53 protein-coding genes and 7 pseudogenes (2 of these 60 running past the window's edge) are annotated in these 56834 nt (G+C 68.9%); 29 read left to right on the forward strand and 31 right to left on the reverse strand.

What is annotated here, in order from left to right; translation table 11 throughout:
• On the forward strand, positions 1 to 155 hold the 3' end of the coding sequence (locus OG738_RS29125; RefSeq protein ID WP_329045631.1) for an SAM-dependent methyltransferase. The gene continues 700 nt to the left of window position 1, outside the view; only the last 155 of its 855 coding nucleotides appear in the window; its start codon lies off the left edge, out of view; it ends in the stop codon at positions 153 to 155.
• A gap of 318 nt (positions 156 to 473) precedes the next feature.
• Here the strand turns inward: OG738_RS29125 and OG738_RS29130 are convergent, their stop codons facing one another.
• The 3 genes from OG738_RS29130 to istA all read right to left on the reverse strand — a co-directional run bounded on the left by OG738_RS29130 (position 474) and on the right by istA (position 3728).
• Positions 474 to 920, reverse strand: a complete 447-nt coding sequence (locus OG738_RS29130) for an ATP-binding protein (RefSeq protein ID WP_329045632.1) — start codon at positions 918 to 920, stop codon at positions 474 to 476.
• Positions 921 to 1422: 502 nt separating this feature from the next.
• Positions 1423 to 2211 carry an IS21-like element helper ATPase IstB gene (istB, locus tag OG738_RS29135; RefSeq protein ID WP_325021275.1) on the reverse strand — a complete coding sequence of 263 codons (789 nt, stop codon included), beginning with the start codon at positions 2209 to 2211 and terminating at the stop codon, positions 1423 to 1425.
• Positions 2211 to 3728: an IS21 family transposase gene (gene istA / locus OG738_RS29140; RefSeq protein WP_329045635.1), complete on the reverse strand. Its 1518-nt coding sequence runs from the start codon at positions 3726 to 3728 to the stop codon at positions 2211 to 2213. Before istA ends, istB begins: the two co-directional genes overlap by 1 nt.
• Before the next feature lie 304 nt (positions 3729 to 4032).
• Here istA and OG738_RS29145 point away from each other — a divergent pair, with 304 nt between their 5' ends.
• On the forward strand, positions 4033 to 4527 hold the full coding sequence (locus OG738_RS29145; RefSeq protein ID WP_329056876.1) for an SAM-dependent methyltransferase: 495 nt from the start codon (positions 4033 to 4035) through the stop codon (positions 4525 to 4527).
• Positions 4485 to 5108, forward strand: a complete 624-nt coding sequence (locus OG738_RS44760; protein ID WP_442875818.1) for an alpha-amylase family glycosyl hydrolase — start codon at positions 4485 to 4487, stop codon at positions 5106 to 5108. The genes OG738_RS29145 and OG738_RS44760 overlap by 43 nt, the downstream gene beginning before the upstream one ends.
• Here OG738_RS44760 and OG738_RS29150 read toward each other — a convergent pair.
• Together OG738_RS29150 and OG738_RS29155 are read right to left on the reverse strand one after the other, a co-directional pair.
• On the reverse strand, positions 4994 to 6826 hold the full coding sequence (locus tag OG738_RS29150) for a hypothetical protein (protein WP_329056878.1): 1833 nt from the start codon (positions 6824 to 6826) through the stop codon (positions 4994 to 4996). The genes OG738_RS44760 and OG738_RS29150 overlap by 115 nt on opposite strands.
• Before the next feature lie 409 nt (positions 6827 to 7235).
• A complete protein-coding gene (locus OG738_RS29155; RefSeq protein WP_329045637.1) occupies positions 7236 to 7949 on the reverse strand; it encodes a hypothetical protein in 714 nt (237 codons plus the stop codon).
• Between the two features lie 97 nt (positions 7950 to 8046).
• Between OG738_RS29155 and OG738_RS29160 the strand changes: the two genes are divergently transcribed.
• The 3 genes from OG738_RS29160 to OG738_RS29170 are packed head-to-tail and all read left to right on the forward strand — an operon-like array spanning position 8047 to position 10852.
• On the forward strand, positions 8047 to 8343 hold the full coding sequence (locus tag OG738_RS29160) for a phosphopantetheine-binding protein (RefSeq protein WP_329056879.1): 297 nt from the start codon (positions 8047 to 8049) through the stop codon (positions 8341 to 8343).
• Entirely contained in the window at positions 8340 to 10640 is a 2301-nt protein-coding gene (locus OG738_RS29165; RefSeq protein ID WP_329045639.1) for a non-ribosomal peptide synthetase, read from the forward strand. The genes OG738_RS29160 and OG738_RS29165 overlap by 4 nt, the downstream gene beginning before the upstream one ends.
• Complete coding sequence (locus tag OG738_RS29170; protein WP_329045641.1) at positions 10637 to 10852, forward strand: hypothetical protein; 216 nt, start codon at positions 10637 to 10639, stop codon at positions 10850 to 10852. The genes OG738_RS29165 and OG738_RS29170 overlap by 4 nt, the downstream gene beginning before the upstream one ends.
• A gap of 147 nt (positions 10853 to 10999) precedes the next feature.
• On the opposite strand, the gene OG738_RS29175 is transcribed toward OG738_RS29170, so the two are convergent.
• A complete protein-coding gene (locus OG738_RS29175; RefSeq protein ID WP_329056881.1) occupies positions 11000 to 11431 on the reverse strand; it encodes a very short patch repair endonuclease in 432 nt (143 codons plus the stop codon).
• 446 nt (positions 11432 to 11877) lie between these two features.
• Between OG738_RS29175 and OG738_RS29180 the strand changes: the two genes are divergently transcribed.
• Both OG738_RS29180 and OG738_RS29185 read left to right on the forward strand, forming a co-directional pair.
• Complete coding sequence (locus OG738_RS29180) at positions 11878 to 12342, forward strand: hypothetical protein (RefSeq protein WP_329045642.1); 465 nt, start codon at positions 11878 to 11880, stop codon at positions 12340 to 12342.
• Positions 12339 to 13085 (forward strand): hypothetical protein, encoded by a 747-nt coding sequence (locus OG738_RS29185; RefSeq protein ID WP_329045644.1) that lies wholly within the window; start codon positions 12339 to 12341, stop codon positions 13083 to 13085. The genes OG738_RS29180 and OG738_RS29185 overlap by 4 nt, the downstream gene beginning before the upstream one ends.
• Before the next feature lie 186 nt (positions 13086 to 13271).
• Here the strand turns inward: OG738_RS29185 and OG738_RS29190 are convergent, their stop codons facing one another.
• A complete protein-coding gene (locus OG738_RS29190; protein ID WP_329045645.1) occupies positions 13272 to 13799 on the reverse strand; it encodes a TetR/AcrR family transcriptional regulator in 528 nt (175 codons plus the stop codon).
• Positions 13800 to 13952: 153 nt separating this feature from the next.
• On the opposite strand from OG738_RS29190, the gene OG738_RS29195 reads away from it, so the two are divergent.
• On the forward strand, positions 13953 to 14927 hold the full coding sequence (locus tag OG738_RS29195; RefSeq protein WP_329045646.1) for an SDR family NAD(P)-dependent oxidoreductase: 975 nt from the start codon (positions 13953 to 13955) through the stop codon (positions 14925 to 14927).
• A gap of 351 nt (positions 14928 to 15278) precedes the next feature.
• Here the strand turns inward: OG738_RS29195 and OG738_RS29200 are convergent.
• The 10 genes and pseudogenes from OG738_RS29200 to OG738_RS29245 all read right to left on the reverse strand — a co-directional run bounded on the left by OG738_RS29200 (position 15279) and on the right by OG738_RS29245 (position 28280).
• Positions 15279 to 16567: pseudogene (locus tag OG738_RS29200) on the reverse strand (IS256 family transposase).
• 599 nt (positions 16568 to 17166) lie between these two features.
• Entirely contained in the window at positions 17167 to 19839 is a 2673-nt protein-coding gene (locus OG738_RS29205) for an RICIN domain-containing protein (protein WP_329045648.1), read from the reverse strand.
• A 675-nt stretch (positions 19840 to 20514) separates the two neighbouring features.
• Positions 20515 to 20813, reverse strand: a pseudogene (locus OG738_RS29210) (IS110 family transposase); the annotation flags it as partial.
• A 213-nt stretch (positions 20814 to 21026) separates the two neighbouring features.
• Positions 21027 to 21182 (reverse strand): hypothetical protein, encoded by a 156-nt coding sequence (locus OG738_RS29215; RefSeq protein WP_329045651.1) that lies wholly within the window; start codon positions 21180 to 21182, stop codon positions 21027 to 21029.
• 59 nt (positions 21183 to 21241) lie between these two features.
• Positions 21242 to 21673 carry an aconitase X swivel domain-containing protein gene (locus OG738_RS29220; RefSeq protein WP_329045653.1) on the reverse strand — a complete coding sequence of 144 codons (432 nt, stop codon included), beginning with the start codon at positions 21671 to 21673 and terminating at the stop codon, positions 21242 to 21244.
• Positions 21670 to 22947: an aconitase X catalytic domain-containing protein gene (locus OG738_RS29225; RefSeq protein ID WP_329045654.1), complete on the reverse strand. Its 1278-nt coding sequence runs from the start codon at positions 22945 to 22947 to the stop codon at positions 21670 to 21672. The genes OG738_RS29220 and OG738_RS29225 overlap by 4 nt, the downstream gene beginning before the upstream one ends.
• Positions 22944 to 24281 carry an MFS transporter gene (locus OG738_RS29230; protein WP_329045655.1) on the reverse strand — a complete coding sequence of 446 codons (1338 nt, stop codon included), beginning with the start codon at positions 24279 to 24281 and terminating at the stop codon, positions 22944 to 22946. Before OG738_RS29230 ends, OG738_RS29225 begins: the two co-directional genes overlap by 4 nt.
• 26 nt (positions 24282 to 24307) lie before the next feature.
• On the reverse strand, positions 24308 to 25954 hold the full coding sequence (ilvD, locus tag OG738_RS29235; protein WP_329045656.1) for a dihydroxy-acid dehydratase: 1647 nt from the start codon (positions 25952 to 25954) through the stop codon (positions 24308 to 24310).
• A 14-nt stretch (positions 25955 to 25968) separates the two neighbouring features.
• The gene (locus OG738_RS29240; protein ID WP_329045658.1) at positions 25969 to 27258 is read right to left on the reverse strand and encodes an FAD-dependent oxidoreductase; all 1290 of its coding nucleotides are present in this window, start codon (positions 27256 to 27258) and stop codon (positions 25969 to 25971) included.
• 77 nt (positions 27259 to 27335) lie between these two features.
• On the reverse strand, positions 27336 to 28280 hold the full coding sequence (locus OG738_RS29245; protein ID WP_329045659.1) for a LysR family transcriptional regulator: 945 nt from the start codon (positions 28278 to 28280) through the stop codon (positions 27336 to 27338).
• A 446-nt stretch (positions 28281 to 28726) separates the two neighbouring features.
• Between OG738_RS29245 and OG738_RS29250 the strand changes: the two genes are divergently transcribed.
• Positions 28727 to 29968 carry an ROK family transcriptional regulator gene (locus tag OG738_RS29250; protein ID WP_329045660.1) on the forward strand — a complete coding sequence of 414 codons (1242 nt, stop codon included), beginning with the start codon at positions 28727 to 28729 and terminating at the stop codon, positions 29966 to 29968.
• 315 nt (positions 29969 to 30283) lie between these two features.
• Here OG738_RS29250 and OG738_RS29255 read toward each other — a convergent pair.
• Positions 30284 to 30421 (reverse strand): annotated as a pseudogene (locus tag OG738_RS29255) (ATP-binding protein); the annotation flags it as partial.
• Positions 30422 to 30570: 149 nt separating this feature from the next.
• On the opposite strand from OG738_RS29255, the pseudogene OG738_RS29260 reads away from it, so the two are divergent.
• Together OG738_RS29260 and OG738_RS29265 are read left to right on the forward strand one after the other, a co-directional pair.
• Positions 30571 to 30720, forward strand: a pseudogene (locus OG738_RS29260) (2Fe-2S iron-sulfur cluster-binding protein); the annotation flags it as partial.
• 50 nt (positions 30721 to 30770) lie between these two features.
• The gene (locus OG738_RS29265) at positions 30771 to 30992 is read left to right on the forward strand and encodes a hypothetical protein (RefSeq protein WP_329045662.1); all 222 of its coding nucleotides are present in this window, start codon (positions 30771 to 30773) and stop codon (positions 30990 to 30992) included.
• Between the two features lie 245 nt (positions 30993 to 31237).
• Here the strand turns inward: OG738_RS29265 and OG738_RS29270 are convergent, their stop codons facing one another.
• A complete protein-coding gene (locus OG738_RS29270) occupies positions 31238 to 32362 on the reverse strand; it encodes an IS701 family transposase (protein WP_442875948.1) in 1125 nt (374 codons plus the stop codon).
• 621 nt (positions 32363 to 32983) lie between these two features.
• A complete protein-coding gene (locus OG738_RS29275; protein ID WP_329045663.1) occupies positions 32984 to 33187 on the reverse strand; it encodes a hypothetical protein in 204 nt (67 codons plus the stop codon).
• A 197-nt stretch (positions 33188 to 33384) separates the two neighbouring features.
• Between OG738_RS29275 and OG738_RS29280 the strand changes: the two genes are divergently transcribed.
• Both OG738_RS29280 and OG738_RS29285 read left to right on the forward strand, forming a co-directional pair.
• Positions 33385 to 33666: a hypothetical protein gene (locus OG738_RS29280; protein ID WP_329045666.1), complete on the forward strand. Its 282-nt coding sequence runs from the start codon at positions 33385 to 33387 to the stop codon at positions 33664 to 33666.
• A 175-nt stretch (positions 33667 to 33841) separates the two neighbouring features.
• Positions 33842 to 34912 carry a class I SAM-dependent methyltransferase gene (locus OG738_RS29285; protein ID WP_329045667.1) on the forward strand — a complete coding sequence of 357 codons (1071 nt, stop codon included), beginning with the start codon at positions 33842 to 33844 and terminating at the stop codon, positions 34910 to 34912.
• Positions 34913 to 35200: 288 nt separating this feature from the next.
• Here OG738_RS29285 and OG738_RS29290 read toward each other — a convergent pair whose 3' ends face one another.
• The 3 genes from OG738_RS29290 to OG738_RS29300 form a co-directional block, all read right to left on the reverse strand.
• Positions 35201 to 35608, reverse strand: a complete 408-nt coding sequence (locus OG738_RS29290) for a histone-like nucleoid-structuring protein Lsr2 (protein ID WP_329045668.1) — start codon at positions 35606 to 35608, stop codon at positions 35201 to 35203.
• Positions 35609 to 36094: 486 nt separating this feature from the next.
• Complete coding sequence (locus OG738_RS29295; protein WP_329045669.1) at positions 36095 to 37171, reverse strand: HAMP domain-containing sensor histidine kinase; 1077 nt, start codon at positions 37169 to 37171, stop codon at positions 36095 to 36097.
• 83 nt (positions 37172 to 37254) lie between these two features.
• On the reverse strand, positions 37255 to 37917 hold the full coding sequence (locus OG738_RS29300; RefSeq protein ID WP_329045671.1) for a response regulator transcription factor: 663 nt from the start codon (positions 37915 to 37917) through the stop codon (positions 37255 to 37257).
• An 87-nt stretch (positions 37918 to 38004) separates the two neighbouring features.
• Here OG738_RS29300 and OG738_RS29305 point away from each other — a divergent pair, with 87 nt between their 5' ends.
• From OG738_RS29305 to OG738_RS29320, 4 genes are all read left to right on the forward strand, one after another.
• Positions 38005 to 38955 (forward strand): ABC transporter ATP-binding protein, encoded by a 951-nt coding sequence (locus OG738_RS29305; RefSeq protein WP_329045672.1) that lies wholly within the window; start codon positions 38005 to 38007, stop codon positions 38953 to 38955.
• Complete coding sequence (locus tag OG738_RS29310; RefSeq protein WP_329045673.1) at positions 38952 to 40430, forward strand: ABC transporter permease subunit; 1479 nt, start codon at positions 38952 to 38954, stop codon at positions 40428 to 40430. The genes OG738_RS29305 and OG738_RS29310 overlap by 4 nt, the downstream gene beginning before the upstream one ends.
• Positions 40427 to 41203, forward strand: a complete 777-nt coding sequence (locus tag OG738_RS29315) for an ABC transporter permease (protein WP_329045674.1) — start codon at positions 40427 to 40429, stop codon at positions 41201 to 41203. The genes OG738_RS29310 and OG738_RS29315 overlap by 4 nt, the downstream gene beginning before the upstream one ends.
• Positions 41204 to 41474: 271 nt before the next feature.
• Positions 41475 to 41897, forward strand: a complete 423-nt coding sequence (locus OG738_RS29320; RefSeq protein WP_329045675.1) for an SUKH-4 family immunity protein — start codon at positions 41475 to 41477, stop codon at positions 41895 to 41897.
• Positions 41898 to 42096: 199 nt separating this feature from the next.
• Here OG738_RS29320 and OG738_RS29325 read toward each other — a convergent pair whose 3' ends face one another.
• Entirely contained in the window at positions 42097 to 42999 is a 903-nt protein-coding gene (locus OG738_RS29325; RefSeq protein ID WP_329045676.1) for an AraC family transcriptional regulator, read from the reverse strand.
• A 113-nt stretch (positions 43000 to 43112) separates the two neighbouring features.
• Between OG738_RS29325 and OG738_RS29330 the strand changes: the two genes are divergently transcribed.
• Both OG738_RS29330 and OG738_RS29335 read left to right on the forward strand, forming a co-directional pair.
• The gene (locus tag OG738_RS29330; RefSeq protein WP_329045677.1) at positions 43113 to 44198 is read left to right on the forward strand and encodes an aldo/keto reductase; all 1086 of its coding nucleotides are present in this window, start codon (positions 43113 to 43115) and stop codon (positions 44196 to 44198) included.
• Positions 44199 to 44853: 655 nt separating this feature from the next.
• Positions 44854 to 45636 (forward strand): DinB family protein, encoded by a 783-nt coding sequence (locus OG738_RS29335; protein ID WP_329045678.1) that lies wholly within the window; start codon positions 44854 to 44856, stop codon positions 45634 to 45636.
• Between the two features lie 157 nt (positions 45637 to 45793).
• On the opposite strand, the gene OG738_RS29340 is transcribed toward OG738_RS29335, so the two are convergent.
• Positions 45794 to 46342 (reverse strand): GNAT family N-acetyltransferase, encoded by a 549-nt coding sequence (locus tag OG738_RS29340; RefSeq protein ID WP_329045680.1) that lies wholly within the window; start codon positions 46340 to 46342, stop codon positions 45794 to 45796.
• 511 nt (positions 46343 to 46853) lie between these two features.
• Here OG738_RS29340 and OG738_RS29345 point away from each other — a divergent pair.
• Positions 46854 to 47492 (forward strand): annotated as a pseudogene (locus tag OG738_RS29345) (TnsA-like heteromeric transposase endonuclease subunit); the annotation flags it as partial.
• A 423-nt stretch (positions 47493 to 47915) separates the two neighbouring features.
• Here OG738_RS29345 and OG738_RS29350 read toward each other — a convergent pair.
• On the reverse strand, positions 47916 to 48293 hold the full coding sequence (locus tag OG738_RS29350) for an ArsR/SmtB family transcription factor (protein ID WP_329045681.1): 378 nt from the start codon (positions 48291 to 48293) through the stop codon (positions 47916 to 47918).
• 75 nt (positions 48294 to 48368) lie between these two features.
• On the opposite strand from OG738_RS29350, the gene OG738_RS29355 reads away from it, so the two are divergent.
• The gene (locus OG738_RS29355; RefSeq protein WP_329056883.1) at positions 48369 to 49043 is read left to right on the forward strand and encodes a haloacid dehalogenase type II; all 675 of its coding nucleotides are present in this window, start codon (positions 48369 to 48371) and stop codon (positions 49041 to 49043) included.
• A gap of 27 nt (positions 49044 to 49070) precedes the next feature.
• Here the strand turns inward: OG738_RS29355 and OG738_RS29360 are convergent, their stop codons facing one another.
• Positions 49071 to 50306 carry an RNA polymerase sigma factor gene (locus OG738_RS29360; RefSeq protein WP_329045682.1) on the reverse strand — a complete coding sequence of 412 codons (1236 nt, stop codon included), beginning with the start codon at positions 50304 to 50306 and terminating at the stop codon, positions 49071 to 49073.
• A 5-nt stretch (positions 50307 to 50311) separates the two neighbouring features.
• Positions 50312 to 50674 carry a YciI family protein gene (locus tag OG738_RS29365; protein ID WP_329045683.1) on the reverse strand — a complete coding sequence of 121 codons (363 nt, stop codon included), beginning with the start codon at positions 50672 to 50674 and terminating at the stop codon, positions 50312 to 50314.
• Between the two features lie 220 nt (positions 50675 to 50894).
• Here OG738_RS29365 and OG738_RS29370 point away from each other — a divergent pair, with 220 nt between their 5' ends.
• On the forward strand, positions 50895 to 51224 hold the full coding sequence (locus OG738_RS29370) for a TfoX/Sxy family protein (RefSeq protein ID WP_329045684.1): 330 nt from the start codon (positions 50895 to 50897) through the stop codon (positions 51222 to 51224).
• A 3-nt stretch (positions 51225 to 51227) separates the two neighbouring features.
• On the opposite strand, the gene OG738_RS29375 is transcribed toward OG738_RS29370, so the two are convergent.
• Both OG738_RS29375 and OG738_RS29380 read right to left on the reverse strand, forming a co-directional pair.
• Positions 51228 to 51659, reverse strand: a complete 432-nt coding sequence (locus tag OG738_RS29375) for an SRPBCC family protein (protein ID WP_329045686.1) — start codon at positions 51657 to 51659, stop codon at positions 51228 to 51230.
• A complete protein-coding gene (locus OG738_RS29380) occupies positions 51656 to 51967 on the reverse strand; it encodes a metalloregulator ArsR/SmtB family transcription factor (RefSeq protein ID WP_329045688.1) in 312 nt (103 codons plus the stop codon). Before OG738_RS29380 ends, OG738_RS29375 begins: the two co-directional genes overlap by 4 nt.
• Positions 51968 to 52055: 88 nt before the next feature.
• Here OG738_RS29380 and OG738_RS29385 point away from each other — a divergent pair, with 88 nt between their 5' ends.
• Positions 52056 to 52487, forward strand: coding sequence for an SRPBCC family protein (locus tag OG738_RS29385; RefSeq protein ID WP_329045690.1), 432 nt, complete (start codon positions 52056 to 52058; stop codon positions 52485 to 52487).
• Positions 52488 to 53188: 701 nt separating this feature from the next.
• On the opposite strand, the gene OG738_RS29390 is transcribed toward OG738_RS29385, so the two are convergent.
• On the reverse strand, positions 53189 to 53680 hold the full coding sequence (locus OG738_RS29390; RefSeq protein ID WP_329045691.1) for a MarR family winged helix-turn-helix transcriptional regulator: 492 nt from the start codon (positions 53678 to 53680) through the stop codon (positions 53189 to 53191).
• Positions 53681 to 53876: 196 nt separating this feature from the next.
• Here OG738_RS29390 and OG738_RS29395 point away from each other — a divergent pair, with 196 nt between their 5' ends.
• From OG738_RS29395 to OG738_RS29415, 5 genes and pseudogenes are all read left to right on the forward strand, one after another.
• Positions 53877 to 54449, forward strand: a complete 573-nt coding sequence (locus tag OG738_RS29395) for a TetR/AcrR family transcriptional regulator (RefSeq protein WP_329045693.1) — start codon at positions 53877 to 53879, stop codon at positions 54447 to 54449.
• A gap of 11 nt (positions 54450 to 54460) precedes the next feature.
• A pseudogene (locus OG738_RS29400) lies at positions 54461 to 55639 on the forward strand (FAD-dependent monooxygenase); the annotation flags it as partial.
• 61 nt (positions 55640 to 55700) lie between these two features.
• Positions 55701 to 55976 (forward strand): annotated as a pseudogene (locus OG738_RS29405) (nitroreductase family deazaflavin-dependent oxidoreductase); the annotation flags it as partial.
• Between the two features lie 33 nt (positions 55977 to 56009).
• A complete protein-coding gene (locus OG738_RS29410) occupies positions 56010 to 56180 on the forward strand; it encodes a hypothetical protein (RefSeq protein ID WP_329057072.1) in 171 nt (56 codons plus the stop codon).
• A 163-nt stretch (positions 56181 to 56343) separates the two neighbouring features.
• A protein-coding gene (locus tag OG738_RS29415) for a formate/nitrite transporter family protein (protein ID WP_329045694.1) crosses the window boundary here: on the forward strand, positions 56344 to 56834 show its 5' portion. The gene runs 361 nt beyond the window's last position; the window shows 491 of its 852 coding nt (coding positions 1-491); the start codon lies at positions 56344 to 56346; its stop codon lies beyond the right edge, outside the window.

Consider the following 56834-nt stretch of genomic DNA (forward strand, 5'->3'; position numbering starts at 1 on the left):
GTGCCGAGTTCGCGCCGTGGTTCGGCGACTGGACGATGCTCGACCCCGGCATCACCCGTTTGCCGGACTGGCGACCCGACGAAGAGCCCGACGACGACATCCGCAAAGCCAGCGTGTTCGGCTGGGGAGGAGTCGCGGAAAAACCCCGCCCCTGAAGGAACAGGACGCCGCAGTGATCCGGCAGCCCATGGCGGACATTTCGGCGTGCAGGTGCGCGACCTACCGCTCATCCTCAGGAGCTAGACGGTGTCCGTGCCCCATGAGGACGGCTCAGCCGGACGGAAAGCATGGAAGGTTCCGGCGCTCCTTGTCCGGACCGGTCAGTGCGCCGTGCCGCCCCGAACGGAGCGTCGGCGCACGGAGACCGCCGAGCCGGCCGAGGAACGAGCGGTGCCCGCGCGCGACCTGGACGTACCGAACGCGCTTGCGACGGCGCAGCCCCGCGTGCGCGATGCCGGCTCCGGGCGTTGATGTCACCGCGGCGGTGCACCGTGCTCAGGCCGTCGCCAGGGCCACCTCATCCGCACGGTGGTGCCGGTGGGCGTGCTGGTGATGCCGGCCTCGGGAGTGACCGCCCGGATGATCGGGATACCGCGGCCTCGGAGAGGGCGGCTGTCGCCGTCACGCCAGCGGCCGCTGTCGGAAATGGTGACCGTGATGGCGCCGGATTCGCGATGGGCAGCGACGGTCATGGTGCCCACTGTGTCGTCGGGGTAGGCGTGCTCGACCACGTTGGCCATCGCCTCGTAGGCGGCGAGTTTGAGGTCCTGGGCCAGCTCCGCGGGCATGTCGCAGCCGCGGGCCCAGTCGACCAGGATGTCGCGGAGGATCGCCGCCTGGGCGGCGACAGCGGCGACTTCACACACCAGGCTGTCGCGGGATCGTCGCGCTGGCTCGTCCACTGCGTCGGGCAACGTCACCACGGTCTCGCTTTCTGTTGAACGGGCGAACCCGGTCTACCAGCCCCGAGATGGCCAACTATCAACGACGAAAAGGTGGGCACTTACACGGCCATGCGACACCATACGCTACGGAGCGTGATCAGCGCCTCAGCCCTTGACCGTGATGGCGCGAGTGGCCGATTGGCCACTCGCGCCAAAGCCGGGAACCGCGGCTGCCACGTCGCGGCCCTCGACCGTGTCACTGCGGCACGCCCAGTGGACGCCCACCGCAGTGAGCGAACCGCTGCCCGAACGCCGTGACCTGAGGCGAGGTCCAGGACGTCAATCGGCTGCGCCCCCTGTCGACGTGCTCGCGCACGTCGCCGGGAGATTGCCTGGAGGCCATCCCCGCGACGCGCGCGAATCCAGTGTCAATGGTCAGTTTTTCCTCCCCGTAGGCGGCCAGATGTTCTCCCCGCTGGCGGCCAAGCGGACGTCCCCGCTCACGGCCAGATATTTCCCCGCCTGGGTAGGACTCAGATCAACGCAACGGCCTGACCCCCTGTCCGGAGGTAGCTTGGGCGAGCCGGAAGCTGTCACCTTGGGTGACGACGACGTGCGCGTGGTGCAGGAGCCGGTCGACCGTGGCGGTGGCCAGGGTTTTCGGCATGATCTCGTCGAATCCTGAGGGGTGCAGGTTCGAGCTCACGGCTAGCGCGCGGCGTTCGTAGGCGGCGTCGACCAGCCGGTAGAACCCTTCAGCTGCGTCGGGGCTGACCGGCAGCAGCCCGATGTCGTCAATGATGATCAAGTCGGTGCGGATCAGCCGGGCCAGGGCTCGGGTGATGGAGTCGTCGACCCGGTGCCGGCGCACGAGTGCGCCTAGGTCTTCGATGGTGAACCAGGCGACGGTCAGCCCCGCTTCGATCGCAGCTTGGCCGAGGGCTTCGCAGAAGTGTGATTTGCCGGTCCCGGACGGTCCGCAGATGCAGAGGTTTTCCTTGTTCCGCACCCATTCCAGGGTCTTCAGCGAGTCTTGGGTGGGGCGGGCGATGGAGGAGGCTTGCTCGTCCCAGTCGCCGAAGGTCTTGCCTGCGGGGAACGCGGCGCGTTTGCGCCGCGTTCGCAGGTTCGCGGCGTCGCGGCCGGCGGCTTCCTCGGCGAGCAGGACCCGCACGACCTCGGCCGGGTCCCAGCGTTGTGCCTTCGCGGTCGGGATCAGGTCGGTCAACGCGCGCCGCAGGTGCGGCAGTTTCAGCCGTTTCGTCAGCGCGACGGCTTCGGCGAGGGGGTCACCGGCGGGGCCGGCGACGCGCAGTCCAGAGGTCATCACACGTCACTTTCAGAGTCGTTGTCGCTGGTGGGGAGGCCGAAGCTGGACCAGGCCGAGGTGCCCGGCTGGAGGCTGTGGTCCTCACTGGCCCGCGAGGGTTCGGCGGTGTCGCGGCCGGTGTTGTGGGTCAGGATGCGGATCAGGTCGTTCTCGGCGAACCGCCCGGCGATCGCCGCGATCCCCAGCGCCCGATCAACCTCCTCGGCGGGATGCAGCTTCGCCAGGGTGACTGCTTCGGCCATCTTCGGGCGGATCCGACGCGCGCCGGTGGCCGCGGCCTCGGTCAACCAGGCTGCCGCGCCGCTGCCCAGCGCCAGGAACGCCGCCTCCTCCGCCGAGCTGGCTCGCGGGGTCCGGTCGCCGTGGTGATCGGGGCGTGGTGGGTAGTGCTCGTCCTTGATCGACGGGTTGCCCGGTGTCGAACGAGCGTGCCGGGCGACCTCGGCGGGGCCGTTGTCATCGACCGAGGTGACGATCAGGTCGTCGCCGTGGAAGCGGACCCAGACCCGGGTGTCGACCAGCTGGTGCGGCACCGAATACCGCACGCCCTCAACGGAGACGGTGCCGTCCCAGTTGACGCGCCGGGTGGTGCCGAACGCGACAGTGAACGGCTTACGGGTCAAGGGATGCAGCCGTTGGCGTTCCTCCGCGAGCGCTTCAACGGGGCGGCGGTGGGTCTCGCGGTGCGGCCGGTCGTTGACCTGCTCACAGAACTCCCGGCAGGCTGTCTCGAGCTCGCCGAAGCTGCGGTACTCCTCCAGCAGGTTGGTGTCGGTGGGCACCAGATCGGCCTTCGCGATCCGGACCGTCGCCTCCGACCCGCCCTTGGTCTGCGGGTCCGCCGGGATGCAGGTGCGGATCGTCATCCCGTAGTGCCGGCCCACTTCGACGATGTCGGGGTTGCGGACCGCGATCGCCGCGATATGGTCCACCGACACTGTCTTTTCGTTGTCGGTCAACGCATACGTCGGAACACCGCCGATTCGTCGCAGGGTGGTGTCCAGGCACGCCACGATCGTCGGCAGGGTCTTGTCCATCACCGGGATCACCACCCGAAACCGCGACCACGCCAGCCACGCACACCACAGCTGCGTCTGCCTACCGGCGATTTTCGGTCCGTGGCCCCAATCCCACTGCAACCACAGTCCGGGCTCCACGATCCACGGCCGGAACACTCGCCGCTGACCGGCCCGCAACCGCTGTTTCACCTGCGCCACCACCCGTCGGGTGGTGCGTTCACCTCCGGTGAAGCCCATCGCGGTGATCCGCTGATGCACCACATCAGCGCGGACCCGGCCGTTGGAGCGCACCACCAGCTCCTCGATCTTCGGCAGGTACTCGTCGATCGGGCGAACGCGGTGCTCCCGCGCGACCGGTGCTTCACCGGCCTCCCGCAGGGCTACATACCGCGCGACGGTGTGGTGGTCACACCCCGCGAGCTCCGCCGCGGCGCGGTAACTCCCCGTGAGGTCATACGCCTCGAGGATCTCCATGATCTCCCTGCTGCTCTTCACGTCGCGCAGCCTTGCCGCACGACATCCCGGACGATCTACCGGGGAGATATCTGGCCGTCCACGGGGAACCCGGTGGCCATCAGCGGGGCCTTATCTGGCCGCCTATGGGGAGTATTCACTGGCCACGGACAATCCAGGTCACCGGTCATCGTCGGCCGACGTGACGCCATTACGGGTGATCGCGGGTGTCGATCTTGCGCCGGTCGGACAGCCCAGCGAGGTGAGCGATTCACCGGTGGTTGCCATACTCTCGGCGTGACGACGGGACCCGGGAAGATCGATCTGTGCGAAGTGTGCGGTGTCTGTGGCGGGTGGGCGAATTCCCGAGGGCGTTGACATCAGGTTGCCCAGCGCCGCCCGGGTCTACGACTGGCTCCTGGGCGGCAGCCACAACTTCGACGCCGACCGCGCCGTCGGTGAAAAGGTCATGGCGGTCCTGCCGTCGGGTCGGCAGGTCGCCGCGTCCAACCGGGCGTTTCTGCGCCGCGCGGTGCGGTACATGATCACCCAGGGCATCACCCAGTTCTTGGGCCTGGGTTCCGGCATCCCGACCGTCGGCAACGTGCACGAGGTGGCCCAGCACGCGGATCCCGGACGCCGGGTCGTGTACGTGGACTACGACGAGGTCGCCGTCGCCCACAGCCGCCTCATCCTCGAGGGCAACCCGAACGCCACCGTGGTCGCGGCCGACCTGTGCCGCCCGCATGCGGCGCTGACCTCGCCAGACGTGCAGACGACGACGAAGTCGACGTCCCCATGGGACAACGCCGGGCCCGGGCGTCCACGCTCGCGCTGCTGACCCTGCCCGGTTCCCAGTTCCTGTACCAGGGCGAGGAATTCGGCCTGCCCGAAGTGCTCGACCTCCCGGGGGGACCGGTGCCAGGACCCAGCCTGGAACGGGTCCGGCGGAGCCGACTACGCCGCGACGGCTGCCGTATGCCGCTGCCCTGGTCCGCCGACGGCGCGAACTTCGGGTTCTCCCCGCCGGGTACCGCCGCGGCGCCCTGGCTGCCGCGACCGGACTGCTTCGCCGCGCACGCGGTGGACGGCCAGATCGGTGTCGACGGCTCCACCCACTCGCTGCACCGGGCGGCCCTGCGGCTCAAGCGGACCGCGGTCGCGGCGGGGGAGACCTCGGTAACGAGTGGTCCCCGGCAACGCTGCCGCCTGGCTCGGGTATCCGCCGGCACAACAGCGCCGAGGCGGACCCCGCTGATGGGTGTCCGCCTCGGCACTGTCTGGTCACCGGTGTTGCCGGGTGGTGGTCACTTGGGGCCGACCGTCCAGCTCGCCGTGTTGTTGGTGGTGATCGGATCGGTGGTCGCGGAGCCGACCTTGTCGGTGGCCGTCTGGATCTTCTGGTTGCCCTGGAAGAAGTAGACGACCTGGACCGAGCGGTTGGCCGCCGCGGCCAAGGTGGCGTAACTGCACGTCACGGTGGTGGCCGTGCCGGTCGCCGTGTGGGTGCACGCGGCTCCGCCGTTGTCGGAGACGTAGTTGCCGACCTTGGTGCCGGGCAGGGTGATGGTCAACACCGCGGCCTGCGCGTCGGACGGGCCGTTGTCGGTGATCGTCGCGGTGTAGGTCACCGTGCTGGATGGCTGGTACACGTGCGATGGTGCGGTGATCGCCGCGGCCAGGTCGGCGCTGGTCTGCACCTTGGTCGGGGCGGTGGCGGCGTTGTTGGCGCCGTTGGGATCGCCGCTGCTGGTGCTGACGGTCGCGGTGGTGGTCAGGGTGCTGCCGCTGGGTGCGGAGGGACTGACCAGGACCTGGGTGTAGACGGTGACGGACTGCCCGGGATCCAGGTCGTTGAGCTGACACTGGATCTGGTGCGGGTTGCCCACCACCTGCGCGCAGGTGCCGGCTCCACCGTTGGAGATGCTCGCCGACTGGAAGGTGACGTTGTTGTCGAGGTTTTCCAGCAGCGTCGTCGTCCGGGCGGTGGACGGCCCGGTGTTGCTGACCGTCGCCGTGTAGGTCAGCGAGGTGCCGGCGGTCACCGGATCGGGCGAGTCGGCCAGTGCGACGCCGAGGTCGGCCTGGGTGGCGACCGTGGTGTCGGTGTGCGCGAAGTTGTTCGAGTTGTTCGGATCGAGCGTCGCGCTGCTGACCGAGGCGTCGGCGTGCAGTGTCCCGGTGGTGCGCGGCCCGACGGTCGTCACGATCGTCATGGTCGCGGTGGCACCGGGGCCGAGCAGATCCAGCCCGCAGGTGGCCGGCTGGAACGGATCGCCGGGCACCCCCGTGTTGCAGCTCGAGCCGGACGGCAGGGTGATCGACGTGACGCTCACCCCGGCGGGCAGCGCGTCCTTGAGCACCACGTTCTTCGCCGTCGACGGACCGGCGTTGCGCACGGTCACCGCGAAGGTCAGCGTCTGGCCCGCGATCACCGGGTTCGGGTCGGCCGTGGCCGAGGTGATCTGCAGGTCGGCCAGCGCGGTCACCGGCAGGGACGCGCTCTGGCTGTTGTTGGCGCTGTTCGGGTCAGGCGTGTCCGCGGTCGCGGTGGCCTTGTCGCTGATGGTCTGGCCTTCGCTGGCGATGTAGCCCACCACCAGGGTCGCCCGGCCCGGCCCGCCCGGAGTGGCCGGTCCGAGGTTGCCGAGCTGGCAGGTGATCGACGCGCTGGTCGTGTTCGGCGGCGGCAGCGCACCGCAGCTGCCCTGGCTCGGGGTCGCCGAGCTCATGGTGAACGAGCCGTCGGAGGTCGCGGTGTCGGTGAGCGCGATGTTGCGCGAGGTGGACGGGCCGTTGTTGTCGACGTAGATCGTGCACTTGCCGGATTGCCCGGCCAGCACACTGGTGTCGCAGGACTTGTTGACCGCGAGGTCGGCCTGCTCGTTGACGATCACGGACGCCGACGCGGAGTTGTTGCCCGTGTTCGGGTCGAACTGGTCCGCGCTGACCGTCGCCGTGTCGGTGACCGTGCCCGGCCCGGAGCTGGGCACGTCGTAGCCCGCATCGAGCTGGGTGCGGATCTGGATCGGCACCGACGCGCCGGACGCGAGCGTGCCGAGGTCACACCGCACGTGCTGGCCGGTGATCGTGCAGTTCGGCGGGGTGGCGACCGCGAACGGGACGTCCCCGGCGGGCAGGTCGTCGAGCGTCCGATGCCCGCCGTGTCCTTGCCGGTCTGCGACCCGCTGCCGTCCTTGATCCTGAGCTCGCCCTGCGGCAGCAGGCCGAGCGGGTCACCGGCGAGGCGCCCGCTGGCGCGGATCGACGGGTAGATCTTCGGGTCGAGCGCGGTCGGCGTGGCCGGTGCGCTGGACACGCTGTAGCCGAGCGCGACGTTGCCCGCCTTGTCCATCGCCATGCTGCCCATCCACCGGTGCGCGTTGTCCGGTGCGTAGGTGCCCTGCTGGTACAGCGTCCAGTTCGGGCTGCCGGAGCGGCGCAGCTCGTACCAGCGGACCCCCGCGTGGCCGGCGCCGTCGACGTTGACGGTGTGGTTGACCACCATCGTCTCGTGATCGCCGAAGTTGCGGTACTGCAACCGGAACATCAGCCGGTCCGACAACGGATCGAGAGTCTGTGTGGTGTCCGGTTGCGGGATCCCCGACAGGCTCGAGTTGAAGTTCGCGACGGGTCACGTCGGGCAGCTGGGTGATCGTCGAGTTCGCGGGAACCTGCCAGTCGACGTGCATCGCGAAAACTGCGCAAGGTGTTTCCGCCGGTGAAGCGGGTGATCGTTTCCGGTGCGCCGAACGCGGGCAGCGTAGCCCCGTCGAGGTCGGCCGGCAGCAGCTGGTTGTCGCTGCCCAGGTGGGAGAAACCGTCGCCGTTGTTGAGCCCGAGTCCGGTGTCGCAGCCGAAGCAGACGAAACCGGCCGGATTGCCGTTGAGCATGTTCGCGCGGTCGAAGGCGTACACCCCGCCCGGTCCGGCGTCGCCGTTCCAGTTGAAGGTGAAGTAGTAGCCGTCCGGCCAGATGCCCATCTTCGGGTAGTCGTTGAAACGCTGGTTGCTGACCAGGAAGTCGTACAGATACCAGCCTCCGGTCACCGGGTCCGCGGTCTTCGACACCGCGATGCACTGGTGGAACGGCGCGATCGGGTTGTTGCTGCTGTCCACATTGAACGCGAACTGGCTGATCACCCAGCGGTCGGCGAGCGCGTCGTGGCGGACGACACCGTCGCCCCTGTTCGTGGTGACACACAGGCTGGTGGCCGGCTGGAAGGCCGACCACAGGCCATTGGTCGCCAGGGGTGTCGGCACCGGCGGGGTCCCTGCGGTCAGCAGCCCACTCCCGGGATTGCGTTTGTCATAGATCTGGATCGAGGGCCGGAAGCCGCGTACTCCCCGGGAACAACAGCTGTGCGAGCTGTACGCGGAGATCCTGGCACTGCCCGAGGTCGGTATCGACGACAGCTTCTTCGACCTCGGTGGGCACTCGCTGCTCGCCGCCCGGCTGCTGGCTCGGATCCGGACGGCGATGAACGTCGAAGTGTCGATTCGCGACCTGTTCAACTACCCCACCGTGGCCGGGCTGACCACCTCGGCGAACTTCGAGGCCGGTCGGTCCCGGCCGATGTTGCGGCGTCGTACGCGTGAAGGGCAGCTCCTGCACCCGCGACGAAATTCCGCTGTAGCCGAAGGAGCACAGCCGTGATCCCTCTTTCGTTCGCCCAACGGGGACTCTGGTTCCTCCACCAGCTGGACCCGAAGGACACCGCGTACCACGTCCCGATGGTTTGGCGGTTCTCCGCCCCGCTCGACGAACCCGCGCTCGCTTCGGCACTGCACGACGTCGTACTCCGGCACGAAAGCCTGCGCACCCGCTTTCCATCCGTGCACGGAGAACCCAGCCAGCACGTGGTACCCGCCGCGGAACTGGCCCCGATCCTGACATCCGTGCCCGCCCAGGTGGCCGATCCGATAGTGCGTGAGGTCGTGGAGCGCCCGTTCGACCTGGCTATGGACATCCCGCTGCGTGCCGAGCTCGTCTGGACAGGCGCCGACGAGGGCGTGCTCGCCGTGGTGGCACACCACATCGCTTTCGACGGCTGGTCCGAGGACGTGTTCTGGCGCGACCTCGGCACCGCCTACGCGACCCGCACAGCAGGCGAAGCGCCGTCCTGGCCGGAGCTGCCCGTGCAATACGCCGACTACACGCTGTGGCAGCACGAACTGCTGGGCAACGGTGAAGAAGCGGGCAGTCTCCTGGCGAAGCACCTGGACTACTGGCGTTCCACCCTGGCCGACGCATCCCGGGAAACGGGCCTGCCACTCGATCGCAGGTCGCAGGACGCCACCGCCCGTGAAGTCGCCTTCGAGATCGAACCGGCCGTGCACCGGGCTCTGCTCGAGCTGGCGTCGTGCACCGGCACCACGATGTTCATGATCACCCACGCCGCGATCGCGGCACTGGTGACACGTCTGGGAGGCCGCACCGACCTCTCGCTAGGCACCGTCGTTTCCGGCCGGTCGGACGAGGCGTTGCACGATCTGGTCGGCTACTTCACCAACACTCTGGTCCTCCGTACCGACACATCAGGGGACCTCACCTTCGCCGACCTGCTCCAGCAGATCCGCGAAGTCGACCTGTCCGCGTTCGCGAACCAGGAGGTGCCGTTCGAGAAGGTCGTCGAAGCCGTCAATCCGGTTCGTCTGCAGGACAGCACGCCGCTGTTCGAGATCTTTTTCCAGTACGGCTCACCGTACCTGCCGATCCTCGACATGGGCGGGATCGAGCTGCACGAGGTGACGTTCGAGAACAAGACCGCAACATTCGACCTGAACATCTGCCTCAACGAGGAACGAACCGCAAACGGTGAGCCGGGAAGAATTCTGGGCACGATCACGTATCGAGCCGACCTGTTCGACGGCGGCACGATCACCACCATGGCGAACGGACTCGTGCGGACGCTGGAGTCGGCGGCAGCGGATCCCGATGTCCGGATCCGCGTGATCGAGGTGGTCGACCCCCGGGAGCGTCACCGCTTGCTGAAGGAGTGGAACGACACGGCACGCCCACGCCGGGACGTATCGGTGGCCGAACTCGTCGAGGCGCAGGTCGGGCGAACTCCGGAAGCCCCGGCGGTGGAGGACGACGGTGTCCTGCTGAGTTACCGGGAGCTGAACGAGCGTGCCAACCAGCTCGCCGACGAGCTGATCCGGCGGGGAGCCGGGCCGGAGCGGATCGTCGCGGTGATGGCGAACCGTTCGGCGGAACTGGTGGCCGCCGTGCTGGCCGTTCTCAAGGTCGGCGCGGCGTACCTCCCGATCGATCCGGCCTATCCGGCCGAGCGGATCGCGACCATGTTCGCCGATGCCGCGCCTGCGATGGTGCTGACCACGACCGGCGCCGCGGGTGACCTGCGCACCCCCTGCGCTCGTTTGCTGCTGGACAGCACCGCGACGGCCTCTGGTGCCGGGAGCAACCCCACGGATGCGGAGCGAGTGACACCACTCCTGGCCGAGCACCCGGCCTACGTGATCTACACCTCGGGTTCCACCGGTACTCCCAAGGGTGTCGTGATGACGCACGGTGCGTTGGTGAACCTCCTGACTTGGCGCTGTGCCGGGGCGCCGACCGGTCAGGATCTGCGTACCGCGATGTTCACGATGATCAGCTTCGACGTGTCCGTCGTCGAGATCCTCGCCACGCTGCTGTGCGGCGGTTGCCTGGTGATACCGGACAACGACACCCGTCGCGACATGAGGTTGTTCACTCATTGGCTCGATGCCTACGCAATCACCGAACTCAATGCGCCGGCTCCGGTCATCGACGCGGTCTGTGAAGCTTCGATCAGTGCTGGTCTCGATCCAGGGTGCAACAGCTGGTCAAAGGCGTGGGGGAAGCAGCCGGCACACCCGGCACCGACGAACATGAGGCCTTGCGCCTGGTGGAACGCGACCTTGGGACGGCAATGGGACGGAGCGAGCTGCTCAGTGCAACCGGTTTGACCGACGACGAGCGGTTGTCACGTGCTTTCGGCGGGATCCTTTCGATGGGTGTCTCGGAACGGTTCTCCAGGGGTGATCTCGACGTGGCGGCTGGGTTCGCGGTCGACGAGCCCGAGAAGGAAGTGGAGTGCTTGATCGCACTCCAGGCGTTCAACGTCGAAGATGGCCTTTACACGCCCGAGCCGACGCTGGTCAGGTGCTGGCCAGAGTGAGTCGGGCTGTGGCGAACGACCGGTTCCTCGTGGTGCGCGGAGTGTTGCGCTTCACGAGGACCGGTCGACTGGCCAAACGACTCTTCGGCGTGACGCTGTGAGAAGCCGGGCGAGCTCTTGCTGCGCGAGGTGCTCCGAGGTCGCTGGCTAATCTTCGTCAGGTGCCGCTGCGAAGCGGCGGCGGGTGCTTCGCTTCACCGTCAGCTTTCTCGCGCGGGTGACATGCTCCAAACGTGTTGCGGCTTCGACAGGATCTTCGTGCTCCCAGATTCTGACGACCAACCACCCCATCGCAGCCAAGACAGCGTCGGTATCGCGGTCACGCCTGGCGATACCGCGGAGTTTGAGCCGCCACCAGCTCCTGTTCGCAACGGGAAGGTGACCGTGTTCGGGGCAGGAGTGCCAGAAACAACCGTCGACGAAGACTGCGATGCGCGTGCCTCGCAGGAGCACATCGACCCGACGGCGCCGATTCCCGCCTGGAACCGGCTGGTCGACGATGAATCGAAGACCTCGGCGGTGTAGCGCACGCCGGAGCGCGATCTCCGGCCGGGTGCCTGACCTCCTGGTCCGGCGCATCACGGTGGAAGCGGCTGCAGATGACGCCGGCGGTGCGGGACCGGGATCCAGGTGTCGGTACACACGAGGACTCTCTCAGCAAGGTCCGACAGAATCAGCCGCTTCCGCTTGCACTGGAAGCGGGGACCGGGCAGGCGCTGTCTGCCGCAGCCGATCGGGCAACTTCGGTTGTCCAAGCGACTTGTATGCCGTTCGCAGATTCGTGTGGTCGGGCAGAGTGCTTCGTCAGCCAGCGCAGCCGTGACTACAGCTGCAGGTCAACCGCGAACCTCAAGGTGGGGTTATAGATCAACTCGGTCCTCGGACACAAATACGTGGGAGATCTCCCAAACCACAGAGTAACTGGCCCGCTACGGCAGGTTTTCTCGCGTTCAGCTCCCGCCGGTCTCGGCTACGCTGATCTTGAACGCGCCCTCCCTTCGCGCAGCACGCCGGGGAGGTGTCGCATGACCCGCATCCCCTCAGTGGCCCTGCCCGGCCGGATCACTGCGCCGGACCCGGAACGCGTGGCCTCCGCGCCTGTGCCGATGGGCTTGCCGCCGTTGCGTGATCTTCATGCGTTCGATGATCCGCGGTTGTCTATCGCGCTGATGGACGGGGGAGGGCGGCTGCAGGACCGTGGCGCCGTCGCCGCCCTCGGCTGGAGCCCGGGAGATCGCCTGCTGATCACCCGCGTCCGGACCTCGGTGGTGATCCGCCGGCGTCCGGACGGGGTGTTCGTCATGCCCCGCAAGCCCTACGTCGCGCTCCCCGCGCCGGTGCGCCGCGGCTGTGGAGCCCTGGCGGGCAGCCGTCTGCTGCTGGTCGCCGATCCCGTGCACGACGTGCTCATCGTGCATCCGGAAGCCGCCGTGCAGGCAATGCTGCGCACTTTCCACACCTCCCTCGCCGCCCCCGAGGAGGCTTCATGACCGCCACCACCGAAGACCTCGAAGCGGCGCGGCTGCTGCTGTCGCGCCTCGGCGTCGATCCCGCCGACCTCATCGGTGACGCACACACCAGCAACACCGACGACGAGCGCCCGCCGATGCCGACATTGGGCGAATGGATCCCCGTCGTCGCGGGCCTCGTGTCGCCGAGCACGGCCAGTTCCTACGGGTCGTACTGGAAGAAGGCCGAAGCCAGGTGGGGCGAGCGGCCCATGGACACGATCACGGCCACCGAGATCAAGGCGATGGCCGAGCACGTCCGCAGCACCGCCCGTGTCCGCCGCAACTCCGGCGGCGGACGCAACGCCGCGGAGAACTTCATCGCCGCCATGCGCTGCCTCTACAAGCACCTGGTCAACGACGGACGCCTCGACGAGCGCGCCAACCCCGCCATGCGCGTCACCAAGCCGCGGCGCAACGCCTCAACACGCCGGGCCCTCGCGTCCGACCGGGTCGACGAGCTCAACGACATCGTTTCCAGCACCGGCGACGACCCGGAGCTGGACGCTTTGGTCTGCCGGCTGCACGAGGAGAGCGCCTGCCGCCGTGGCGGTGCACTCGCCTTGCGCCGCCAGGCTGAACGCGACCGACCCGCGGTCCACCACCGGGCCCAGATCGGCAACCGGCAGGGGGAACCACGGGTTCGGCGCTATGCCTTCGCTCCGACAGGAGCAGCGACGCGACAAATCTCCTCCCACGGCCAGCGAAATGTTGATCTTATGTGACCTGCAGGTTTGCGTGTTGTCTCACGGGGATGTCGCCAAGATCAGTCTCAAGTCCCTGGCATATCTTCAGACGTGGTGCTGAGTGGCACCGTCTCGAAGAGTGGCTGCAGCGCCTGCCAGATTCCGGTGCCGTCCACATTCGTCGGTTCTGAGGTTGTGCGGCTGACCGCGCCGTGACAGGGGAGTTCAGCGAGTGTAGTAGAGGTCGATCGCGGTGGTCATCCGCGCTCGGAACTCGTCACGGGTGCGCACATCGTGTTTGATACCCGTCGCCGTGCTGAGCAGGGTCTTGGCCACGTCGGTCGGCGGGACCTGGATGCGGGTGGGATGGTCGTCGGTGGCGGCGAGGGCGTCGGTGACGATCGCGAGGAAGCGCTTCGGGTACTCGACCGGCATCGTGCCCAGCAGTTCGGGGTTCGAGTCGATCAGTATGCCGATCTCCTCGGCCATTGGTCCGACATAGCGGCCGGCCCAGTGGTCGAAAGCCTCGATCAGCCGCTCGCACAGCGGCCGGTCGGAATCGGCGAGGGCCAGTTGCGCCGCCGTGACACTGTCCTCGAGCGCGTGCTCCACGGCGGCCCGGAACAGCTCGGGCTTGGACGAGAAGTAGAAGTACAGGCCAGGTCGTGAGATGTCCGCGGCCTTCGCCACATCGTCCATCGACGCCTTGCGGTAGCCGTAGCGGGCGAAGACCAGCAAGGCCGCGTCCAGCACGTGAGTACGCCGATCGATGCCGCTCACAACCCTCCTCACGTCACGGACTGGGGGTATTCGCCACGCGACTGTATTCACCATACCTACTATACAAACTATGGGTAACTTGTATAGTACGTTGGTAGCGCCGTCATCAACTCTCTGGAGGTACCGATGTCTCGCACATCGCTGATCAGTACTGCTTTCGACGCCACCAGCACCGCTGAGGATGTCGTCGCCGGACTCGACCTCGCCGACGTCCGCGCCATCGTCACCGGCGCCACATCGGGCCTCGGTCGCGAGACGGCCCGCGCGCTCGCCAGCACCGGCGCCGAAGTCACCATCGCCGTGCGCAACACCGACGCCGGCACCGAGGTTGCCAACAACATCGCCGCCACCACGGGGAACGGCGCCGTCCACGTCGCCTACCTCGAACTCGCCGACCCCGCCACGATCACCCGCTTCGTCGACGACTGGGACGGCCCGCTCCATCTGTTGATCAACAATGCCGGCATCATGGCCTCGGTGCTGGCCAGAACCCCGCGCGGGTGGGAACTGCAGTTCGCGACCAACCATCTCGGCCACTTCGCCCTGGCCGTTGGCCTGCACGACGCCCTCGCCGCCGGCGCGGCCGAGCGTGGCGAAGCCCGGATCGTCGCGCTGACCTCCGGGGCGCACATGTACTCACCCGTGGTGTTCGACGACATCCACTTCACCCACCGCGCCTACGACCCCCAGCTCGCCTACGGGCAGTCCAAGACGGCGAACTCACTGTTCGCCGTGGAAGCCACCCGACGATGGACGGCCGACGGAATCGTCGCCAACGCGGTCAACCCTGGGGGCGTTTCTACTGGCCTGCAACGGGACTTCACCCAGGACATGAAAGACCACCTCGACCGGCTGGAAGCCGCAGGCGTCTTCGCGTACAAGAGCGTCCAGCAAGGCGCCGCCACCACCCTGGTCGCCGCGACCGCTCCCGAGTTCGCCAACAGTGGAGGCCGCTACCTCGACGACGGCAACGAAGCCGGCACCGTGCCCGACGATGCCGAACTGCACGGCAACAGCCATGCCGTCAAGCGATGGGCACTCGACCCCGACGCCGCCCAGAAACTGTGGCAGGTCTCCCTCGACCTGATCCATCAGTACTGACGAAAACCGGACACTCCGTCCAGTTGTCTCAGTTACCTGGCGGATCCGCCAATCGCCCGCCGTCGCAAATGAGAATCCGCCATGAAGTTTGAGACCCTACACCGCCTGTAAGGTCTCACGGCGCATGACATGTCGATCTTGTGTGACCTGGGGTTTCTCGGCTGTCTCACGACGGTGTCACCCATGATCAGTCTCAAGTCCGTGGCATTTCCTCGCCCGACACCGGCCAGGTCTGCAGTCGTCCAACCCATCAACGGCATGACCGCTATCGGCTCCGGACCGAAGGCGTGGTCCTCTGTGTCTCGCCGTCCGGCTGCAGAGCAATAGTCAAGACCTGTGGATGAAGATCTTTTAGGCGGCTGCGGGTGGGGTGTGTTCGGTGGGGCGTTCGACGAGTTTGCCTGCCTCGAACCGTGCGCCGGCACGGACGAGGGCGACCAGGTGGGGCGCGTTGACCGCGCGCCAGCGAGCCTGGGCCGCTTCGATGAGCTTGAATGCCATCGCCAACCCCGCCGCGCGGGAGCCAGGACCCTTGGTGACCTTGGTGCGGTGCCGCACGGTGGCGAAGGTTGACTCGATCGGGTTCGTGGTCCGCAGGTGGATCCAGTGCTCGGCCGGATAGTCGTAGAACGCCAGCAGCACGTCAATGTCGTCGGTGATCTTGGCGGCGGCCTTGGGGAACTTCGCGCCGTAGGCGGCATCGAACGCCTTCACCGCGTCCAGGGCGTGCCGGCGGTCTTCGGCGTTCCAGATCTGCGCGAGGGCCTTCTTCGCCCCGGGATGCGCGGACTTGGGCAGCGCCGCCAGCACGTTGGCGATCTTGTGGAACCAGCAGCGCTGCTCCCGGGTCTCGGGAAACACCTCCCGCAGCGCGCCCCAGAACCCCAGTGCCCCGTCGCCCGCGGCCAGCACCGGGGCACGCATCCCGCGGCGGCGGGCATCGCGCAGCAGATCCGCCCAGGACTCGGCCGACTCGCGGTACCCGTCAGCCAGCGCGACGAGCTCCTTGCGGCCGTCGGCGCGCACCCCGATCATCACCAGCAGGCACAGTTTCTGCTCTTCCAGGCGGATGTTGACGTGGATCCCGTCCGCCCACAGATAAACAAAGTCCACAGTGGACAGATCACGTTCGGCGAAGGCGCGTTGTTCGGCCTTCCACTGCTCGGTCAGCTTCGTGATCACCGGACCCGACAGGCCCTTCGCCGACCCGAGGAACTGACCCAGCGCCGGCACGAAGTCCCCCGAGGACAGGCCGTGCAGGTACAGCAAGGGCAGCACCTCGGTGATCTTCGGGGTCTTGCGTGCCCACGGCGGCAGGATCGCCGAGGAGACCGCTCGCGTTCGCCGGTGTCGGGGTCGATGCGCTTGTCGTTGACCCGCGGCGCGGTCACCTGCACCGCGCCCGCGCTGGTCAGCACCTCGCGCGGTTCGTGGTGACCGTTGCGCACCACCAGGCGATGCCCGTTCTCATCACGCTCGCCGGCGAACCGGGCGATATAGGCCTCGACCTCGGCCTGCAACGCCTCGGCCAGCATCCGCCGCGCGCCTTCACGCACCAGCTCATCGATCACCGACGACACGGACGAGCCGCCCGCCGCACCATCATCACCAGCAGCAGGATCAGGGACTACGCTCAGCATCGGGTCGTACCTTCCCGGCCGACGTTGGCGCGTCGGCCATGCTTGGAAACCTCAACCGGTCACCGGGAAGGTACGCCCCCTTCCCAGCCATCCACAGGTTTCAAGCATTGCTCCGGCTGCATCCAGCTGGAGTGGAACAGCGACGGCAACCCCGTACATCGACTTCGTGACCCCGGGCAGCGGGGACCATTCCCGCCACGGTTCCGGTGCACCTCAGGCTGGTCCGTTCCGGCGCGACCTGCACTGGCTACTGCTCGACGGACGGTCAGAACTGGGCGATGGTCGGCACCGCGACCCTGCGGGGGGAGGCCGCGACCCAGGCGGCAAGCTCGACCGGCAAACGGCTTGGACGGCGGCGACGACTTCTCCGCCGGCGCGTTGGAGGGACGTGTGAGCACGGCCGGGTTGGACAACCTCACGCCGGCCCGCACGGAAGGCTTGCAGCAGTTCGTCGGGGAACCAGCGCGCACTCGCCCGGAGTCGTTGTCCCACAAGCAGATTCGGCGACTGGGCGAGTGCGCGCGGGCAGACTACGACCGGCGGCGGGAGTGGCACGCGAACCTGGGGCCACTGCAGCAGGCGAGAACCGGGTTGTCCGGTCAGGCCCGGTTCAGTTGCCACTGCTGGTTGGCCCCGCCGTTGGCGGTCCACTGCACGACCTGCGCCCCGTCGCTCGTCGCCGCACCGGAGACGTCCGCCACCAGTCCGCTGTCGTGGCTGACGATGGTGTAGTAGCCGTTGCCGGTGGACCGCAGATACCACATCTGGTTGGTGCCGCCGTTGGCCGTCCACTGCTGCAGTTGCAGCCCGGCCGTGCTGCTGCTGGCGTTGACGTCGAGCACCTTTCCGCTCGGGACGTACTGGAGGGTGTAGGAGCCGTCGGAGGTCGTGGCGATGGTCCAGGTGGCGGTGCCGCTCTGCTGGACCACCTTGGCGCCGTCCGCGGTGGAGTTGCCCGCGACAGCGAGCGGCTTGCCGCTGTTGCGGTTGACGACGTGGTAGGTGCCCGGTGCGGGTCCGCCTCCGCCGCTTCCGGTGAGGTTGAAGTACTCCACCGCGTCGGTGAAGACGGGGCTACCGGACTTCGTGGTCGACAGCTGCAGGTACACGCGGTTGCCGGTGGCCGGGGTGGTGAAGGACACCGGCTGGGTGACCCGCGAGCCGAGCGGGACGGTCAGGGTCGTGCTTCCGGACGCGACGATCGCGCCGTCCGGCGCGTCGAGCCGCGCCGTCCAGGTGAAGCCCACCGAAGTGTCGGCGAGGTCGTCGTTGAAGACGGTGATGGTGCGGGTGACCGTGGCGTTCCGGGCGTAGTTGGGCACGGCCTGCGGCAGGGGGAAGGTGCCGTTGGAGTCCGAGGTGCCGGAGGCGGACCAGTACGGGAGGTCGACCGCGGCCACCGGGTTGAACGCCGCCTGCACGCGCTGGATCTGCGGGTTGCTCCAGGGGTCCGGGAGGTTGTCCGCGCCGTAAATGGGGCGACCGCCCTCCTCCGGGGTGAAGTCGGTGGTCCGCACTCCGGGCACGACGCCGGCCCAGGCGGACAGCAGCGTGTACGGACGCAGGTCGGTGGCGTTCTTGCCGCGCTTGGCCAGGGTTGCCGTGGCGAACCACTCGAAGCCCTGCTTGGTGTTGCATGCCGGCCAGATGTACTCGCCCTCGCCGTCGGGCCGACCGTTCACGGTGATCAGGCCTTCCCCGTACCGGCCGAAGCCGTCGACGTAGTGCGGGATCACCGCGAAGTTGGCGTACGCCATCCCGGGATACCCGTTGACATTCGCGCCGACGCCCAGCTCGACAATGACCGGCCGGGTGCCGTCGGCGCCGTTGATCGCCGCGTACAGGTCCTTCTCGAACTGTTCGGAATCCTGGCCGCTCTGGTTCGGCTCGTTGGCCTGGCTCCAGCGGATGACCGCGGGGTGGTTGCGGTCGCGCAGGACCAGCGCACGGGCGTGGTTGACCATGTTGTCGTGCCCGGCGATCCAGTCCTGCCCGGATTGGGAGCCGCGGATCGCGGTCTCGTCGATGATCATCAGGCCCATCTCGTCGGCCACGTCGAGCATGTACGGGCTGGCCGGCTCCTGGTGGACGCGCAGCACGTTGAAATTCAGCCGCTGGTAGTTGTCCACCGTCTGGGGCCAGCCGCCGTTGCCGGACGACGGGGGCAGGAAGCCGGGCAGCGTGTCGTACGCGTCGCCCTTGCCGCCGTTGTTGATCCGGTCGTAGTCGGCACCCTGGAGGTTGTCGCCGCGGAAGTTCACGCGCACGCCGTTGAGGTAGTAGTAGTCACCGTTCTGGGTGGCCTCCCGGAAGCCGAACCGGTACGTGGCGTCGCTGGTGTGCCCGTCATCGGTGACGGCGTGCACCGTCAGCCGGTGCAGCTGCGCCCGGTACCCCGGCCGGTACGGCACGTTGGGCCACCAGTACGAGGTGCTGTCGAGGTTCCACGCGACCGGCCCGACGGTCACGGTCGCGGTCGAGTGGGCCGCCACGGTGACCGTACGGCTGGGCAGTTCCGGGTAGCTGAAAGCCGTTCCGTTGTCGGACGACAGCGACCCGGTCAACGTCACCGACCGGGAACTGCCCGACGTGTTGCGCACCGACACGTCGTAGCTCAACGTCTTGTTCGCCACCGACGTACGCACGAATGTGTCGCTGACGGACACCGCCGGGTACGTCCGCAGGAACGCCGAACGGTAGATCCCCTGGGGGACCGCCTCGGACCACTCGGCGGCGTCGGGCACCAGGTACCGGCCGTTGGATGCCTTCAACGCGCCGCGGCCCTTCACGTCGACGCTGATCGTGTGGGTGCTGCCGGGGGCCGCGTAGGCGGTGATGTCGAAATTCGACGGCGTGAACGCCGTGGTCTGCGTCGCCACCACCCGGCCGTCGACCGACAGCGCCGCCTGGTGATCGACCGCCCCGAACTCGATCCACGTCGACTGCGGCTGACCCGAGTCGGGCACGGTGATGGTGCGCGAGTACACCGCCTCGTTCACGTCGGTGAAGCCCTGCTTGTACCAGCCGCCGCCGGGCACGGTGATCGAGGTCGCCCCCCGACCCGTCGGCGTGAAACTCCACGTCCCGGCCAGGTCGACCGAGGCGATCGCGGCGGCGCCGGCAGCTGCGGCCGCGGGGGCCGGCGGTGTTGCGACGGCCGGCTGTGCTGCGGCGGCGGGGTGTACCGTGTCGATGATCGCGAGGAGTGTGGCGCCGGCCAGCGCTGCGCGGGCGAAGCGCTGGGATAGCGTGCGAGGGCTGTTCTGACGCATCAAGAAATCCCTTTCGCGGGTGTCGCGTCTACGGGGATACACCGATCATCGGACCCATCGCCACTACCGCCGGGGCCGCCAAAATGGAGAGGTCCACTATGGACTCGTCTACCGGCTTCATGCCCGCGGAGCAGAGCATCGGTCGGTAAGCAATCATGTTCGAACCGGTTCGGACAGAACGATAAGCGGGGTCGACTTGTGGTGTCAAACATGTCTATGGCTTGCGACGAAAAAGAGCGCAATCCCGTGAAACTTTCAGGCCGCAACTGGGCGCCCCGCCGTCGGCGGTCCACTGGATGACCTGTGCCCGTCGTTAGTTGCGGCGCCGGAGACGTCGGCCAGCGCTAGCAGTTGGCGCGGCGCGGGTTCCGACGGTCGCGATGCGGGCGGGTGTTGGTGGATGCCACCGGTGATCAATCCGGCCTGTACGAGCGCGGTCACCGCGTCGGCGTTCACCGTGTTGTTGGTTGTCTCCGACTGTTGTTGGCACTCGGCGTCGCCATTGGTGTTCACAACTTCGTACTGGTGTGCGTCCGTCATCGCTTCGAGCTCCGCCAACACCCGGAACGCCGTCGCCCGGCTTGGTGCTGGCACCACGCCTTCACCGAACCTGGCGACCGTTCGCGCGTTAGTTCGGGTGATGTTCCGTTATGGAGGCAACAGCCCGCCTGGTCATCGGGCGCGGCCGGGGTAGAGGTCGGCGATGCGCGCATCGCCAGCCCGGGCAGGTAGGCCACCTGATGGCCCGCGGCGCGGGCGACCGCAACCGGCAGTGCCCCGATCGTGGCCGGTTGGTCAACCACGACCAGCAGCGGCCCGTGCGCGGCGAGCTTGTCGAACAGCGCCCGCAATTTCGGTTCGGTGTTGGGCAGCGGCCCGTCGTGCAGCCGCTTGCCGTCCGGGTCGAGACCGACCGCGTGGTGGGCGTCTTTGCCGACGTCCAGGCCGAGGAACACGCTGAAACTGCTGCTCATCCACCAAGCCTTCGTTCGCCGCGACGTGGTCACCGATCGGGCATCGAGCGCCGGCACCCACGTTACGACGAGACCTACCAGTCGGTGGCCGTGTCCCTATTCAGCGGTCCCTCGATGCCACCAGACCCGGTGACACCATCCCCCCCGGATCATGCGTTCGACTGGGGGCGCTAGTCATGCCGGGCCTGGTGACCACAGCTCCTTGATCAGGAACTACGAAGAAGGTAACGGGGGACCGGTGAGCGCTGGCGGGATTTCCATGACTTTGGTGTAGCCGGTGGCGAGAGTGGCGGACAACCCCGTGCCGAGACCGGACAGCACCGTGATCATGTCGCGCAGCGAACCCTGGTCACGCCTCTGGGGCCCCATGTTCGTGCCAGGTTACCGGCTGTTCGGCGCTGGCGGTCGATCCGGCGGAGCTGCGGCGGCTAGCGCGGCCGTCGCATGCCGTCGTCTCTCTGGACGATTTCGACGAACCCGTGGTCGGCGTCGAGGCGGAGGCGGTCGCCGGTGCGGATGACCTCGACCGGGTCGCGGTCGAGGTCGCTGAGTGCGGGCACCCGGGTCACCACCGCGCCCAGCGCCGCTTTCGTCGTCATGACGGTGAAGATCATTCCCGCCGGCGCGGTGCCCAGCAGGCGGGTCGACTGGAAGAACGCCGACCAGCCCGACGATCCCTTCGCGCCGGGGAAGACGAGGATCTTGCCGGCGAAACACACTCCGTGCAGCTCGTGGCGGCGCTCGGTGATCGTCCCGGTGGCCGGGTCGATGCCGCCCCAGCCGGAGATCGTCTCGTGGGAAACCAGGGCCTCGCCTTCGACGGACCCGGGTACGACGGTCCGCCCGCGCAGGATCGTCATCGCAGCCCGCCTCGCCAGCGACCGGCGACCGCGGCGTCCACGCAGTCCTCCAGGGAGCCGAACCACGCCTCGATCCCGAGGATCGCGGGCAGGTAGTGCGCCTGTTTCGCCGAGTCGGTGGCGAAGACGCGGGTGCCCGGGGGCGCGACGCGGGACATCGCCGGGCACGAGTCGGCGAGCAGTTTCCCGCCCGCCGCCTCGATCACGGCCGTGTAGCCGCTGCGGTCCGCCACCGCCTTGAGGGCCCGCGGCGCCATGATCCACAGCTGCGTCCCCGAGTGCAGCCGCTTGCCGTCCAGCGCGCGGGCGGCGGCCCGGATCTGGTCGATCGACGCGTGCGGGCAGCCCAGCAGGACGAAGTCGACGTCGGTCGAGCGGCCCTGGTCGTTCAGGGTTTCGTAGATCTCGCGCCGCTCCGAGAGTCCATAGTGGACGGATTCGGGTGCCGGGCCGTCGAAGGCCGCTTCGACCGTCGGCGCCTCGGGCGTGATCCCCGGCAGGTGGTAGAGCTCGACCCCGCCGGAAGACGCCGCGGCCGCGCCGAAGTGCTTGAGGTCGACGAGGTCGGGGCGCGCGAACTCCCCGGTGATCACCGGCCGTTCGTCCTGGACCAGCCGGCCGGCGAAGTAGCCGAGCATGCCCCAGTCCAGGAAGTCGCGGACGCCCGCGTCGACCTCGATCAGGTGCGTACCGAACCGGTTCTCCGGCAGGTGGTTGCCCCAGCACGGAATCTTCCCGGTCAGCGCCGCCGCGCCGGTCGACGTCCCGCCTTCGCAGTTGGTTCGCGCACCGAGCACGGAGTTGGCGTACACGACCGCGGAGGACTCCATCCACGCGCAGTGCTCGCCGCGGACCGGGAGGTTGCCGACCTGGTAGGGCGTGCAGGTGGCCAGGATGTTCACCCCGCGCTTGCCGTAGAACGCTTCGGCGTCGGTCTGCAGCTCGACGAACTCCTTGGGGTAGGGCACCACGCCCACCGAGTCCGGGCCGAAGCCCTGTTGCAGCTGGCAGGTGGGGACCCGCATGTCGGGGATCTCGACGATGTCGTCACAGTCGAGGTTGAGCACCGCGAAGGCCTTGTTCCAGCCGCCCTCGGCCACGAGCTTCGCCTTCACCGGAGACGGCTGGGTGCTCGTGCCGGCCACGTTCCGGGTATCGCACAGCCGGTATGCGCCCAGGGCGTCGCCGTAGCGGATGAGCAGGTCCATCGCCGCCGCTACCGCGGGTCCGTCGGTGCCGTCGCGCATCGCCTTCTCGTCGTCGGTGAGGATCACCGTGCCACCTCCCGCTCGGCCACCGGGGCGGGTTCGGCGACGCCGTTGGTCTCCGGACCCCCGCGCACGGCCGCGAACATCAGCAGCCCGCCGAAGACGATCAGCGCGATCGGGGTGAACTCGTACGGCATGATCGAGCTGAGGCCCAGCAGCCAGAAGGTGTAGAGACCCGGCAGGATCAGCCCGAACATGTACCCGATGCCGTACCCGCTCGCCCGCACGGAAGCCGGGAACCGCTCGTTGAGGTACACGAGGATGACGCCGAGCGGCGCGGACGGCAGGACCTTCGCCACGACGGCGATCAGCCCGATCACCCACGCCGGCGCACCCGCGCGGGCGGCGACCGCCAGCAGCGCGAACGCGCCGCCCACGACGAATGTGAGCACAAGTGCCCAGCGCATCAGCAGCGCGCGCCGCCCGATCCGCTGGCCGACCGCGGCGAGCACCAGGATCAGGATCATCGTGAGGACCGAGCTGATGATCTCGACCGTGGAGGACAGCCGCGGGCTTTGGTCCAGCACCTGCACCAGCAGCGTCGGGAGGAACGACACCGACATCTGGGTGGCGAACCAGTAGCCGCAGGTGAACAAGAAGACGCTGACGAACAGAGAGCGGTGCGTCGTGAACAGTTCCATCACCGGTTGCCGTCCCTTGCGGCGCTGGGCGAACACCGAGTCGTCTTCCTTCACGCCGCGGTAGTGCCACAGGTACACCAGGCCGAGCACGAAGCCGAGGAGGAACGGGATCCGCCAGCCCCAGGTCAGGAAACCGCTGTGCGGCAGCACGTCGAGCAGGCCGAGCAGGAGCAGGTTGATCACCAGGAACGAGCCGGGCGCCGCGACGCCGATGAGCCCGCCAACACGGCCGCGTCGCGCGGGCTTCGCCTGTTCCAGCGCGAGCGGGATCGGTGCTGCGTAGCCGCCGGCGAGGAAGATCCCGCCGATCAGCCGGAGCACGGCGAACACGGCGATCGCGCCGTAGTCCCACGCCGCGTATCCGGGCAGCAGCCCGATGAGCAGGGTGACGATGGTGAAGCCCCAGCCGCTGATCATGGTGACGGGTTTGCGGCCGATCCGGTCGGACAGGTTGCCGAAGATGACGCTGCCGATCGGTCGCGCGAGCAGCCCGATCGTGAACAGCAGCGTGGTGAACGTCGCGCGGATCGCCGGCGACAGGTTCGCGGGCATGAAGTAGGCCATGGCGGCCGGCAGCACGAGCGCCGGGAGGTACACGTCGAAGCTGTCGACGAACATCGAGAACGCGCCGCCGCGGGCGGAGCGCCGTTCGTCGGCCTCGGTGAGGACGGTGGACGGGGGGACTTCGGGCAGCGCCATTGCGGCCTCCTGATCGTGGGGGAGCGCTAGGGACGGAGCACGGCTCCTCGGCCGAGGGGGCGCACGGTGCGCCGGTAGACCGACAACCAGCCGGTTTCGTGGTGGTCCGCAACGGGTTCCGGGTTCCTCGCCGCGAGCTCGCCGGGTTCGACGCGGAGGTCGCAGGCCCGCGCCGGCAGGTCGATGTGGATGGTGTCGCCGTCGCGGACGAGGGACAGGGGACCGCCGTCGGCGGCTTCGGGACGGACCTCGCCCACCACGATGCCGCGGTTGACGAGACCGGACAACTGGCCGTCGGTGACCACCGCGACCTGGCCGGTGAGCCCGGCGCGGTCGAGGGCGAAGACGATCTGCGACGCCATGCCCATGCCGGGCCGGCCCCGCGGACCGAGCCCGCGGACGACCACGACGTCACCCGCGGTGATGCTCCCGTCCGCCAGTGCGGCGACCGCGGCCTCCTGGCTTTCGAAACACCGAGCGGGTCCGGTGAACGCGGCCGGGCGGTCGTCGCCGACCGCGAGCTTGACGATCCCGCCGTCGGGGGTCAGCGATCCGCGCAGGACCACGATCAACGGCTCGGCGGCGAACGGCCGGCCGACGGGCCGGATGACTTCCGGGTCCGCGACCTCGGCGTCCCGGACGTTGTCGCCCACCGTGCCGCCGCTGACGGTCAGCGGCGTCGGATCGATCAGGTCGCCCAGCTGTTTGAGCACGGCCCGCGCGCCGCCCGCGGCGTCGAACTGCTCGATGCGATGCGGCCCGTTCGGCCGGACCGCGGACAGTACCGGGGTTTCCGGCCCGAACTCGGCGTAGAGGCCGAGGACGTCGACGTCCACATCGGACTCTTCCGCGATCGCCTGGAGGTGCTTGACGGTGTTGATCGACGCGCCCACGGAGAGGGCTACCCGGACGGCGTTGCGGAACGCGGCGGCCGTCATGATCCGGCGCGGGCGCAGGTCCTCGTCGACCAGCTGCACGATGCGCTTCGCGGCGGCGTCGGCCGCCGCCCACATCGACGGCGAGTTCGCCGCGACGGGGGTGGTGCCGGGCAGCGCCATGCCGAGTGCTTCGGCGACGACGTGCATCGAATTGGCCGTGCCCATGCCCGGGCACACCCCGGGGCCGCCGACGGCGCTGTCGCTCATCTCGGCAAGTTCGTCCACAGTAGACGTACCGCAGGCGTGGAGGAAGACGTCTTCGATGTCGCAGTGGCCGCCGCGGAAGCAGCCGCTGGGCTGGTAGCCGCAGGCCACGAGCAGGGTCGGGAGGTCCAGCCGCCCGGCGGCCATCAGCTGGGCCGGTGCGGTCTTGTCGCAGCTGGCCAGGCACACCATCCCGTCCAGCTGCGCACCCTCGACGCCGACCTCGATGTCGTTCACGATGAGGTCCCGCGCCGACAGGATGTACCCGCCGCCGTGCCCGGCCGAGTGGATGAAGTCGCTCGGCGCGGTCGTGCGCACCTCGAACGCCAGTCCGCCGGCGGCGGCGATCCCCTTCTTGACCCGCGCCGCGATCGCGTCGAGGTGGCTGAAGCAGATCGCCAGGTCCGACGAGGAGTTGACGACGGCGATCTTCGGCTTGCGGAGGTCTTCGTCGGTGAGCCCGAGTGCCCGCCACTGCGCGCGGCGGGTCGCCCAGCGGACCGTGCCGGGCGGGAAATCGCTGCGTACCAAGGGTCTTCCTCCGGTCAGCTGTCGAGGTTGCGGGTCAGGCGGGTGGCCAGTTCGCCGTGGTCGATGTCGTGCACGCTGTCCTTGCCCGCCAGATCCAGGGCGTGCGCTGCGGCCATGCCCATCGCCCCGCACGGGCCCATGACGCGCACGCTCGACAGCGCGGCCGCGTCACCGTCGACGCACCGGCCCGCGACCAGGACGTTGTGGACCTCGGGTGGGGTCATCGAGCGCAGCGGGACGTAGTGCACATGCTCGGGCCCGAACGTCTCCCACACGTAGCCCTCGGCTGTGTCGTGCAGCTCCACCGGCCATGCGGTCCGCGCGACCGCGTCGGGAAAGCGCGTTCCGGCCCGCACCTCGTCGATGGTCAGCTGGTGCACCCCCTGCGCCCAGCGCGTCTGCCGCCGGCCGGGGAGTCCGTAGGCCCGGACCCGGGCGCGCCCGAACGCCTCGGGGAACTCCGCCCGCAGGAATGCCACCACCCGGTCGGCCTGGGCCTTGCCTTCGAGCTGCGCGTGCGCCGCGGCGATCGGCTCGAGCGGGGCCTCGATGTGCGTCATGTTGAGCACGGCCGTTCCCCGGCCGGGGAAGTGGAAGGCGAGCCCGTCGTGCCGGCGCAGGCCGTACTGCCCGGCTTTGGCGCCGACGCGCTCGGCCAGCTCGGCCGGTTCGGGTGCGTCCTGCTCGGCGACGTGCTCGACGACGAGCTGTTGCGAGCCGTAGATCTCGCGCTCCGGCAGGCGGCACGGCAGTCCCGCTTCCCAGACCAGGGAAGCGTCCCCGCTCGCGTCGACGAACCCGGTGGCGGCGACGTCGACCGGGCCGTACCTGGTCGCGAAGGTGACCGAGTCGATCCGGTCACCGTCCCGGATGACGCCGGTGATCGCCGCGCCGGTGACCACCCGGATGCCGTGCTCCCGCACGGTGTCCTCGACCCATCGGCCGAGCACCACTTCGTCGTAGCCGACGGTGAGCGTGTGCCGCCGCTGCCGGAACAGATCGCCGGTGGCGCCCAGGTCGCGGAAGATGTCGTCGAAGATCCCGTGCGTCAGCTGGCGGTAGTCCGGGGCGTTCCCGAACACCCCGCAGAACAACCCGATCAGCGAGTTGACCATCTGCCCGCCGAGCACCGGCAGCGCGTCGACGAGCACGACGTCGCGGCCGAGCCGGACCGATTCGATCGCTGCGGACAACCCGGCGATGCCGGCGCCCACGACGCAGACGTCGGCGGTGACCTGGTGGGCGCCGGTGCCGGCGGGCTTGCGGACGGTGTGGACCTTCAGCTCGGTGAGGGGGTGCGGCATGGCTCACACGCTAGGTCGCGCTCCCGGGCCCCCGGAAATAGAGAATCGCGCTGCGGAAGTATCAGCTCGGGTTATACCTAGAGGTCCCGCGCGAGGTCGGTCAGCACGGTGCGGAGCCATCGGTGGGCCGGGTCGCCGTCGTAGCCGGCGTGCCACCAGAACCGTTCGACGATCGGTTCCGGATCACCGGGACACGGCAGGACCCGCAGGCCGAGCCGGCCGGCGACGCGCGTCGCAAGGCGTTCCTGCAGCAGCGCGACGCGGTCGGTGCCCGCGACGAAATGGGGCACGGCCTGATAGCTCTCGACGCGGACCCGGATGCGCGGCTGGATGCCGAAGAGCGCGAGCTGGCGGCCCATCGGAGCGGCGGGCGGGAACCCGCGATCCGGCTGGAACGGCGCGACCCACGGCAGCGCGGCGAGCTGCTCGAGGCTGAGCTCGTCGCCCCGCACCGGCGAGTTCGCCGCGTCGACGACGCAGACCCAGCGGTCGGTGAACAACGCGACCGAGCGCACGTCGGGCAGCTCGAACCGGCTGACCGGGGGCGCGACCATCCCGTCGATCAGCCGGATCGTGTCGGTGATGTCGCTGGCGAACGCCTCCCGGACCAGCCGGACGTGCAGCTGGACGTCCGGCGCCCGCGCCGCGAGCAGCGCGGACAGCCGCGAACCCAGTACCTCGATCGTGTAGTCCGCCATGACCAGCGTGAACTCGCGGGCGGACGCGCCGGGGTCGAAGTCGTGGCCGGTGCCGAAGAGCCGCTCCGCGCCGGTGCACACCGCCTCGACCTGGTCGGCCAGCTGCGTTGCCAGCGCGGACAGCACGTAGCCGTTCCCGGACCGCACCAGCAATTCGTCGCCGAAGTGCCGGCGCAACCGCGCGAGCGCGGCACTCGCCGCGGGCTGCGACACCCCGAGCCGGGCCGCCGCCCGGGTGACGTTCCGCTCCCGGAGCAGCTCTCGCAGGACCACCAGCAGGTTGAGGTCCAGGTTCGCCAGGTGAACGGCGGAGTGCCTCGCCACGGTGGGACTATAAACCAGACTGACACCCTTCGCAGCGACTGCCCGGGGAGAATGACCGGCATGACCGTGACAGGACGCCCGGAACTCGTCGCCCTCGACGCGACGGACATCGCGGCGCTCGCCGCCTTCTACGCCGACCTGACCGGCTGGCGCACCGTCTGAGACGTGGACGGCCCAATCACCCTGCGTGCTGATGACGGGCAAGAGATCGCCTTCCACCAGGTTGCCGAGCACATTCCGCCACAATGGCCAGGTCAGGAGCGCCCCAGCAAGCCCACCTCGACGTCATCGTCGACAACCCCGGCCACCCGGCGGCGCCGCACAACCCAGCGGGGCGTCCAGCCCGGCGGCAGGCTGCCGGTGGCCGGACGCGGCGGCATCGCAGGATTGCGCGAGGGGCGCGATGGTGCGAGCCTGGCCAGAACACTCTACGCATCGGACACGACATGGAATTGCTGACGCCCTGGGACGGTTCGAGGGTCGGGTTGGATCAGGATGAAATGCGTCGGCACAATCGCGGTGCTTTTCTTCGCCTTGTGCACCTGAGCGGCGAAATCTCGCGGGCTGACCTCGCGAGACGGATGAACCTCAATCGAAGCACGATCAAGACGCTGACGGCGGAACTGAGCGCGGCGGGCCTGGTCCGGGAAGTGTCGCAGACGGACAACCGTCACCAGGGCCGCCCGTCGCTCATTGTGCGGCCGGAGACTCAGCGATTCCACGTATTGGCGTTCGACGTCGCGGTGGACCGGTTGGTCGCCGCCCGGATCGGGCTCGGCGGTGTCATCCTGGACCGCAAGGTCGCTTTCCGGCGCCGGTCCGGAGTCGATCTCGACTATGTGGTCACGACGCTCGCGGAGCTCGGCCGCCAGTTGGCCGAGGCGGCGCCGTCGACGTCGACTTGCGTGGGACTGGGGGCCTCGTACTGCGGAATGATCCGTCCCGACGACGGAACCGTCCGTTTCGGTCCCGACCTCGGATGGGTTGATCAGGCGTTCGGCGCCGAACTGGCACGCCGGCTTGGGTTGGGCCTGCGGGTGCCGGTGGGAAACGAGGCGCATCTCGGAGCGCTCGCGGAGCACCTTCGCGGGGCCGGGGCGGGGGTGCAGAACCTCGTCTACCTGCACGGCGACGTCGGCGTCGGTGGTGGGATCATCGTCGGCGGCACGGTGCTGGACGGCGACGCGGGGTACGGCTGCGAGCTGGGCCACATGGTCGTCAACCCGCACGGCGGGCGGCCTTGTGGCTGCGGCTCCAGCGGGTGCCTGGAGGCGGAAGCCGGTGAGCGGGCCTTGCTGGACGCCGCGCGCCGACCGGCGGAGGTCTTCGGGCGTGACGCCGTGCGGGCGGTGGCCGACGACGCGGCCGCGGGCGATGCCGACGCGCGAGACGCGCTCGATTACGTGGGGGATTGGCTGGGCATCGGCGTGGCGAATCTCATCAATCTCTTCAATCCCGCCGTGGTCGTCTTCGGCGGAATGTTGCGGGACGTGTACGCCGGTGTATTGCCGCGAGTACGCAGTCGCGTCGCACGCAATGTGCTGCCGGTGGCGAAGGAAAAAGCGCGCCTGAGCGTGTCAGCTCTTGGGGACGACACCACCCTGATCGGCGCCGGCGAGCTCGGATTCTCGCGGCTGCTGCGCGATCCATTGAGGGACACATCGCGGATTTCGCCGGCGGCTTGGTGATCCGGCCGGGCGTGTCACTCGGGAGCGAACGACATGCGCGACGCGCGGCGGCCTGGCTCGCGATACCTGCCGCGAACAACGCCTCCGCCGGACCGACCGTGAGGCGGTGCGGAGCAGTCCGAGCCGGCTCGGGTCGTGGCCGGCCGGCCGGTCGGCGACCTGCCAGGCCAGGGTGGACGGTCGGCGAGGGCAGCGATCCGGCTGGGCAGGGCACCGGCCCCCGACCCTGCGAGGCCGCCCCGGACGTCGACCGCTCTCTTCTGCCGTTGACCGTGCACTACTGATCGTGGATCGCGTACCTGAGCCAGTACAAGCTCAGAGCTCGTGGCGTGGCGGCCAGATGACGATGGTGGTTCCGCGGCCCGTGGTGTCGGCGACGCTGATGGCCCCGCGGTGAGCGGTGACGGTCTCTCGCGCGATGGCGAGGCCGAGACCGCTCGTCCCGCTCGCACGGTCCCGACTGCCGTCGAGGCGACGAACCGATCGAAGACCCGGTCACGGGCCTCGGCCGGGATGCCCGGGCCGTCGTCGGCGATTTCGAGGACCGCGCGCTCGACGGTGCCTGCCGTTCTGATGTGGACAGTCGCCTCCGCGTGCCAGGAGGCACCTGCGGTACCTGCGAGACCGCCGTCCTGTCCGGGAAGCCGGATCACCGTGACTCGGTCCTCACCGACGACGAGCGGGAGGCCGGCGACACGATGACGATCTGCGTGTCCCGCTCGTGCTCGCCCCGTCTTGTCCTCGATCTCTGACCACGCAGGAGACACCCATGCCCGCCCCCACAGGAAACAGGGCGGTCCCCGTGCTCGACGTCGACCTGTTCGCCGACACCAACCTCGTGGATCCGTATCCCATGCACGAGGACCTACGCGAGTCCGGCGCCGTGGTCTACCTCGAGCGCTACCGGGTTTGGGCCATGGCTCGGCACGCGGAGGTGTATGCCGCGCTGACCGACTACGAGACATTCTGCTCCAGCGTCGGGGGGCGGATTCGTTCTCGGAGTGCGCTGTCAGCACCAGCGTGAACCACGTCGTCACAACATTTCAGCGGCGACACGCAACTGGTGCGCTGGTCCGCTTCGTCCGTCGCGGCTCTAATACGGCAGCCGCAGTCTGGGATGTTTGTCGCGTTGTCGCTGGTAGTGGCCGTGGCGGGCGCGGGTTTGGTGGCGTCGTCGCCACAGTGACCAGTGATCGGTGTGTTCTGGTGGGTGGACGGGGTCGGTGCCGGTGGCCAAGAGTCGTCTGATTTCATTGCAGGATAAGGGAATTAACTGTTCTGCAGTGTCGGAGGTGCCCCCTTTTCGATGCGGGACCGTTCATCGTGGGCGGTGGTGGCGAGGAACGCGGCGGCGAGCATGGACAGGGTGATGTGCCGGTACCACGCCTGGTATTTGCGGACCTGGTAGTGGTCCAAGCCGGTCTCGTTCTTGGCGAACTGGAACGTTTCCTCCACCGCCCAACGGGATCCGGCGACCCGGACGAGCTCGGCAACGGGGACGGGGTAGGTGGAGTGGCAGATGTAGTAGGCCAGCTCGGTGGGTTTGCTGATCGAGCGGCGAACCAGCAGCTGATGCCCGCCGGTGGTGGCGGGGTCGAGCAGCAGCCAGTCGTAGAGCCGGTGTCCTTTGCTGCCGATCCCGGCGGAGAGGCGTTGCCAGCCCTTGCGCGGTGCCGCAGCGGCGAGCTCGTCAGCCCGCAACGTCCCGGCCGGGGTGCCGAAGCGGTGATCACACGAGATGGCCATGACGTAGTTCAGTCCGGCCTGTTCGCACCAGCTGCGCAGTCCGGGGTTGTCGCCGTAGGCCTCGTCGGCGGTGAACCACTCGAGGTCGGAGCCGGTGTCGAGCAGCCGTTCCAGCATCCGCTGGGCGAGCTGGGGTTTGGTCGCGAACGTCACGGTGTCGGCGATCCCGGCCTCACGGCAGCGCTCGGGATCCTCGGTCCACGACTTGGGCAGGTAGAGTTCTCGGTCGATCAACGCGCGTCCCTTGACCGAGACGTAGGTCAGGAACACGCCGAGCTGGCAGTTCTCGATCCGTCCGGCGGTGCCGGAATACTGCCGCTGCACTCCGGCGGATTTGGTGCCCTTCTTCAGGAATCCGGTCTCGTCGGCCACTGCGACCCCACTGCGGTCGCCGAGGTGGGTCAGCACATGGCCGCGCAGATCGTCGCGGACCGCGTCGGCGTCCCAGCGGTAGAAGTTCAGCAACCGTTGCATACCGTCGGGGCACAGGTCGCCGGCCTGCTCAGCGATCGTCCACGAGTTCTTCCGCTCCGCCTTCGACAGCAGCCCCAGCACATACATCCGGGCCCGCCGCCGTGAGTCCGCCTGCGCGAAACGCCCCGCGACCAGCGCGAACACGTCATCGAACCCGGCCTGCCACCGAGCCAGACGATCATCAACTACAGTTCTCGACGCGGCCACCGCGTCTTCTTCGAGATCCAACACACCTTGAAGTCGATCACGCGGTGGCCGCCTTCATGACCACGACACGCCGCCAGGTCACACACTGCGGCTGCCGTACTAAGGGGTTCGGTCGGGGAGTCCGTTGGATCTGAAATGTTACCAATCGATGCTTCAGTGCACTGAAGTGATGGCTGACGCTTTTCTGTAGAAAGATGAAGTTTTGCCCTGTTGCTCGCTGTCACACTAACGGGTGATAGTGGTGAGGATCTTGGTGCGTCTAGCTTTCCCTTTGCCGCTCATTCCGCAGCGGCCGCCTTCTGCGCTGGCCGCTGTTCCGAAGCCCGTGGATTTCGGGGCGGACGCGGCGAAATCGACGGACCTCGCGATCGACGGGTGGGGCGACGCCCAGGGCTACCACCTCGACGTCGGGCGGGAAAAGTCCGGATTCGCCTGGCAGGAAGCCGCCCTGATCAGCCCCGAAGGCGTCGACGACTCATCGTGGATCGGGTACCAGTGCCTCTCCGGGGACGGACGCTTCGCGGCGGTGGCGGTGCTGCCGGCGTCGGTAGTCAACCGGCAAGCGGCTCGTGACCATGGCGCGCTCGCCTACTCCGTGGACTTGGCGAGCGGCCTGGTGCGCCCACTCGCCACCGGCGTCGGGCTGAAGTACTTCTCGCCGGGCTGCGGCACCGGCGACGAGGCCGTGTTCAGCCTGGACACCGGCGTCAACGACCAGAACACACAACTGCTGAGCGCGAACTTGGCAACCGGCAAAATCGACGCCGCCATCACGACGTCCGGACAGGTCACGTCCGCGGTGCCGACGGCGAGCAGGATCGTCGGCGCCGCCGGCCCGCGGCTGGTGTCCGTCTCCGGTAACGGAAAGTCCGTGGTCGTGGCAACGGAGAGCGGCGACGTCTACGACCTGCGCCCGGCTGCCGACGGGGGAGTGAACTTCCTCCCTCGCCGGCCGCACGCTCACGATCGGGGACGCGCGGGCGGAGCTGGTGAGCCTGGAGGTGTGGTCGACTCAGCTCGTCCTGAATCTCGCGCACGTCGACGTCGAACCACGCCGGGTGCGGGAGCGCTTCGGAGCCCACTGGCGCGGATGGGACGACGCGGGAACCCAGTACCAGGGCGGCCGCAGCAGCGGCGGCGGGTCACATTCGTTGTACACCGAGCGGCGGGTGTTCGAGCCCGGCCCACCGGAGGAAGCACGGGTCGCCACGCTGGTTCTCGAGTCCGGGGACGACCGGGCCACGGTCCCGATCGAGCTGCCCGCGGAGTGACGCGACCGGCCGGCGGCGCGCAGTCGATGACCACGATCCGGCCGCCCGGGCGGAGCAGCCGGCCGACGTGCGCGAGGTAGCCGGCCGCGTCCGGGGCGAGCTCGCGGGGTCAGCACGCAACTCCGTTCGTTCGACGGTGCACGTCCGAGTGGTCTGCGCGTTAGGATCCGCCTCCATGATCGAGGACGACGCACCAGCCGATCCGGTCGCCTGCCGCCGCCCGGCCTACCTGAAGGACCTGGCCGGCGGCGTGGATCGGTTCTTCGAGCCTCGCCGCACCAGCTGTCCGTGGTGTGACTCTGATGCACTTCGTGGCCGGTTGCGCACGACCGACTTGCTGCAGCACAAGCCGGGCCGGTTCGTGCTCGACGAATGCCGGGAGTGCGGGCACGTCTTTCAGAACCCCCGGCTGAATCCGGCCGGGCTCGAGTTCTACTACCGGGACTGCTATGACGGGCTCGGCGAAAAGAACATGACGGGGATGTTCGAAGGCAACCGGGCGGGTTATCGCTCCCGGGTCGAGCTGGTCCGGGACATCGGCGCATCGGGTGAGTGGCTCGACGTCGGCATGGGGCACGGACATTTCTGCAAGGAAGCCGCCGCGGTGCTGCCGGGTGTCGAGTTCGACGGTCTCGATCTCGGCGACGGGGTGGAGCTGGCGCGTCGGCAGGGCTGGATCCGTACCGGCTATCGGGGCTTGTTCGTGGACTTGGCCGAGGATCTCGCCGGGCGCTACGACGTGGTCAGCATGTACCACTACCTGGAACACACCGCGGAACCCAAGCGAGAGCTGGCGGCGGCGATGGCGGTGTTGCGGCCTGGTGGGCTGCTGGCGATCGAGCTGCCCGATCCGGAATGTCGCTGGGCGAAGATGCTCGGCCGGTGGTGGATGCCGTGGCTGCAACCCCAGCATCTGAACCTGATGCCGATCGGCAACCTCCGTGCGGAGCTGGCGAGCCGCGGATTCACGGTGGTCGCCGAGCAACGTGCCGAGCCCCATGCTGCGATCGACGTGCTGGCCGCGTCGATCATGGCGGTCAACGCCCTGACCATCGCCGGGGAGGATCTTCCGTGGCGGGACGCTCCGCCAACGCGGTGGCGGCGGATCCTGCGCAGGGCCACGTTCGTCGTGTGCGTGCCGCTGTTCGTACTGGCCGCGGCGGTGGACCGGGTCAGCGCACCGTTCGGCCGGCAGCGCGGGTGGTCCAACGCGTATCGGGTGGTGGCTCGCCGGGATGCCGCATAGCCCGCCCCTTTTCGATTGTCGACGCGTGAAGCTACGATCCTGGCCGGGTCTTCCCGCTGGTGAACCCGATCGACAACCAGGACCACCTCGTTTCACTGGGCGCCGTTCCCCACCTACGGCCCCAGCCTCGTCGACCTGCGACACCGGCCTCGATCCGACGATACCCCCGTTGTTGACCACCTCGTCGAGGTGGCCAAAGGGACCGTCGATCCACTTCACCGCCTCAGCGGACGCTGCCCACGGCGGTGACGTCGAGGACTTCCGGGTTGGTCGTCGCCGGGCACGCCACTACTTCTTCGCGGCGGCGACCTTCTTGCGCGGTGCGCGTTTGCGGGCCGGGGCCGGTTCGGCGGCTTGTCGCTGGGCTTCCTCGTACGCGCTGACGATTTCGGAAGACAGCCGGCCTCGTTCGGAGACCTCGTAGCCGGTCTCACTCGCCCAGGCCCGGATCGCGCGGGACCGTTCGCGGTCAGCCGAGTTGACTGTCGTTGACTGGCCGGTCGCGACGCGCATTTTGCGGCCGCCGGTCTTGCGGCCCGCGGCGATGAAGCGGGCGAGTTCCCCGCGCAGAGCGGCGGCGTTGTCGTCGGACAGGTCGATCTCGTAGCTGACGCCGTCGAGGCCGAACGGGATAGTGTGGGCGGCGGCACTGCCATCGAGGTCGTCCAGCATCTCGACAAGTACTTTTTGCGCCATGTAAATTCTCCAGTAGGTTGACCGTGTGCCCTTGATTATTGGCGCACGATGTATGGGAACGATAGATATCATACATACCGATCGGTATTGCCGCAATTGTGATAGCGTTCAGCCCAAGACTATGATGCGCACCGGTTTGGGCCTGCGTCGTGACGATCTCGCGGCAGCGGAGCTCGAGATGACCTGTCAACACGTCGAACGGCAAGTGGAATGTCGATGCCGCGAAAGCGCGTGAGGTGCACGCCGGACTTGTGTGCACCTCACGCAGCATGATGTCGACATGTGCTCTCTACCGCCCATCGAGCACCGTGGTGCGGTGTGGCTCAAGAGAGGTCCGCTCAGCTCGACGTGGTGCTGCCCAGCTCGCCTAATACCAATCCCGACACGGCGAATAGAAACAGCGTGGCACCAATGATCATCGGCGTGGACCCGCACAAGGCTGCCAGGACATCGGCCGCCACCTCGCGCCGCAGCTGGTCGCTTGGATCAGAGGGATTTCCTGGTGGCGCGCCGGGACGGTTGGCGGGTCTGGCCGAGTTGCGGTGCGGGTCCGAAGTGGACGGTGATGGTCAGGCCGCCCTGGGAGCGTGCGGTGGCGGTGAGGGTGGCGTGGTGGGCTTCGGTGACGGCGTTGACGATGGCGAGGCCGAGACCGTGGCCGCTGTGGTGGTCGTTGCGGTCGGCTGAGAGCCGCTGGAAAGGCTGGAACAGCCGCTGGAGCTGATCTTCGGGCACGACAGGTCCGCTGTTGGTGACCGTGATGGCCGCCCGAAGCCCCGAGGTTTCAGTGGTGATCCGGATGTGCCCGTCCGAATAATTGTGGCGGACGGCGTTGTCGATGAGGTTCGTGGTAAGGCTTTCGATCAGTCTTGGGTCCCCGACTGTGGCTGCGGGCGTGAGGTGCAGGGCGAGGTCGATGCCGTTCTCGGCGGCCCGGGCGCGGCGCGAGGCGAGGACTCCGGCGACGACGTCAGCGAGGTCGACCCTTTCCCAGCGCGTGACACCGCGTTCGCCGGTGGCCAAGGCGAGCAGCGAAGTGACGAGCCGTTCCTGGAGCCCGCCCAGGGCCAGCGCCTCTTGACAGGCCATGCGGAGGGTGTCGGCGTCGGCATCGGGGTCGCCGAGCGCGACTTCCAGCAGGGTCCGCAGGCCGGCCAGCGGTGTTCGCAGCTCGTGGGAGGCGTTGGCGACGAAGTGACGTTGGGCGTTGAACGATGCTTCCAGGCGCGCGAAGAGGTCGTCGAGGATGTGGCCCAGTTCGGTCAGCTCGTCGACGGGCTCACCGAGGGCGAGGCGCTGGTCGAGGTTGCCGGCGGAGATGGCCTTGGCGGTGGCGGTGATGGCCCGCAGCGGCCGGAGGAACCGGCCGGCGACGAACCAGCCGGCAGCGACACTGACGGGCACGAGCACGACGAGCGCAACCACAGAGCCGACGAGGAGCTGGTGCGGGCCGATTCCCTGGCCGGTCCCGGTGATCGCGGCCGGCGCCCGGGGCGCGGAGGCCGGGCCGGGCGCGGTCGACTGCATGCCGATGAAGGGCAGGGTGACGACGGCGAGGACCACGACCCCGGCCAGGTAGATGCCCGCGGCGTAGACGAGCGTGAGCCTGGCTCGCAAGGATCGGCTGGGCGCGGACTGGAGGACGGTCATGGTGGTCCGATCCGATAGCCGCCTTCGCGGACTGTCTCGATCACGGACGGGTCGCCGAGTTTGGCGTTCAGCCGGTGCACGGTGTGCTTGACCGCAGAGCTGAAGGGGTCGGCTGCCTCGTCCCAGACCTGTTCGAGGAGTTCTTCGGCGGAGATGACCCGGCCGGGCGTGGCCAGCAGGCATTCGAGGAGGGCGAACTCCTTGGGGCTGAGCTCCAGGCGGCGGCCGGCGCGGAACACGGCCCGGCGCGCCGGGTCGAGGCTGATGTCCCCGGACACCAACGTGGGCGGCAGCGGCGGGGCGGCACGGCGAGCCAGAGCACGGACGCGGGCGACCAACTCGGCAAAAGCGAATGGCTTCGGCAGGTAGTCGTCGGCGCCGAGGCCGAGGCCGCTGACCCGGTCCTCGACCGTGTCGGAGGCGGTGAGCATCAGCACGCGGGTCTCGCAGCGGTTGCCGGCCAGCTGCCGGCAGATCTCGTCGCCGTGGACACCGGGCAGATCCCGGTCGAGGATCACCACGTCGTAACGGGTGACGGCCAGCCGGTCGCAGGCGTCGGTTCCGTCCAGGGTGACATCGACGGCCATGCCTTCGCGGCGCAGCCCGGTCCCGATCGAGCGGGCCAGCACCGCGAAATCCTCGACCACCAGGACCCTCATGTGCTCAACGATGCCAGAAGCGAGGTTCCAGCCAGGTCGCAGCGGCTGCGACCCGGCTGCGACCGAGTGCTGCGTACAACCTCCGGCATGAGTCCATTGAGAACCGCCGGCTCCGGGATTGTCGTCGCCGGCCTGCGGAAGCGGTACGGGTCGACCCGAGCTCTCGACGGTATGTCCTTCGCCGTCCGCCCCGGGTTGGTGACCGGCTTCGTCGGCCCGAACGGCGCCGGGAAGTCCACCACGATGCGCGTGATCCTCGGCCTCGCCGCGGTCGAAGCGGGCACCGCGCTGATCGAGGGGAAGCCCTACCGCGGCCTGCGGCACCCGCTTCGCCACGTCGGTTCCCTGCTGGACGCGGCGGCGCCGCACCCCGGCCGGAGCGCTCGCAACCACCTGCTCTGGATGGCGCATTCCCAAGGCTTGGCGCCGCGGCGGGTGGACGAGGTGCTCGAGCAGGTCGGCCTGGCCTCGGTGGCGCGGCGCAAGGCGGGCGGCTACTCGCTGGGCATGCGGCAGCGGCTCGGCGTCGCCGCGGCCCTGCTGGGCGACCCGCCGATCGTCCTGCTCGACGAGCCGTTCAACGGCATGGACCCGGACGGCATCATCTGGATGCGCGGGTTCCTGCGGTCCCTGGCCGCCGAGGGCCGGGCCGTCCTGGTGTCCAGCCATCTGATGAGCGAGGTGCAGGACACGGCCGATCATCTCGTCGTGGCCGGGCGCGGCCGGGCCATCGCCGACACCGGCGTGGCCGAGCTGATCGCGGCAGCGTCCAAGAACCGGGTGGCCCTGCGGACCACGGCCCGGCCGGACGCCACGAGCGTGCTCGCGCGGGCCGGCGCCACCACAACGGCCACCGGCCCGGACACCCTGATCGTCTCCGGGTTGTCCCCGGACCGCGTCGTGACGCTGCTCAACGAAACCGGGGTCCCGTTCTCCGAGGTTTCAGCACACCGCGCCACGCTGGAGGGCGCCTACCTGGAACTCACCCGCGACGCGATCGAGTTCCGCGCCATGGCACCCGCGGAGGTGCCACGGTGACTCCCTTTCTCCTGTTGCTGCGTGCGGAGTGGACCAAATTCCGGACCGTCCGAGGCTGGACCGTCGGCCTGGTGGCCGCGGCCCTGATGGTGGTGCTGGTCGCGCTGCTCGCCGGCATCAGCAGCGATCAGCACGGCTCACCACCGGTTCCGATCGGACCGGGTGGTGAGCCGGTCACCGACAGCTTCTACTTCGTGCACCAGCCGCTGACCGGAAACGGCAGCATCACCGTCTCCGTTTCCGCGCTCGACGTGCGCATCGCACCCGGCCTCGAACCCGGCACCGTGCCGTGGGCGAAAGCCGGCCTCCTCGTCAAGGACGGCGCCCGCCCCGGATCGCCCTACGCGGCGATCATGGTCACCGGCAGCCACGGCGTGCGGATGCAGGACAACTACGTCAACGACACAGCAGGTATCTCCGGCGCGGTCTCCACCGCATCACCCCGTTGGCTGCGGCTGGACCGCTCCGGCGACATGATCACCGGCTCCGAATCCGCCGACGGCATCCGCTGGACCACGGTGGGTACCGTGCACCTGGCCGGGCTCGGAACGACCGTGCAAGCCGGGCTGTTCGTCGCCTCTCCGGAAGCCGTTCAGGGCCTCGGCACGGTTCCCACTGTCGCTACAGCCGTCTTCGGGAACTTGCGTACCGCGGGCGGGCAGCTCGGCGACCGGTGGACCGGTGACCAGATCGGGCCCGAATCCTCCAGCTTCTCCGGTTATCCGCGGCACACCTCAGGAGCGTTCACCCAGTCCGGCGGCAGTGTCACCGTGACCGGCGCCGGCGACATCGCGCCCGCCGTCCGGGCATCGCTGGGCACCGCCGGGACCGTCGCGGATCTCCTCACCGGCACGTTCCCCGCGCTGATCGCGGTCATCGCCGTGGGAGCACTGTTCATCACCACCGAATACCGGAACGACCTGATCCACGTGACCCTGGCCGCCGCCCCGAGCCGGAGCCGGGTACTGGCGGCCAAGGCGATCGTCCTGGGCGCGGTCACCTTCGTCGCGGGACTGGCGGGGGCGGCCGTCGCGATTCCTCTGGGTGAGCACCTCGCGCGGGCCAACGGCGTGTACCTGTTCCCGATCACGTTCCCGACCCAGCTGCGGATCGAGCTCGGGACCGCGGCGCTGCTCGCCACCGCCGCGATCCTGGCGCTCGCCGCCGGCACCGCGTTCCGGCGCAGTGCCGGAGCGGTCACCACCGTCACGATGGTCATCGTGCTGCCCTACCTGCTGGTCGCGCAGATCCCGTTCATCCCCGCCGCGGTGATGGACTGGCTGACCCGGCTGACGCCCGCCGCGGCCTTCTCGGTCCAGCAAACGCTGACGCGATACCACCAGGTCGCCAGCATCTACACGCCTTACAACGGCTACTACCCGCTGCCGCCGTGGGTCGGGTTCGCCGTCCTGGCCGGCTACGCGACGGTGGCCCTGGCCGCGGCGGCCGTCCTGCTCCACCGGAGGGACGCATGAGACTGGCCCTGCACGCGGAATGGACGAAGATCCGCACCCTCGCCGGCCCCCGCTGGCTGCTGCTGGGCGCCATCGCCGCGACCGTAGCCCTGAGTGCCGGGGTCACCTCGATCATGACCTGCGACGCCACCGGTTGCGGCCACGACACGACCAAGCTCAGCCTCACCGGCGTTCAGCTGGGCCAGGCACCGGTCGTCGTCCTGGCCGTGCTGGTGATCAGCAGCGAATACGACTCTGGCCTGATCCGCACCACCCTGACGGCGACCCCGTACCGGACCACCGTCCTCGCGGCCAAGTCCCTCGCCCTCACCGGCGTCGTGGCCGCGGCCGGGACCGTCGCGGTTCTCGGGTCGCTGCTGGCCGGGCGGCTCATCCTGCCCGGCCGCGGCTTCACGGCCGCCCACGGCCACCCAGTGTTGTCCCTGGCCGACGGGCCGACCCTGCGCGCGACCGCCGGATCGGTCCTCTACCTGGTCCTGATCGCCCTGCTCAGCCTCGGCATCGCCACCGGCGTGCGCGATGCCGCCGCCGGCATCGGCACCATCCTGGGCCTGCTCTACCTGGTACCGATCCTCGCGCCGGTGATCAACGACCCGGACTGGCAACGCATCCTCGAGCAAATCGGGCCGATGAGCGCCGGGCTCGCCGTCCAAGCCACCACCGACCTCGACAGCCTGCCCATCGCGCCCTGGCCGGGCCTCGGCGTCCTCGCCACCTGGACCACTGCCGCCCTGCTGGCCGGTGCCCTGCTGCTGCAGCTGCGTGATGCCTGATGATCCAGCTCATCGGGGTGAACAAGCGCGCCCTCGTCGTGCACGACATCGACATCGACGTCGACACCGTGGCCGGCGCGCCGCTGGTGGTCCGCGGCATGTGCAGGTGGCTACGGCTGCCCTGTGGCGACCTCGTGACTGATCCCCAGGCAGTCCTCGTCGTCCCACGTTCGCCGCTCAGCCTGGCGCACGTCGCAGATTCCCGGCATCCGCAATTCGGCATGGGCGGATGTCCGCACATCACGGACCGCTCGCCTGGCATGCTTTGCGGGTGCTTACGGATCAGCAGATCGATGAGGCGTTGCGGGCCGTTCCGCGCAAGAAGGTTCCGTTCGAGGGCGCGTGGACCAAGGCGCCTTATCCGGAGCGCTCCCACGACGGCCGGATTTTCGCGGTGCTGGTCGACGACCCGGAGGTCGAGGCGCTGGTGGTCGACCGTGCGACCGGCGAGGTGCTCGTCCTGGACGGCTCGGTTGCCCTGGTCAACCGGTCCTTGGGTCAGTTCGCCAAGTCTGCCACGGCGTATGTGGCCGCGCGTAAGCGGGCGAAATCCATCGACGAGGACGACGACGAGGCCCTCGAAGCCAACGGCGAAGAGGCATTGATGGCTATCCGCGCAATCGACGCGGACGCCGTCGCGGACGAGAACCAGTTCTGGGCCGTCGCCGCCGAGGAACTCGGCTACGGCATCTGAGACCTGCGCGCGTCAGGATGGGCACCCAGGACGGCCATCCTGACGGGGGTTCAGGTGGTCGCGGTTACCCGACGGGCACGGGACGATCCGGGCTACTTGGCCGGACGTTGCGCCCTGTATGCGGCAGAAGAGGACGTTCTGTAGTCCGCGATTGTGCGTGGCCGGTGGCGCTGGCCGTCATGTGACAGGCCTTGGTGGGTCATGGCAGCACGGTCGGCGTGCGTGGTGTGTGCGCGTCGCGGCTGGGCGGCACGCCGAACATGCGCCGGTATTCGCGGCTGAACTGTGAGGGGCTGTCGTAGCCGACCGCGTAGCCGGCGCCGGTGACGTCTCCCGGTTCGACGAGTAGTCGTGCCCTCGCCTCGTGCAGACGGATCTGTTTCTGGAACTGGATCGGGGTCATCGAGGTGACCGCGCGGAAGTGACGGTGGAACGAGGTCACGCTCATCGTGGCCAGCGCCGCGAGTTCCTCGACGCGCAGCGTCTTGTCATAGTGGCCGCGGATCCATCGGATCGCGCGGGCCAGCTGCGTGAGTCGGCTGTCGGCCAACCCGATCTGCCGTACGGTCGCGCCCTGGGGGCCGGTCACGAGCCGCCAGAGGATCTCGCGCTCGGTGCCGGCCGCCAGGGCGGCGGCGTCCCCGGGCGCGTCGAGGAGGCCCAGCAGCCGGGCGATCGCGTCGAGCAGGGCCGGCGACGCGTCGCTGACCGCGATCCCGGCCGGCGCGGCGTCGACCGCACCCGGCCGGCCGGTGGCCGCCAGTGCCGTGTCGATCAGCAGGGAAGCGATCTTGTCCGGGCGCAGCTCGAGCACGAAGGCGAGGAGCGGCTTCTCGGCGCTGGCCCGTGCGATGTGCCCCACCAGCGGCAGTGCCACCGACACCAGGAGGAACTGCCCCGGACCGTAGGTGAAGGTGCGGCCGTTCAGAGCCGTTTCCTTGACGCCTTGAACGATGACCCCGAGCGTCGGCTCGACGGCGCTGCCCAACGGCTCGGTGGTCGTCGACGCGCGGAGGACCGAAACGCCGGGCAGCGCCGTGCGGGTCACGCCCTCGCCGGCATGGCGGGTGATCGACGCCTTCAGGCGAGCCAGCTCGTCCATCTCCCCAGTGAATCACGGTGGAGCTCGACGACTGCCACGGTTGGCAGGATCGTGCAAGACTCTGGCAGTATCGACCTAGCACCTGGAGAGTGTGCCCTGGTGTCATGAAAGCCATGACCTCCCTCGATTCCTACCTCACCATCGGCCGCTCTGGCCTGCGTGTCAGCCCGCTCTCGCTGGGCACCATGACCTTCGGCGAAGACGACGGTTGGGGCGCGAGTCCCGAAACCGCTGAGGCGATCCTCGCCGAGTACCTCGACCACGGTGGCAACGTCGTCGACACCGCCAACACCTACACCAACGGCCACTCCGAGAAGATCGTCGGCGACTTCTTCGCGGCCCGGCACGGCCTGCGTGAACGCGTCGTGCTCAGCACGAAGTTCTTCGCCAACCTTCATCCCGGTGACCCCAACGGCGGCGGCGCCGGCCGCAAGGCACTCATCGGGCAGCTCGAAGAGTCATTGCGGCGCCTTCAGACCGACTACATCGACCTCTACTGGCTGCACGGCTGGGATCGCCGCGCCCCGATCGAGGAGACTCTGCGAGCGATGGACGACCTGGTCGCCGCCGGCAAGGTCCGCTATGTCGGCTTCTGCAACCTCCCGGCGTGGGTCGCCGCGCAGAGCCAGACGATCGCCCACTTCCGTGGCTGGGCGCCGCTCACCGCGCTCCAGTTCGAGTACTCGCTGCTGGAACGCACGCCCGAAGGTGAGCTCCTGCCGATGGCCGAGGCGTTCGACATGGGCGTTCTACCGTGGAGCCCCCTGCGCGGCGGCCTGCTGTCAGGCAAGTACGTCCGCGACGCCGCCACCCCCGCCGACAGCCTGCGGGCCGCTCGCCTGAGCCGGCCGACCCAGCGGGACTGGGGCGTCATCGACGCGGTCGCGCGGATCGCGGCCGCGATCGGCGTCAGCTCGGCGGAGGTCGCGCTCGCGTGGGTACGCGGCCGCCAGGCGGTCACCTCGACGCTCATCGGCGTACGAACTCCCCAGCAGCTACGCGTCAACCTCTCCTCGCTGGCGATCGCATTGACCCCCGAGCAACTCGCCGCCCTCGACGAGCCCTCGACTCCATCCCTCGGCTTCCCCGCCGCCATCAACGCCGGACCGGGGCCAATGCTCGGCTTCGGCGGTACAACAGTGGACGGCGTCGAGCTTCCGGTGTGGCCGATGCTGCTCTCCAGCCCAGCCCGCTACTGAATCCGCCCCAGCAAAAGGGAACTCACGATCGCCAACCCCGTTGCGGACCAGACCATCCTCTATTCGGCATGAGCGTGCGTGGTGACGAACGACTGATCAGCGGCTACTTAAGACCGGGCGGCAGGATTGGGTCCGGCCAGACTGCCATGACTGCACTCTTTCCTGACTGACTCAGTCAGTCAAGTATTCGGCCCTCGACTCGACCGGCAGGCTTGCCTGCTCGCCATGAGCGGCTGCGTCCCCGGCTCCACCCGTCGGCCGTCCGCCGTGGTTGCCGCGTGCCGGCGGCGGCCTGCTGGCCTTCGAGGGTCTTCTCGCCGATCTAGTCGCGGTCGAGCTGAGCGGCGACGACCCGCACGGGGAAGAGCATGAAGCCCCATGCCGTGCAGGTCGGAGATCCCTGTCAGTGGCCCGGTGACCAGTTACAGCTGCACTCCGCCGCTTTGGAGCGGGCGGAGAGGACCATCAGGTCCGCGGCGTTGCGGGCGAGGTGTTCATCTCGTGCACGGCCCGGATCCTCGGCTGGTCCGCCGCAGCGGTCCTGATCTCGTGATCGAGGGTGAGGGCCTGCAGGACCTCGTCTTCGATGTGCCGTCCGGCGCCGCACATCGAGTCGACGCCCCGGCCGATACGGAACGTGGCGCGGGAGGGACGGGTGAGCGAGACTGCTTCGATGGTTTCCGAATACGCCCAGAGCGACCAATTCCGCGGTGCTCGTATCCACCTGTGCGACCTGGCGGGCCTCGAGATCCGCGATTGCGAGGTGAACGGTCTGAAGATCGTCGACTGCTACGGCAGCGACGTCTACCTCGGTGGCTACTTCGAGCGTGTCGTCGTCAACGACGTCGACGTGACCGCCTACGTCGAGGCCGAGCTCGACCGCCGGCACCCCGCCCGGACGCTGGCACGGGAAGCGGCTTCTCCCGAGGACTACCGGGCTGCTTGGGACGCCATCGAGACCCTGTGGCGCGCAACGCTCGACCGGGCGAGGCTGTTGCCCGCGTCCACACTGCACGAGCAGGTCGACCGCGAGTGGTCGTTCGTCGAGACACAACGGCATCTGCTGTTCGCCTGCGATGCGTGGCTCGGCAACGCCGTGCTCGAGGAGGAAGCGCCCTACCACCCGCTGGGCTTCCCCGCCGGGGGAACGCCGTCCGATGAGGCGGCGAAGCTCGGCCTCACCCTCGAAGCCACCCCGACGCTCGAGGAGGTGCTCGCGCCGCGGCTCGCCCGCATGGCCGCGATGCGGTGTGTCGTCGACGGGCTCACCGCGGCCGAACTCGACCGGGTATGCGGCCGCAAACCAGCGGACATGTACCCCGAGCAGGAGTACGTCGTGCGCCGCTGCCTCAAGGTGGTGCTGAAGGAAGAAGCCGAGCACCACCGTTACGCGGTGCGCGACCTCGCGGTGCTCGAGGCAGGTGTGTCTGAACCGTAGTAGTCGCCGAGCGGTTTGCTCGGCCAAGTGCCGACGCGGGAGCGGACGCTTACGTCCGTGCTGGGCGGCGCGTGTGTCTCGCTGCGCGGTCAGCGGCAGAAGACGGCATGCCCATCGACCCGGCCCGGCGGAACTCGACCCCGCGGGCCGGGCTGCATCAGCTTCCCGGCGGCGTGCGCACGTGTCGGTGCCCGCTGGCCGGGAAGGCTGGCGGTGCGGGCGGTAACACGTCGTGGAGGACGTAGTCGCACTTCTCCGCCACGCGACAGGAAGCCCGGTTGTCCTCCGCGTGCAGCAAGTCAAGGCGGGTCAGCCGGGTGAGATGCTGGGTGTGCAGTGCCCACCGCGACGTGGTCTCGAGGGCACGGGCGGCGATGCCGCGTCCCCGGACGTGGGCAGCCGTCCAGTAGCCGACCTCGGCCACACCGGCGGTCCCGACCTTCACCACCATGTGGCCGAAGGGTGCGTGGTCGTCGTCATCGGCCACCACCGCGAAACTGAACCGTGTTGCGGAGTTCCAGCCGGCGGCCTGTGCGTCCAGCCACCGCCGGGCATCGGCTTCGTCGGCCAGGGAGGTGGCCAGCCACTGGCGCAGCAGCGGATCGCGATGCGCCGCGATCAGCGCCGGTAAATCGTCCAGTCGCCATGGGCGCAGCCGCAGGGCGGCTGCCGACTCGGTCTGCGGCACGGACAGGATGATCGTCACGGTCTCATTCTGCGCTGCCGGGGCGCCCAGCCTGGATCACGATCGACCTGACGCCACCCACGCACGGCGTGAGCACGCCACATCCCCCCAGCTACCGCCGCGACCGCGCCAAACGTGCGCCAATCGCTAATTGCGCGCCGCTAGAAGTTACAGTCGGTGTAGGTTCTCAATTTCTGCGACCAATCTCGATGATCTTGGCTAGCAATTGGCAAATTTGGCATCCCATTGAGATTGATCATCGCTGGGCCATTCGAGTGGGGCGCTGCGACGCGCCGGGCCTCGCCGGGCCACGAGGAGGTGATGCCGTGTAGTCCTTGGACGTCCGGCGGCTCACCTGCGGCAGGAGCAACGCGATGGCCACGTCGAACGATCGTACGGTGTCGGTGCATGTCCGGCTTCCCGACAGGGCATCGGAGCTGGCGTCGAGCTGGCTTGACGTGGACGTGCAGGTCTTGCGGCGGCTGCACCATGGCACACTTTTCGTTCCTGCAAAGGGCAACGACACTACTCGGGTAGTTTCTGGAGTGCCACCGAAAACGGCCTTGTTCTGTACGAGTCGCGGCTGGAGTTGTCGCGGCTGTTGTTCGCTGACTTCGACGCGTTGGTGCGCGGCATCGTGGCGCAGCGGTTCCTCCTGGAGAGGGAAATCGGCCAGTGCACCCGACGGCATGTCCCAGACTTCCTGCTGCTGACCAACTCCACGCCGATCGTTGTCGATGTGAAGCCGTGCCATCGGGTCACCGCTCAGACCGTCGCTCCCGTCCTCGCGTGGACCCGGCGTGCGGTGGAGTCGCGCGGCTGGCGCTACGAGGTGTGGACGGAGCCGCCCCCTGTCGAGCTGGCGAACGTGCGAACTCCGGCCGGCCGGTGTGCGGGTCACGGTCATGCTGCCCGGCAACGTCGACACACCGATCATCGACCGGTTCGGCCTGGACCGAACCCGCCTCCCGATCCGCCACTCCCGGTGGCCGCCGCGATCCGGCAGACCGTCCACGCCCTGCACGCCGGGCGCCCCACGATCGTGCCCGACCGGCGCCTGCGCACCCTCTCCCGGCTCACGCCCCGCGGGATGTCCATCAGGATGAACGGCCGCATGCTCGGCCAAGCCGCCGCCAATCTGGCCGCACGCCAGGCAGACACACCAGCCTGACCGGATCCGGCCGGCCGGCCGGCAGCCCGAATTGCTACCACCGGTGCGCGCCGCCCCTGGCCGACACCACATCCATTCCGGTGCGCACCGAAGGGGGCGCCATCACCGAGTCCGCGGCACTGGCGCGACGCCCAACCGTCCGCTGCGATCGACGACGAACGGGAACGGGCTGAACAGCGTCCTGGCGTACGGAAACGCAAGCTCTCGCATCGGGTCCTGCAGGGGCTACCTGCCCGGCCACTGGAGCCGAGATCCGCTCGACCGAGGCGAGGTGCTCCGCAAGGGCCCCGGGCACAGCGCGCCCACCGGCTGGCACGACGAAAGATGACCGAGGCAGAGCTGGGTCCGCCACCGCCGCCGAACCCGACGTGCGCGTCGAAGGTGACGAAACTTCCTTGCTGACTCCGGCGGCGGGCGAGTTGCTCACGCAGGTGGCCGCGGCGAGGGAGCGGGCGCCCCGCTGTCACCGATGCTTCTTGATGGCGTCAGGTCGACGATCAGGTCGAGCAAGCCGGGAAAGCGTGTGTCGAACTCGTCGCGCCGCAGCCGGACGAAGGTCCCGTTGCCCGCGTTGCGCTGCCGGATCAGTCCTGCTTCCCGAAGGATTCGCCAGTGGTAGGTCCGGGTGGACTTCGCGACCGGTAGTGCGAAGGAGCCACACGCGCGCTCGCCGCTGATGTCGAGCCCGTCGCCGCGTGCCAGGTCGATGATGATCCCGCGGCGCAGCGGATCCGCGAGCGCGGACAGCACCGTGCCCAGGTCGACGTCCGTGATCGCCGGGGACGGGAGTTCGCTGGTCATTCACCCCTCCTGGACAAGGTACGACGCTTATCGTACCTTGCAGGTACGAGATTCTTCGAACCTATGAGGGTGTCCATGCTGTGTGTCTTCGACATCAACGAAACCCTGCTCGACCTCGCGCCGCTGGACGACGTGTTCGTCGAGCTGACCGGCTCGCCGAACGCCCGGCGCGAATGGTTCGACCTGGTCATCCACACTGCGCTGACGGTCACCGCCAGCGGCGGTTACCGGGACTTCGCCGAGATCGCCGGGGCATGCGCGGCCAGTCTCGCCTCCCGTTACGGCAGGCAGATGACCGACGAGCAACGGGGTCTGGTCGGGACGACGCTGCGATCGCTACCGGCTCACCCGGATGTGCCCGACGCGCTCGTCCGTCTTCGGGCAGCGGGCCTGCGGCTCGTGGCGCTGGGCAACTCGCCGCTGGCGACCATCGAACGGCAGCTTGAGCATGCGGGGCTGGCAGGCAGCTTCGACCGGATCTTCTCGGCCGAACAGGTGGGTGCCTTGAAACCGGCCGCCGCGCCCTACCGTCAGGTCGTCGACGCCTATGGGATCGACCCGGCCGAGGCGGTCATGATCGCTGTCCACGGCTGGGACATCGCCGGGGCCGGCGCCGCCGGATTGACCACCGCGTTCCTCGCTCGGCCCGGTCACTATCAGCTTCCCGGCTCGCCGCCGGCCACTCTCGTGGCAGCCGATCTCGGCGAACTCGCCGACATCGTCATCGGCTTGGCCGCCAAGGCTGGGTGAAGGAGAACGGGGCAGCCGGCACGGAGGTCATCCGACACCGCCTCGCCGGGTACCCGCTCGGCCGCCGAGCCTGAGGAAGTTCCGTTCCGCTTCCGTCGGCGCCAGGTTTGCCGCGCGTTCGAAGGCGGCCATCGCGTCTTCGGTGCGGCCGAGGCGTTGGAGCAGGTCGGCTCGGGTGGCGTGGAACGGGTGGTAGCTGTCCAGGTTCAGGGCGTCCACAAGGGACAGTGCGGCGGCGGGGCCGTGCACTTCGGCGATGGCGACGGCGCGGTTGAGTGCGACGACCGGGGTGGGGGCGAGGGTGAGCAGGTGGTCGTAGAGGGTGATGATCTGGGGCCAGTCGGTCTGGTCGGCGGTGATGGCGTCGGCGTGCACGGCGTTGATGGCCGCTTGGAGCTGGTAGGTGCCCGGTCGGTTGTGGTGCAGGCACCAGCGGAGGATCGCTTGGCCTTCCTCGATCAATGCTCGGTCCCATCGGCTGCGGTCCTGCTCGCTCAGCACCACGAGGGAGCCGTCCGGTCGGGTTCGCGCTGGCCGGCGGGAGTCGCTGAGCAGTACCAGCGCCAGCAAGCCCGCCACTTCCGGCTCGCCGGGCATGGCCGCGGCGAGGATCCGGGCCAGGCGGATCGCCTCGTGGCACAAGCCTGGTCCGGCGGGGCCGTCGGCTCCGGCGGTGTAGAGCAGGTAGATGACGGCCAGCACCGGCGGTAGCCGGGTGGGCAGCTCGTGCTCTTCCGGCACGCGGTACGGGATCCTGGCGGCCTTGATCTTGCGTTTGGCGCGCGCGAGACGTTGTGCCATCGCCAGCGTGCTCACCAGGAATGACCGCGCGATCTCCTCGATCGGGAGGCCGCCGAGCAGCTGGAGGGTGAGCGCGATCTGTGCGTCGGGGGACAGCGCCGGGTGACAGCAGGTGAAGATGAGGCCAAGCCGGTCGTCTTCCACGGCCACCGGCTCTCGGGGTATGGGGGAGATCTCGGCGCCGGGTGACAGTGCTGCGGCTTCGCCGAGGAGCTCCCGGCCGCGCGTCTCGCGGCGGAGGCGGTCGATGGCGTGGTTGCGGGCGGTGGTGGTGATCCAGCCGCCGGGGTTGGGTGGCAACCCGTCGGCGGGCCACTTGCGCAGGGCGGTGGCGAACGCCTCCTGGACCGCGTCTTCGGCGAGATCGATGTCGCCGAAGACGCGGATCAGGGTGGCCACCGACCGGCCGGACTCCGCGCGGAAGATTCGGCCGACCGCGTTATCGTCGAGCTCGCCGTGCACGTGGCTCAGGCTCCGGGTTCCTTCGCGAACGGGCGAACCTCGATCGGTGCGCCGACGATCGCGGTGACCTTGGAAGCCCAGCCGAGGGCGGCGTCGAGGTCTTCGGCTTCGATGACGTAGAAGCCGCCGAGGTGTTCCTTCGCTTCCACGAAGGGCCCGTCGGTGGTCAGCACGGCGCCGCCGGACATCCGCACGACGGTGGAGGTGTCCGGCTCGTGCAGCCGCCCGCCGAACACCCACGCCCCGGCTGACTTCAACTCCGCCTCAAGAGCCATCACCTGGGTGTAGGTCTGCCGCATCTGCTCTTCGGTCATCGGGGCGCGGACCTCGCCCTCGACGCTGTGGGCGGACAACAGGTATTGGGTCATGGGTGGTGCCTCTCCGTGCCGGGCGGGCCCGTCCCGCCTCTCACCTCGACTACGAACGGGCCCCGCCCAGAGTGACACGTCGCCGTAAGAAGGGCGAAATGTCCGTCCGGCGCGTTGTTCGCGGCAGGTCCGCCGCGGGTGCGCAGCCGGCCTCTACGCCGGACAATGCCGTCGTGGCCGCGGCGCGCCGCGGCCGGACCTCGGCGCGGAAAGGACCACCATGGCCTACGACGAAAACCTGGCGAACCGGGTCCGTGACCTGCTCGACGGTGAGCCTGGACTGGCCGAGAAGAAGATGTTCGGCGGGCTCGCGTTCCTGCTCAGCGGCAACATGGCCGTCGGGGTGACCGGGGACGCGCTGATGGTCCGGCTGCCCGCCGACGAAAGCGACGACGCGCTGGCCGAGCCTGGCGCGCGGCCGTTCGACATGACCGGGCGCCCGATGAAAGGCTGGCTCCTGGTCGATCCACCCGGTCACCGCAAGGCCGGGGATCTCCGCCGCTGGGTCGGCCGGGGCACCACGTTCGCCCGCACCTTGCCGCCCAAGTAGCGCTCAGATGTTCGGATCGGGGCCGGGGTCCCCGCCGGTCGCGCGGACGGCGAGGCGGTCGAGGTACATCGTCCAGCCCTTGCCGTGGTGCTCGCGCTGCTCGTCGCCGGGCAAGCCGTGGTGGCGCAGCACCACCAGGGTCCCGCCGTCGACGGGCTCGAGGGTCACCACGACGCGGGTGGAGCCAGGGGCGACGGCGTGGTCGTGGGTCCAGCCCCAGGTGAACACGATCCGGCGCGGCGGGTCGATCTCGACGAACTCGCCCACTGCCGCTACGCCGCCGCGCATGCCCACCCGGTAGCCGCCCCCGGGCACGGGCTCCAGCATTGCGGTTCCGCCCATCCACTGCGTGTAACGCGCCGGGTCGGTGAAGTAGGGGAAGACCGTCTCAGGCGGTGCCTCGATGTGCACGGTCACTTCGAGAGCTTCGATCACGGCTCGGCCTTCCTGTGTTGGTCGGCCTCGACGACGTCCTTGAGCCGGTCGAGGCTGCGCCGCCAATGGTCCTCCACGACGGCGCGCAGCGGGCCGAGCGCGGCCTGGTCGGCGCGGTAGATCCGGCTGTTGCCCACGCGGCGTTCGGTGACGAACCCGGCGGTCTTGAGCACGGTCAGGTGCTGGCTGATCGCGGACCACGAGACGTCGAACTGTGCGGCGATGTCGCCCGCGGTCAGCTCGCGGTCCCAGACGAGCTCGAGGATGCGCAGCCGACGCGGGGCGGCAATCACCTGCAACGGCTCCATGTCGGCACCTCCTGACCGAGCTTGACAGTAGTGTAGCTCAGACTTAATTTAGACCCGTCTAAAATAGATTTCCCTGGTTGGAGGCCTCGTGAGCATCACTTTGGCCGTCGATGTCGACGGCGACCCGCAGCGGGTCTTCGAGATCCTGACGACGACCGAAGGCCAGCGCGCGTTCTGGACCGCGGACTGCGACGTCTCGGCCGGCCGGGCCAGGTTCGGCTTCGCGCAGGCCCCCGTCGATCTCGAAGTCGACGTGACGAGCGAGCCGGGCAAGCTCGTCCGGATGCGCGTCACCAGTGGTTTCCCGTACTGGGAGGGCTCGACCTGGGAGTGGGAGCTGGGTCCGGCGACCAGAGCCGAGTCGGGCACCGGCGTGCTGTTCCGGCACTACGGGTTCGGCGACGGATACCCGGAGATCGACCTCGGGCACACCGCGCAGACCTGGGCGCTGATCATGCAGCGGCTGGCCGAGTACGTCGCCGACGGCACGCCGCGGCCGTTCTTTGCCGAGGCCGCCTGAGGTGGCGGTCGACGTCCGGCCGACGGTGCTGGTGCGACGTCCGCGCGGCGAGGTCGCCGCGTTCGTGTTCGACCCGGCCAACGTCTGGAAGACCGAACACTCAGGGCTGCTTCACCAGGACGGTGCGGTCGATCGAGAAGGTTGCCTGACGGCTGTCGACGTCCGAAGTGGACTATGCGATACCTGAACTCACATGCACGCCCGAGGTTCCGACCCTGGTTTGGTACCCCGACGCACCCGGGCCGAGCCTGCTTTCTGGCTCGGCAGGTCTCCGCCGTCAGCTGCTCGTTCGTTGTACTGCGCAATACTTGGCACGTTTGCGGCGCGGATTTATTGAAGACGGTGGCGGGTCCGTCGGCCCTGGCCTTCGCTGCCCGAGTACTCGCTGCCGATCGCGAGGTCGAGGCTTCAGCGCAGGATGCCGACAGTCTTGGGGAATCGGTTGCCATCCTCGTGTTGACGAGGTGGATCGTGTCGGCGCAGTCCGCCTGGTCGGCCGACGCGTGGGGAACTCCGGTGGTCGAATGGGTCGGGAGAACGCGGCAACGGGGCACCAAGTGAACTCGAGCCCCTGCCTGCTCGGGCGGCTCGCCGGAGTTGCTTGGACCCGGTGCGCTCGATGATGAGCCCGGGCACGCGTGTGACCTCGGGGCGGCGGGTCCTGTGTGGTCATCACCTTGCCGCCGGAAGGTGTCCGGGTGTCAGGCCCAGATCGCCTCGGGTGAGGTGCCGGCCGGCGGTTCGCCGCCTGCTTCGGCGAACGCGGCGAGCACGTCCACCAGGCCCTGCCGGGCGTCGTCGGGCATCTTGGCGACGATCTTGGCGATCTCCTTGCGGCGGCGCGTGGTGACCTGACGCACCAAGCGGGCGCCTTCCTTGGTCAGCTGGAGCACGATCTCGCGCCGCGAGTTGGGGCTGTTCTGCCGCTCGACCGTGCCGACCGCGACCAACCGGTCGACCATCCGGCTGGCCGTGGACGGGGTCACGCCCAGGTACTCGGCCAGCGCCGCGTGCTTGAGCGCGCCACGGCTCTGCAGGATCACCAGCAGCCGGAACTGCGGCAGGGTGATGGTGTCGCCGGCGGCCGCGATCGAGCGGGCCGAGACGGCGACGAGCAGTCGCGAGGCGGTCAGGACGGCGTCGGTGACCGCGTCGATGTCCGTGGCATCGAACTGGACGGTTGGGCGAGGCATGTCCACCAGTGTGCCGCACCGAACGGTGGTTCATCCGCCGAGTCGAGTGCATCCCCGCCCGGCTGGTTTCTCGCGGGCGCGATCACCAAATATTCGTCTAGGAAACAGTTGGCCTTGCGAAGGCTTTCCGATGGGGTCTAAGTTGGTCGTTGTCCGAGTAGGGCAGTCGTACAGGTCGATCGTTCTGGAGAGTGACGTGTCGGAATCCCCGGCCGCTGCGCGTGGCCAGGAGGTGCGCCGCCGACTACTGGCGGCCGCGGTGGAACTGATCCCGGAGCGCGGCTGGACCGCAGTGAGCACCCGGGTGCTGGCCGAACGCGCCGGAGTGACGCCGAGCGTCGTGCACTATCACTTCCCGTCGCTGTCGGCGCTGCTTCGGGACGCGGTGGTGGTCGCGATGCGGGAGGTTCTCGCGGTCGCGGACCCGGCACTCTCCTCGGCGCGATCGCCGGGGGAACTGGTCGACACACTCCTGGGTTCGGTCGAGCAGTACACCGGCGCGGATCCCCTGTCGCTGCTGTTCATCGAAGCCGCCCTCGCTGCGGCACGTGACGAAACGCTGCGGGCGGGGATGGGCGAGGTGGTAGCCGGGTTCCAGCAGCGCCTCACCCGGGCGCTGGACGAGCACGGCGTTCCGGCGGCCGAGGCGACCGCGGCGGTGCTCGCCGCGGCGGTCGACGGCTTGCTGCTGCACCGCTCCCTGGCGCCGGCGCCCGACGTCGAGGCGCTGACGGTCGTGCTCCACCGGCTTGTCGACCAGGACCGATGAAGGAGGACGGGATGAAGGCAGTCATCTGCGGTGCCGGTGTAGCGGGTCTGGCCGTGGCCGGCCGGCTGGCGGCGACAGGGTGCGATGTGGTGGTCGTCGAGCGTTCACCGGGCCCGCGCGAACAGGGTTACATGATCGACTTCTTCGACACCGGGTACGAGGCGGCGGAGGCGATGGGTCTCCTGCCCGCCTTGCGGGAGGTCGCCTATTCCATCGAGGAGGCGACGCTGGTCGACGCGCGGGGACGCCGGCGGGCGGGTGTCGACTACGACCAGTTCGCCCGCGCGGTGGACGGAAGGTTGATGAGTCTCCTGCGGCCCGATCTCGAACGGGTGCTGCGCGAGGCGCTGCCGCCTGAGGTCGACCGGCGGTTCGGCACCGGTCCGGTGGACGTCGCGGACACCGGTGACGGGGTGCGGGTGACGCTCGCCGACGGCGAAGTGGTGGACGCGGACGTGCTGGTGGGGGCCGACGGGATCCACTCGGCGGTCCGGCGGCTCGTATTCGGCGAGGAGTCCCGTTTTCTGCGCTACCTCGGGTTCCACACGGCCGCGTTCCTGTTCGACGCCCCGGAGATCCACGCGGCGACCAGGGGCCGGTTCTGCCTGACCGACACCACGGGCCGGCAGATGGGGTTCTACGGATTGCGGGACGGGCGGGTCGCCGTCTACGCCGTGCACCGCACCTCCGACCCACGGCTGCCCGACGACATCCCGGCAGAACTGCGACGCATCTATGGTTCGCTGGACTGGGTGGTGCCCGACGCCCTGGACCGCTGCCCGCCCGGCGAGGACATCTACTACGACCAGCTCGCCCAGGTCGAGCTGCCGTCCTGGAGCAAAGGCCGGGTCGTGCTGCTCGGCGACGCCTGCTATGCGGTTTCCCTGTTGGCCGGCCAAGGCGCGTCACTCGCGGTCGCCGGCGCCTACGTCCTGGCCGAACAGCTGCGGCGCGCGCCGTCGGTGGCTGAGGCGTTCGCCGGTTACGAGCGGCTGTGGCGTCCGGTAGCGGAGGAGAAGCAGCGGGCCGGCCGGGCTGGTGCCCGCTGGTTCCTGCCGGAGAGCCGGTTCCAGCTCGCGGTCCGGCGCGCCGCCCTCCGGCTTGCGCGGCTGCCGGTGGCCGACCGGTTCCTGGCGGGGGCCGTCGTGGGCAAGTCGAGCGGCGTGATCACCACGATGAGGCAGGCCGCGGCCGAGCTTCCAGCTGTGTCGAGGAAAGCGGGGAAAGGTGACCGGGGTGCGCGCCACCAGGATGAATTCCCTGCTGCGGTGGGTCTTCCGGGTGCCGGTGAAACTGTACGAGCGGGACCTCGGCCGGCTGCTGGGCGGCCGGTTCCTGTGCCTGACGCACGTCGGGCGCCGATCGGGACGCCGGTACCGGACGGTGCTCGAGGTGGTCGGCTGCGATGGGGAGACGGAGGAGGTCTTCGTCGTCGCCGGCCTCGGGGCGTCATCGGACTGGTATCGCAACATCCAGGCGTCGCCGGCGGCCGAGGTCGTCGTCGGACGACGGCGGTTCGTCCCCGAGCACCGGATCCTGGGTGGGGATGAGGCCGTCCGGGTGCTCGCCGGTTACGAGCGGCGCAACCGGTTCCTGGTCCCGGTGATCCGCCCGGTGCTCGGCAAACTGCTCGGCTGGCGCTACGACGGCAGCGACGCGGCCCGGCACCGGATGGTCCGGCAGCTCCCGATCGTCGGGTTTCGCCCGGCGGCAACCGGAAAAGTCGGATAGCTGGTCTTCGGCGGAATTGCGTGATCTCACGAGTCTGGTGTCGTCGTGTGCGCGGGCCGACATCGGACGGCCATCCCGCGGTCATCGTGCAGCATCAGGAAACAGTTCGACTGAGCGAGTGATCGTCCGATCGCCGCAGTTGATGCCTTCCGGAGGAGTACCAGTGCCGATTCCCGTGTCCGAAGCTTTTAGCGTCCAAGCGCAAACCGCGCAGAGCAAGATCGGTGAGTTGCGCAGGCCCGGCCGGTATCTGGTGAGCTCGGCGCTGGCCGGCGCGTACATCGGGATCGCGGTCGTGTTGCTGCTGGCCGTGACGGGCCCGTTGAACGCGGCGCAGTCACCGTGGACCAAGCTGGTGCAGGGCCTGGTCTTCGGCATCGCCCTGACGGCCGTGGTGTTCGCCGGGGCGGAGCTGTCGACCGGGAACATGATGACGATGGTGCAGGGCGTGTTCGCCCGCCGCCGGGGCGCGGGGGCCGGATTGGCCGTGATCGCCGGGTCGTTCGTGGGCAACCTGGTGGGCTCGGTGGTGTTCGCGTGGCTGGTCCACGAGAGCGGTATTCTGCAGGCCGGGGCGACTCCCGGGCACGCGGCACCGGCGGCGGCGCTGCTCGCGGCGACGGTCAAGGCGAAGGCCGCCGAGTCCGGTGCGAT

Origin of the sequence: Amycolatopsis sp. NBC_01488, assembly GCF_036227105.1 — a bacterium.
GTDB lineage: Bacteria > Actinomycetota > Actinomycetes > Mycobacteriales > Pseudonocardiaceae > Amycolatopsis.

Bases quoted from the DNA above. Each gene is read 5' to 3' on its own strand.
- OG738_RS29185 (WP_329045644.1), top strand. From the start codon at position 12,339: ATGACCGCCACCACCGAAGACCTCGAAGCGGCGCGGCTGCTGCTGTCG.
- OG738_RS29365 (WP_329045683.1), bottom strand. From the start codon at position 50,674: ATGACCCAATACCTGTTGTCCGCCCACAGCGTCGAGGGCGAGGTCCGC.
- OG738_RS29175 (WP_329056881.1), bottom strand. From the start codon at position 11,431: ATGCGCCGGACCAGGAGGTCAGGCACCCGGCCGGAGATCGCGCTCCGG.
- OG738_RS29315 (WP_329045674.1), top strand. From the start codon at position 40,427: ATGAGACTGGCCCTGCACGCGGAATGGACGAAGATCCGCACCCTCGCC.
- OG738_RS29205 (WP_329045648.1), bottom strand. From the start codon at position 19,839: ATGCGTCAGAACAGCCCTCGCACGCTATCCCAGCGCTTCGCCCGCGCA.
- OG738_RS29370 (WP_329045684.1), top strand. From the start codon at position 50,895: ATGGCCTACGACGAAAACCTGGCGAACCGGGTCCGTGACCTGCTCGAC.
- OG738_RS29215 (WP_329045651.1), bottom strand. From the start codon at position 21,182: ATGGGGCCCCAGAGGCGTGACCAGGGTTCGCTGCGCGACATGATCACG.
- OG738_RS44760 (WP_442875818.1), top strand. From the start codon at position 4,485: ATGGGACAACGCCGGGCCCGGGCGTCCACGCTCGCGCTGCTGACCCTG.
- OG738_RS29180 (WP_329045642.1), top strand. From the start codon at position 11,878: ATGACCCGCATCCCCTCAGTGGCCCTGCCCGGCCGGATCACTGCGCCG.
- OG738_RS29285 (WP_329045667.1), top strand. From the start codon at position 33,842: ATGATCGAGGACGACGCACCAGCCGATCCGGTCGCCTGCCGCCGCCCG.
- OG738_RS29290 (WP_329045668.1), bottom strand. From the start codon at position 35,608: ATGGCGCAAAAAGTACTTGTCGAGATGCTGGACGACCTCGATGGCAGT.
- OG738_RS29195 (WP_329045646.1), top strand. From the start codon at position 13,953: ATGTCTCGCACATCGCTGATCAGTACTGCTTTCGACGCCACCAGCACC.
- OG738_RS29355 (WP_329056883.1), top strand. From the start codon at position 48,369: ATGCTGTGTGTCTTCGACATCAACGAAACCCTGCTCGACCTCGCGCCG.
- OG738_RS29350 (WP_329045681.1), bottom strand. From the start codon at position 48,293: ATGACCAGCGAACTCCCGTCCCCGGCGATCACGGACGTCGACCTGGGC.
- OG738_RS29250 (WP_329045660.1), top strand. From the start codon at position 28,727: ATGGAATTGCTGACGCCCTGGGACGGTTCGAGGGTCGGGTTGGATCAG.
- OG738_RS29305 (WP_329045672.1), top strand. From the start codon at position 38,005: ATGAGTCCATTGAGAACCGCCGGCTCCGGGATTGTCGTCGCCGGCCTG.
- OG738_RS29330 (WP_329045677.1), top strand. From the start codon at position 43,113: ATGACCTCCCTCGATTCCTACCTCACCATCGGCCGCTCTGGCCTGCGT.
- OG738_RS29390 (WP_329045691.1), bottom strand. From the start codon at position 53,680: ATGCCTCGCCCAACCGTCCAGTTCGATGCCACGGACATCGACGCGGTC.
- OG738_RS29300 (WP_329045671.1), bottom strand. From the start codon at position 37,917: ATGAGGGTCCTGGTGGTCGAGGATTTCGCGGTGCTGGCCCGCTCGATC.
- istB (WP_325021275.1), bottom strand. From the start codon at position 2,211: ATGACCTCTGGACTGCGCGTCGCCGGCCCCGCCGGTGACCCCCTCGCC.
- OG738_RS29240 (WP_329045658.1), bottom strand. From the start codon at position 27,258: ATGCCGCACCCCCTCACCGAGCTGAAGGTCCACACCGTCCGCAAGCCC.
- OG738_RS29230 (WP_329045655.1), bottom strand. From the start codon at position 24,281: ATGGCGCTGCCCGAAGTCCCCCCGTCCACCGTCCTCACCGAGGCCGAC.
- OG738_RS29380 (WP_329045688.1), bottom strand. From the start codon at position 51,967: ATGGAGCCGTTGCAGGTGATTGCCGCCCCGCGTCGGCTGCGCATCCTC.
- OG738_RS29325 (WP_329045676.1), bottom strand. From the start codon at position 42,999: ATGGACGAGCTGGCTCGCCTGAAGGCGTCGATCACCCGCCATGCCGGC.
- OG738_RS29220 (WP_329045653.1), bottom strand. From the start codon at position 21,673: ATGACGATCCTGCGCGGGCGGACCGTCGTACCCGGGTCCGTCGAAGGC.